General features: G+C 64.5%; 65 protein-coding genes and 1 riboswitch (1 of these 66 cut by a window edge). Of the genes, 23 read left to right on the top strand and 42 right to left on the bottom strand.

Annotation, left to right across the window (positions count from 1 at the left end):
• The first annotated feature begins 109 nt into the window (after positions 1–109).
• Positions 110–505: a response regulator gene (locus AC0L3C_RS28360; RefSeq protein WP_007596883.1), complete on the top strand. Its 396-nt coding sequence runs from the start codon at positions 110–112 to the stop codon at positions 503–505.
• A gap of 120 nt (positions 506–625) precedes the next feature.
• Here the strand turns inward: AC0L3C_RS28360 and AC0L3C_RS28355 are convergent, their stop codons facing one another.
• From AC0L3C_RS28355 to AC0L3C_RS28345, 3 genes are all read right to left on the bottom strand, one after another.
• Positions 626–1,480 carry a TIGR01459 family HAD-type hydrolase gene (locus tag AC0L3C_RS28355; RefSeq protein ID WP_473262567.1) on the bottom strand — a complete coding sequence of 285 codons (855 nt, stop codon included), beginning with the start codon at positions 1,478–1,480 and terminating at the stop codon, positions 626–628.
• 15 nt (positions 1,481–1,495) lie between these two features.
• Complete coding sequence (locus AC0L3C_RS28350) at positions 1,496–2,965, bottom strand: EAL domain-containing protein (RefSeq protein ID WP_473409555.1); 1,470 nt, start codon at positions 2,963–2,965, stop codon at positions 1,496–1,498.
• 141 nt (positions 2,966–3,106) lie between these two features.
• A complete protein-coding gene (locus AC0L3C_RS28345) occupies positions 3,107–4,669 on the bottom strand; it encodes a winged helix-turn-helix domain-containing protein (protein ID WP_473409554.1) in 1,563 nt (520 codons plus the stop codon).
• A gap of 120 nt (positions 4,670–4,789) precedes the next feature.
• Between AC0L3C_RS28345 and AC0L3C_RS28340 the strand changes: the two genes are divergently transcribed.
• Positions 4,790–5,629, top strand: a complete 840-nt coding sequence (locus AC0L3C_RS28340) for a class I SAM-dependent methyltransferase (protein WP_473262570.1) — start codon at positions 4,790–4,792, stop codon at positions 5,627–5,629.
• Between the two features lie 45 nt (positions 5,630–5,674).
• Here the strand turns inward: AC0L3C_RS28340 and AC0L3C_RS28335 are convergent, their stop codons facing one another.
• The 7 genes from AC0L3C_RS28335 to uvrC all read right to left on the bottom strand — a co-directional run bounded on the left by AC0L3C_RS28335 (position 5,675) and on the right by uvrC (position 11,970).
• The gene (locus tag AC0L3C_RS28335; protein WP_473409553.1) at positions 5,675–6,805 is read right to left on the bottom strand and encodes a YihY/virulence factor BrkB family protein; all 1,131 of its coding nucleotides are present in this window, start codon (positions 6,803–6,805) and stop codon (positions 5,675–5,677) included.
• A gap of 2 nt (positions 6,806–6,807) precedes the next feature.
• Positions 6,808–7,407: a phage holin family protein gene (locus AC0L3C_RS28330; RefSeq protein ID WP_473409552.1), complete on the bottom strand. Its 600-nt coding sequence runs from the start codon at positions 7,405–7,407 to the stop codon at positions 6,808–6,810.
• Between the two features lie 90 nt (positions 7,408–7,497).
• A complete protein-coding gene (gene prmB, locus AC0L3C_RS28325; RefSeq protein WP_473409551.1) occupies positions 7,498–8,457 on the bottom strand; it encodes a 50S ribosomal protein L3 N(5)-glutamine methyltransferase in 960 nt (319 codons plus the stop codon).
• On the bottom strand, positions 8,457–8,933 hold the full coding sequence (locus AC0L3C_RS28320; RefSeq protein ID WP_473262575.1) for a molybdenum cofactor biosynthesis protein MoaE: 477 nt from the start codon (positions 8,931–8,933) through the stop codon (positions 8,457–8,459). The genes prmB and AC0L3C_RS28320 overlap by 1 nt, the downstream gene beginning before the upstream one ends.
• 3 nt (positions 8,934–8,936) lie before the next feature.
• The gene (moaD, locus tag AC0L3C_RS28315) at positions 8,937–9,188 is read right to left on the bottom strand and encodes a molybdopterin converting factor subunit 1 (RefSeq protein WP_473262576.1); all 252 of its coding nucleotides are present in this window, start codon (positions 9,186–9,188) and stop codon (positions 8,937–8,939) included.
• Positions 9,185–9,802 (bottom strand): CDP-diacylglycerol--glycerol-3-phosphate 3-phosphatidyltransferase, encoded by a 618-nt coding sequence (gene pgsA / locus AC0L3C_RS28310; protein ID WP_007596859.1) that lies wholly within the window; start codon positions 9,800–9,802, stop codon positions 9,185–9,187. The genes moaD and pgsA overlap by 4 nt, the downstream gene beginning before the upstream one ends.
• A gap of 98 nt (positions 9,803–9,900) precedes the next feature.
• Positions 9,901–11,970, bottom strand: coding sequence for an excinuclease ABC subunit UvrC (gene uvrC / locus AC0L3C_RS28305; protein ID WP_473409550.1), 2,070 nt, complete (start codon positions 11,968–11,970; stop codon positions 9,901–9,903).
• A gap of 250 nt (positions 11,971–12,220) precedes the next feature.
• On the opposite strand from uvrC, the gene AC0L3C_RS28300 reads away from it, so the two are divergent.
• Entirely contained in the window at positions 12,221–12,844 is a 624-nt protein-coding gene (locus tag AC0L3C_RS28300) for an outer membrane protein (RefSeq protein WP_473409549.1), read from the top strand.
• Positions 12,845–12,915: 71 nt separating this feature from the next.
• Here AC0L3C_RS28300 and AC0L3C_RS28295 read toward each other — a convergent pair whose 3' ends face one another.
• From AC0L3C_RS28295 to AC0L3C_RS28280, 4 genes are all read right to left on the bottom strand, one after another.
• A complete protein-coding gene (locus tag AC0L3C_RS28295; RefSeq protein ID WP_007614865.1) occupies positions 12,916–13,131 on the bottom strand; it encodes a cold-shock protein in 216 nt (71 codons plus the stop codon).
• Positions 13,132–13,380: 249 nt separating this feature from the next.
• Positions 13,381–14,241, bottom strand: a complete 861-nt coding sequence (locus tag AC0L3C_RS28290; protein WP_473278612.1) for a 23S rRNA (adenine(2030)-N(6))-methyltransferase RlmJ — start codon at positions 14,239–14,241, stop codon at positions 13,381–13,383.
• 52 nt (positions 14,242–14,293) lie between these two features.
• Positions 14,294–14,986, bottom strand: a complete 693-nt coding sequence (locus tag AC0L3C_RS28285; protein ID WP_473262580.1) for a ribonuclease T2 family protein — start codon at positions 14,984–14,986, stop codon at positions 14,294–14,296.
• A gap of 120 nt (positions 14,987–15,106) precedes the next feature.
• Entirely contained in the window at positions 15,107–15,571 is a 465-nt protein-coding gene (locus AC0L3C_RS28280; RefSeq protein ID WP_473262581.1) for a hypothetical protein, read from the bottom strand.
• 182 nt (positions 15,572–15,753) lie between these two features.
• Between AC0L3C_RS28280 and AC0L3C_RS28275 the strand changes: the two genes are divergently transcribed.
• Entirely contained in the window at positions 15,754–16,047 is a 294-nt protein-coding gene (locus AC0L3C_RS28275) for a hypothetical protein (protein ID WP_007596852.1), read from the top strand.
• Between the two features lie 44 nt (positions 16,048–16,091).
• Positions 16,092–16,622: a DUF3617 domain-containing protein gene (locus AC0L3C_RS28270; protein WP_473262582.1), complete on the top strand. Its 531-nt coding sequence runs from the start codon at positions 16,092–16,094 to the stop codon at positions 16,620–16,622.
• Between the two features lie 162 nt (positions 16,623–16,784).
• On the opposite strand, the gene AC0L3C_RS28265 is transcribed toward AC0L3C_RS28270, so the two are convergent.
• Genes AC0L3C_RS28265 through AC0L3C_RS28255 form a run of 3 tightly spaced genes read right to left on the bottom strand, consistent with a single transcriptional unit; the run spans position 16,785 to position 19,458 of the window.
• Positions 16,785–18,173 carry an ATP-binding protein gene (locus AC0L3C_RS28265; RefSeq protein ID WP_473262583.1) on the bottom strand — a complete coding sequence of 463 codons (1,389 nt, stop codon included), beginning with the start codon at positions 18,171–18,173 and terminating at the stop codon, positions 16,785–16,787.
• 17 nt (positions 18,174–18,190) lie between these two features.
• Positions 18,191–18,922, bottom strand: a complete 732-nt coding sequence (locus tag AC0L3C_RS28260) for a response regulator (RefSeq protein WP_035974455.1) — start codon at positions 18,920–18,922, stop codon at positions 18,191–18,193.
• On the bottom strand, positions 18,919–19,458 hold the full coding sequence (locus AC0L3C_RS28255) for a MarR family winged helix-turn-helix transcriptional regulator (RefSeq protein ID WP_007596846.1): 540 nt from the start codon (positions 19,456–19,458) through the stop codon (positions 18,919–18,921). The genes AC0L3C_RS28260 and AC0L3C_RS28255 overlap by 4 nt, the downstream gene beginning before the upstream one ends.
• Positions 19,459–19,797: 339 nt before the next feature.
• Here AC0L3C_RS28255 and AC0L3C_RS28250 point away from each other — a divergent pair, with 339 nt between their 5' ends.
• The 5 genes from AC0L3C_RS28250 (at position 19,798) to AC0L3C_RS28230 (ending at position 24,051) form a co-directional block, all read left to right on the top strand.
• Positions 19,798–20,880, top strand: coding sequence for a branched-chain amino acid aminotransferase (locus AC0L3C_RS28250; RefSeq protein ID WP_473262584.1), 1,083 nt, complete (start codon positions 19,798–19,800; stop codon positions 20,878–20,880).
• A gap of 279 nt (positions 20,881–21,159) precedes the next feature.
• On the top strand, positions 21,160–21,573 hold the full coding sequence (locus tag AC0L3C_RS28245) for a YegJ family protein (protein WP_473262586.1): 414 nt from the start codon (positions 21,160–21,162) through the stop codon (positions 21,571–21,573).
• Positions 21,574–21,623: 50 nt separating this feature from the next.
• Positions 21,624–23,153, top strand: coding sequence for a histidine--tRNA ligase (gene hisS, locus AC0L3C_RS28240; RefSeq protein WP_473262587.1), 1,530 nt, complete (start codon positions 21,624–21,626; stop codon positions 23,151–23,153).
• 55 nt (positions 23,154–23,208) lie between these two features.
• Positions 23,209–23,457: a tautomerase family protein gene (locus tag AC0L3C_RS28235; protein WP_473262588.1), complete on the top strand. Its 249-nt coding sequence runs from the start codon at positions 23,209–23,211 to the stop codon at positions 23,455–23,457.
• 198 nt (positions 23,458–23,655) lie between these two features.
• Entirely contained in the window at positions 23,656–24,051 is a 396-nt protein-coding gene (locus tag AC0L3C_RS28230) for a thioesterase family protein (protein ID WP_473262589.1), read from the top strand.
• A 126-nt stretch (positions 24,052–24,177) separates the two neighbouring features.
• Here the strand turns inward: AC0L3C_RS28230 and proC are convergent, their stop codons facing one another.
• Together proC and AC0L3C_RS28220 are read right to left on the bottom strand one after the other, a co-directional pair.
• Positions 24,178–25,011, bottom strand: a complete 834-nt coding sequence (gene proC / locus AC0L3C_RS28225) for a pyrroline-5-carboxylate reductase (RefSeq protein WP_473409548.1) — start codon at positions 25,009–25,011, stop codon at positions 24,178–24,180.
• Between the two features lie 186 nt (positions 25,012–25,197).
• A complete protein-coding gene (locus tag AC0L3C_RS28220; protein WP_007614845.1) occupies positions 25,198–25,698 on the bottom strand; it encodes a type III secretion system chaperone family protein in 501 nt (166 codons plus the stop codon).
• Positions 25,699–26,110: 412 nt separating this feature from the next.
• Positions 26,111–26,270, top strand: a riboswitch (FMN riboswitch).
• 76 nt (positions 26,271–26,346) lie between these two features.
• Here AC0L3C_RS28220 and AC0L3C_RS28215 point away from each other — a divergent pair.
• Positions 26,347–26,925 (top strand): 6,7-dimethyl-8-ribityllumazine synthase, encoded by a 579-nt coding sequence (locus AC0L3C_RS28215; protein ID WP_473262590.1) that lies wholly within the window; start codon positions 26,347–26,349, stop codon positions 26,923–26,925.
• 76 nt (positions 26,926–27,001) lie between these two features.
• On the opposite strand, the gene AC0L3C_RS28210 is transcribed toward AC0L3C_RS28215, so the two are convergent.
• The 8 genes from AC0L3C_RS28210 to AC0L3C_RS28175 all read right to left on the bottom strand — a co-directional run bounded on the left by AC0L3C_RS28210 (position 27,002) and on the right by AC0L3C_RS28175 (position 34,585).
• The gene (locus AC0L3C_RS28210) at positions 27,002–28,036 is read right to left on the bottom strand and encodes a D-alanine--D-alanine ligase family protein (protein WP_473262591.1); all 1,035 of its coding nucleotides are present in this window, start codon (positions 28,034–28,036) and stop codon (positions 27,002–27,004) included.
• Positions 28,033–29,061, bottom strand: coding sequence for a putative zinc-binding metallopeptidase (locus AC0L3C_RS28205; protein WP_473262592.1), 1,029 nt, complete (start codon positions 29,059–29,061; stop codon positions 28,033–28,035). Before AC0L3C_RS28205 ends, AC0L3C_RS28210 begins: the two co-directional genes overlap by 4 nt.
• A gap of 141 nt (positions 29,062–29,202) precedes the next feature.
• Complete coding sequence (locus AC0L3C_RS28200; RefSeq protein WP_007596822.1) at positions 29,203–30,156, bottom strand: ribose-phosphate pyrophosphokinase; 954 nt, start codon at positions 30,154–30,156, stop codon at positions 29,203–29,205.
• Between the two features lie 193 nt (positions 30,157–30,349).
• Positions 30,350–30,976, bottom strand: coding sequence for a hypothetical protein (locus AC0L3C_RS28195; protein WP_473278603.1), 627 nt, complete (start codon positions 30,974–30,976; stop codon positions 30,350–30,352).
• A 113-nt stretch (positions 30,977–31,089) separates the two neighbouring features.
• Positions 31,090–31,857, bottom strand: coding sequence for a peptidoglycan editing factor PgeF (gene pgeF / locus AC0L3C_RS28190; RefSeq protein ID WP_473278602.1), 768 nt, complete (start codon positions 31,855–31,857; stop codon positions 31,090–31,092).
• A complete protein-coding gene (locus AC0L3C_RS28185) occupies positions 31,854–32,972 on the bottom strand; it encodes a class I SAM-dependent methyltransferase (protein WP_063993930.1) in 1,119 nt (372 codons plus the stop codon). The genes pgeF and AC0L3C_RS28185 overlap by 4 nt, the downstream gene beginning before the upstream one ends.
• Before the next feature lie 21 nt (positions 32,973–32,993).
• Positions 32,994–33,839: a prolipoprotein diacylglyceryl transferase gene (lgt, locus tag AC0L3C_RS28180; protein ID WP_473409547.1), complete on the bottom strand. Its 846-nt coding sequence runs from the start codon at positions 33,837–33,839 to the stop codon at positions 32,994–32,996.
• A gap of 14 nt (positions 33,840–33,853) precedes the next feature.
• Complete coding sequence (locus tag AC0L3C_RS28175) at positions 33,854–34,585, bottom strand: dienelactone hydrolase family protein (protein ID WP_473262597.1); 732 nt, start codon at positions 34,583–34,585, stop codon at positions 33,854–33,856.
• Positions 34,586–34,753: 168 nt separating this feature from the next.
• Between AC0L3C_RS28175 and AC0L3C_RS28170 the strand changes: the two genes are divergently transcribed.
• The 4 genes from AC0L3C_RS28170 (at position 34,754) to ychF (ending at position 37,676) form a co-directional block, all read left to right on the top strand.
• Complete coding sequence (locus AC0L3C_RS28170; protein ID WP_135170330.1) at positions 34,754–35,005, top strand: accessory factor UbiK family protein; 252 nt, start codon at positions 34,754–34,756, stop codon at positions 35,003–35,005.
• A 184-nt stretch (positions 35,006–35,189) separates the two neighbouring features.
• The gene (locus AC0L3C_RS28165; protein ID WP_473278600.1) at positions 35,190–35,909 is read left to right on the top strand and encodes a 50S ribosomal protein L25/general stress protein Ctc; all 720 of its coding nucleotides are present in this window, start codon (positions 35,190–35,192) and stop codon (positions 35,907–35,909) included.
• 58 nt (positions 35,910–35,967) lie between these two features.
• Positions 35,968–36,573: an aminoacyl-tRNA hydrolase gene (gene pth / locus AC0L3C_RS28160; RefSeq protein WP_473409546.1), complete on the top strand. Its 606-nt coding sequence runs from the start codon at positions 35,968–35,970 to the stop codon at positions 36,571–36,573.
• 5 nt (positions 36,574–36,578) lie between these two features.
• Entirely contained in the window at positions 36,579–37,676 is a 1,098-nt protein-coding gene (gene ychF, locus AC0L3C_RS28155; RefSeq protein WP_473409545.1) for a redox-regulated ATPase YchF, read from the top strand.
• Positions 37,677–37,793: 117 nt separating this feature from the next.
• Here ychF and AC0L3C_RS28150 read toward each other — a convergent pair whose 3' ends face one another.
• Positions 37,794–38,090, bottom strand: coding sequence for a DUF4282 domain-containing protein (locus AC0L3C_RS28150; RefSeq protein ID WP_018453524.1), 297 nt, complete (start codon positions 38,088–38,090; stop codon positions 37,794–37,796).
• A 177-nt stretch (positions 38,091–38,267) separates the two neighbouring features.
• Here AC0L3C_RS28150 and AC0L3C_RS28145 point away from each other — a divergent pair, with 177 nt between their 5' ends.
• The 3 genes from AC0L3C_RS28145 (at position 38,268) to AC0L3C_RS28135 (ending at position 39,547) form a co-directional block, all read left to right on the top strand.
• Positions 38,268–38,720: a MaoC family dehydratase gene (locus tag AC0L3C_RS28145; protein WP_473262598.1), complete on the top strand. Its 453-nt coding sequence runs from the start codon at positions 38,268–38,270 to the stop codon at positions 38,718–38,720.
• Complete coding sequence (locus tag AC0L3C_RS28140; RefSeq protein WP_473262599.1) at positions 38,720–39,202, top strand: MaoC family dehydratase; 483 nt, start codon at positions 38,720–38,722, stop codon at positions 39,200–39,202. The genes AC0L3C_RS28145 and AC0L3C_RS28140 overlap by 1 nt, the downstream gene beginning before the upstream one ends.
• A 198-nt stretch (positions 39,203–39,400) precedes the next feature.
• Positions 39,401–39,547 carry a hypothetical protein gene (locus tag AC0L3C_RS28135; protein ID WP_007614826.1) on the top strand — a complete coding sequence of 49 codons (147 nt, stop codon included), beginning with the start codon at positions 39,401–39,403 and terminating at the stop codon, positions 39,545–39,547.
• Positions 39,548–39,586: 39 nt separating this feature from the next.
• On the opposite strand, the gene AC0L3C_RS28130 is transcribed toward AC0L3C_RS28135, so the two are convergent.
• The 5 genes from AC0L3C_RS28130 to AC0L3C_RS28110 form a co-directional block, all read right to left on the bottom strand.
• Positions 39,587–39,724: a hypothetical protein gene (locus AC0L3C_RS28130; protein ID WP_007614812.1), complete on the bottom strand. Its 138-nt coding sequence runs from the start codon at positions 39,722–39,724 to the stop codon at positions 39,587–39,589.
• Positions 39,725–40,004: 280 nt separating this feature from the next.
• On the bottom strand, positions 40,005–40,427 hold the full coding sequence (locus AC0L3C_RS28125) for a hypothetical protein (RefSeq protein ID WP_473409544.1): 423 nt from the start codon (positions 40,425–40,427) through the stop codon (positions 40,005–40,007).
• Positions 40,428–40,764: 337 nt separating this feature from the next.
• Positions 40,765–41,682, bottom strand: a complete 918-nt coding sequence (locus tag AC0L3C_RS28120; RefSeq protein WP_473409543.1) for a hypothetical protein — start codon at positions 41,680–41,682, stop codon at positions 40,765–40,767.
• 214 nt (positions 41,683–41,896) lie between these two features.
• Complete coding sequence (locus AC0L3C_RS28115) at positions 41,897–42,337, bottom strand: nuclear transport factor 2 family protein (RefSeq protein WP_473262601.1); 441 nt, start codon at positions 42,335–42,337, stop codon at positions 41,897–41,899.
• A gap of 214 nt (positions 42,338–42,551) precedes the next feature.
• Positions 42,552–43,004: a nuclear transport factor 2 family protein gene (locus tag AC0L3C_RS28110; RefSeq protein WP_473409542.1), complete on the bottom strand. Its 453-nt coding sequence runs from the start codon at positions 43,002–43,004 to the stop codon at positions 42,552–42,554.
• 283 nt (positions 43,005–43,287) lie between these two features.
• Between AC0L3C_RS28110 and AC0L3C_RS28105 the strand changes: the two genes are divergently transcribed.
• From AC0L3C_RS28105 to AC0L3C_RS28095, 3 genes are all read left to right on the top strand, one after another.
• A complete protein-coding gene (locus tag AC0L3C_RS28105; protein ID WP_473278594.1) occupies positions 43,288–43,530 on the top strand; it encodes a hypothetical protein in 243 nt (80 codons plus the stop codon).
• A 118-nt stretch (positions 43,531–43,648) separates the two neighbouring features.
• Complete coding sequence (locus AC0L3C_RS28100; protein WP_473262604.1) at positions 43,649–44,035, top strand: hypothetical protein; 387 nt, start codon at positions 43,649–43,651, stop codon at positions 44,033–44,035.
• A 7-nt stretch (positions 44,036–44,042) separates the two neighbouring features.
• Entirely contained in the window at positions 44,043–44,408 is a 366-nt protein-coding gene (locus tag AC0L3C_RS28095; RefSeq protein ID WP_473409541.1) for a hypothetical protein, read from the top strand.
• Positions 44,409–44,455: 47 nt separating this feature from the next.
• Here the strand turns inward: AC0L3C_RS28095 and uvrB are convergent, their stop codons facing one another.
• The 7 genes from uvrB to AC0L3C_RS28060 all read right to left on the bottom strand — a co-directional run bounded on the left by uvrB (position 44,456) and on the right by AC0L3C_RS28060 (position 50,993).
• Entirely contained in the window at positions 44,456–47,431 is a 2,976-nt protein-coding gene (uvrB, locus tag AC0L3C_RS28090) for an excinuclease ABC subunit UvrB (protein ID WP_473409540.1), read from the bottom strand.
• A gap of 86 nt (positions 47,432–47,517) precedes the next feature.
• Positions 47,518–48,444: a DNA/RNA non-specific endonuclease gene (locus AC0L3C_RS28085; RefSeq protein ID WP_473409539.1), complete on the bottom strand. Its 927-nt coding sequence runs from the start codon at positions 48,442–48,444 to the stop codon at positions 47,518–47,520.
• Positions 48,445–48,459: 15 nt separating this feature from the next.
• On the bottom strand, positions 48,460–48,912 hold the full coding sequence (locus AC0L3C_RS28080; protein ID WP_473409538.1) for a hypothetical protein: 453 nt from the start codon (positions 48,910–48,912) through the stop codon (positions 48,460–48,462).
• Positions 48,899–49,246, bottom strand: coding sequence for a hypothetical protein (locus AC0L3C_RS28075; RefSeq protein ID WP_473347070.1), 348 nt, complete (start codon positions 49,244–49,246; stop codon positions 48,899–48,901). The genes AC0L3C_RS28080 and AC0L3C_RS28075 overlap by 14 nt, the downstream gene beginning before the upstream one ends.
• 189 nt (positions 49,247–49,435) lie before the next feature.
• On the bottom strand, positions 49,436–49,666 hold the full coding sequence (locus tag AC0L3C_RS28070; RefSeq protein ID WP_473262612.1) for a hypothetical protein: 231 nt from the start codon (positions 49,664–49,666) through the stop codon (positions 49,436–49,438).
• 56 nt (positions 49,667–49,722) lie between these two features.
• Positions 49,723–49,950 carry a hypothetical protein gene (locus AC0L3C_RS28065; RefSeq protein WP_007614796.1) on the bottom strand — a complete coding sequence of 76 codons (228 nt, stop codon included), beginning with the start codon at positions 49,948–49,950 and terminating at the stop codon, positions 49,723–49,725.
• Positions 49,951–50,075: 125 nt separating this feature from the next.
• Positions 50,076–50,993 carry a LysR substrate-binding domain-containing protein gene (locus AC0L3C_RS28060; protein ID WP_473262613.1) on the bottom strand — a complete coding sequence of 306 codons (918 nt, stop codon included), beginning with the start codon at positions 50,991–50,993 and terminating at the stop codon, positions 50,076–50,078.
• A gap of 312 nt (positions 50,994–51,305) precedes the next feature.
• Here AC0L3C_RS28060 and AC0L3C_RS28055 point away from each other — a divergent pair, with 312 nt between their 5' ends.
• Positions 51,306–52,085 (top strand): TSUP family transporter, encoded by a 780-nt coding sequence (locus tag AC0L3C_RS28055; protein ID WP_473409537.1) that lies wholly within the window; start codon positions 51,306–51,308, stop codon positions 52,083–52,085.
• Positions 52,082–52,312 carry a hypothetical protein gene (locus AC0L3C_RS28050; RefSeq protein WP_473409536.1) on the top strand — a complete coding sequence of 77 codons (231 nt, stop codon included), beginning with the start codon at positions 52,082–52,084 and terminating at the stop codon, positions 52,310–52,312. The genes AC0L3C_RS28055 and AC0L3C_RS28050 overlap by 4 nt, the downstream gene beginning before the upstream one ends.
• 26 nt (positions 52,313–52,338) lie before the next feature.
• Here AC0L3C_RS28050 and AC0L3C_RS28045 read toward each other — a convergent pair whose 3' ends face one another.
• Entirely contained in the window at positions 52,339–52,947 is a 609-nt protein-coding gene (locus AC0L3C_RS28045) for an SCO family protein (protein ID WP_473247178.1), read from the bottom strand.
• Positions 52,947–53,340, bottom strand: partial view of an MBL fold metallo-hydrolase gene (locus AC0L3C_RS28040; RefSeq protein WP_473247177.1) — the 3' end only. The gene runs 722 nt beyond the window's last position; 394 of the gene's 1,116 nt are visible here — the last part of the coding sequence; its start codon lies beyond the right edge, outside the window — the gene reads right to left on this strand; its stop codon occupies positions 52,947–52,949. Before AC0L3C_RS28040 ends, AC0L3C_RS28045 begins: the two co-directional genes overlap by 1 nt.

Genomic DNA, 53,340 nt, shown 5'->3' with positions numbered 1-53,340 from the left:
TAACGCGCTGTTTAACGCCTTGGTGCTAGTCCTTGGGCATGGAACCGCGGGGCTCCGGCCCGGCAGGTCCGATCGTAATATTTCCTGGGTTTGCGTTGGGGGAGTCGAGATGGCGGTTGATTTGTCGATGTCGGTTCTGGTGGTTGACGACTACAGCACCATGATCCGTATCATCAGGAACCTCCTGAAGCAGCTTGGCTTCGAGAATATCGATGATGCAAGCGACGGTTCGGCAGCGCTGAACAAGATGCGCGGCAAGAAGTACGGGCTCGTGATTTCCGACTGGAACATGGAGCCGATGACGGGTTACGACCTGCTGCGCGAAGTGCGCGCGGATCCGAACCTCGCCACCACGCCCTTCATCATGATCACGGCCGAATCAAAAACCGAGAACGTGATCGCGGCCAAGAAGGCCGGGGTGAACAACTACATCGTCAAGCCGTTCAACGCGGCGACGCTGAAGACCAAGATCGAGGCGGTCTTCCCGGACATGGCGAGCGCGTAAGGCGCGATCGAAGCCATCGGTTGAATTCGGAAGGCCCGGGCGATTGTCCCGGGCTTTCTGCGTCGGGTTCGACGTTCCGGAATCGACGCCCCATATCAACCGGGAATGAGGATCAACTCGCTACCACTTCAGTTCGCGCATCAGCGCCTTCGGGGGATGGCCGAACAATTCCAGCACCGAAGCCGGGTCGAGCTGGTCGAGACCCTCGAACTCCTCGGCATGGATGCCGCGGGTCACGAACAGACAATCGATGCCGAACGCGCGCGCGCCGGTGAGGTCGGTCCGGACGGAATCGCCGATCGCGAGCACCTTTTTACGGTCGATCTGGTGGCCCTGGCGTTCGCCGGCGAGCGCCATCGCGCGCTCATAGATCGGCCGGTGCGGCTTGCCGTAGAAGATCACCTCGCCGCCGAGCTCGCGATAGAGCTCCGCGATCGCGCCGGCGCAATAGATCAGCCGGTCGCCGCGTTCCACCACGATGTCGGGGTTGGCACAAACCAGCGTCAGCTTGCGCTCGCGCGCCTTCAGCATCATGCCGCGATAGTCTTCCGCCGTCTCGGTCTCGTCGTCATAGAGGCCGGTGCAGACGATGTAATCCGCCTCCTCCAGCGGCGCGGTCACCGCATCGAGGCCGCGATAGATCGAGTTGTCGCGCTCGGGGCCGAGCCAGAACATCTTGCGGCCGGGATGGTCGGCGACATAGAGCCGCGTCAGGTCGCCTGACGACACGATCGCGTCATAGGTCTCGTCGGCGACGCCTAGCTTGCGCAACTGCCGCTGCACGGAGTCGGCCGGGCGCGGCGCGTTGGTGATCAGGATCACCGTACCGCCGCGGCTGCGATAGGTGTGCAGTGCCTCGCAGGCTTCGGGGAAGGCTTCGAGACCGTTATGGACCACGCCCCAGATGTCGCTGAGCACGACGTCCACGCCCGCCACGAGTTCACGCAGGCTTTCGGCGAAATGCAGCGTGGTCATGATGCGTGCGGCCGATCAGATGCGGCGCGCGAGCGCGGCGTTGCCGGTGACGCGCTGTGGCGCAGACGCAGCCGACGTCGCGCCTGAGCTGGGTATGCCGGAGCCATTGGATCCCTGAGTGTCCTGGTTCGGCGCGGCGGTAGCAGATGACCCCTCTGGCCGCAATGGCCGGGGCGGCGCGAACAGGAACCCCTGGCCGAACCGCACGTCATAGTCGAGCAGGTCGATCACGGCGCGCTCGCCCTCGATGCGCTCGGCGATCAGGTCGATGCCGAAGCGGCCGAGCAGGTCGGAGAGGTCGGACGGGTGGATGTCCGAGGCCGAAGCCTGCCTGGGGTCGAGCAGGAGCGAGGCAGGCACCTTGATGAAGCGCACGCCGCGATCGGCGAGCTCGCGCGGTTCGATACGCAAATCGGTGACATGGTCGATCGAGAAACGGAAGCCGCGCTGGGCGAGCGCGGCGAGATTCTCAGTCTCGACCGGACCGAGATTGCGGAAGGTCGATTGCTTGAATTCCAGCACCAGCGAGGGCGCCAGCGCCCGATTGGCTTCGAGGAAATCGAGGTATTGCGCGAAGGTCGTGGAATTCCCGAGCGTGGAAGCTGCGACGTTGCAGAATACGCCGACCTCCTTGTTGCGTACCATCAGGCGTCGCAGCACCTGCACGCAGCGCAGCATCACCATGTTGTCGATGCGCCCGATCAGGCCGGAGGCCTCCGCGATGCTGATGAACTCCTCGGCCGCCACCAGTTGGTCGCGCTCGTCGCGCAGGCGCGTCACGGCCTCGTAGAAGCGGACCTTGCGCTGCGGCAGCGTCACCATCGGCTGGAGGAAGATGTCGATGCGGTTCTCGTCGATCGCGTTGCGGAGCGTCGCCAGCAATTGGGTCTGGTTGCGGCCGTTTGCCGTCTGAACCGGAGTGGCGGTCTGGGTCTGGATCGCCGGTGTTGCCAGCCGCGGCGGCGGCGCGGGCGCCGGGGGAGGGGCAGCCGGCCGCTCCTCTTCGAACGGGGCCATCAGGTCGAGCGGCGCGTCCGGCTCCTGCCTTGCGACCGGAGCTGGGGCCGGCACCGGCGCGTTGCCGGCCATCAGATCCTCGTGGGCCGACACGGTGGTGGCGAGCTGCCTCACCAATCCGCCGAGTTCGTTGATCTCGCCGATCACCGATTGAATGCGGTCTGAGTTGGTCGAATTGGAGGAGGCGATGCGTGCTTCGATCGTGGCAAGCCGGCGGCCGAACTCGGCGACCTGGCGGGCGAGATCTGCGGTGCCGCGCGAAAGGTCGGCGATCTGGCCGCCGACGTCGTTGCGGTCGCGCAACCGCATCGACACTGCATTGTAGAGGATCAGGAAGGTCAGCGCCGTCAGCGCCACGATCGCGGATTCGGTTCCGCTGATGCCGGCGACCGCGTAGAGCACGAGCCCGAGCGAGGCGGCGACCAGGACCATGCAGATGGCGATGAAGATCGTCGAGATACGAATCATGCCGCGCGTTACGCCTCAAGAGCTGACTGCCTGACCGGGAAAATACGGGCGGCGTCTCGAACCCGTCACGCCGCATGCTCCCCCAAGCGGCATAAGCTTAACATCATTGTTGATTCGAGGGGATAGCGGCTCTCTTGCGGCTCAAGTCAGGCCAGCCCGGCGAAAACCTTCCAGATAGCGCTCGCGGTCGGGGGCGAGCTTGATCGGCATGAACTCTGCGATCCAGGCGAGCGAGACGTTCGGCTGGGCGCGGCAGAGTTCCTTCAGCGCCGCACGGGCAATCTCGCCGTGACCCGCCATGCCGGCGGCCGCAGTCAGTACCCGGTGCGCGCCGACGAAGTCGCTACGCTGGCGCAAGGCCTCCTGGGCGAGCCGGATGGCCTCCTCGTCGTCGCCGCCAAGAAAACGGGCATAGGCGGCGATGCCGAAATAGACGGGGGCATAGGGGTCGCGCGGACTGAGACGGATGGCGCGGCGCGCGGCCTCGTCGGCATCCTGCCAGCGCCCGCAATAGCCCAGCGCCAGGCCATAATAGCCCTGCGCTAGCGCAAAGTTTGGATTGAGCCGCAGCGCGGTCTCGAATTCGGCAAGCGAATCGTCGAATCGCCGCGCGAACAGATCGACATGGCCGAGCGCATTATGGGCCCAGGCATCCTCGTCGTCGGCGCGAATCGCGGCCCGCGCCGCACGCTCGGCGGCCGGCATTGCCGCGGTCATATCCATCCAGCCCATATGCGCCGTGAACATGTAGCTGGTGCCGAGCAGTCCGAGCGCCTTGCCGTAGTTGGGGTCTAGTGCGATGGCCTTTTCGAGCAGGGCCTGTGCGACCAGGTGGTCCTGCCGTGTCACGCGCCAATAGTGGGAGAGCGCGCGCATCAGCAGATCCCAAGCATCCATGCTCTCGGGCGCCTTGCGCTGGGCGCGAAAATTTTCCGCAGCGTAGAGCTGCGGCTCGATCGCGGCGACGATCTGTTCGGTGATCTCGTCCTGCACGGCGAAGACATCGGCGAGCTTGCGGTCGTAGCGTTCGGCCCAGAGATGGCTGCCGGTGGCGGTGTCGTTGAGCTGCGCGGTGATGCGGACGCGGTCGCCCTCCTTGCGAACGCTGCCCTCCACGACATAACGCACGCCGAGCTCCTCAGCGACCTGCCGCAGGTGAACCGTACGGCCCTTGTAGATGAAGGAGGAGTTGCGCGCGATGACGAAGAACCAACGCAACCTGGACAGCGCAGTGATGATGTCCTCGCTGATGCCATCGGAAAAATAATCCTGCTCGGCCTCGCCGCTCATATTGGTGAAGGGCAGGACGGCGATCGCGGGACGATCGGGCAGCGGCAAGCCCGCCGGTGTCGGAGCAGCCGGCTTGATCGCAGCAGCCGGCTTTGTCGCCTCGGTGAGTTCAGTCACATCGCCGACGAACCGCACGCCCTTGCGCGCAATGGTGCGGATCAACCGCTGCTGCTCGCCAGTGTCGTTGACCGCGCGCCGCGCAGCGTTGATCCGGCTGGTCAGTGTCGATTCCGAGACGACGCGTCCGTTCCAAATCGCATCGAGCAGATTGTCCCGCGTCACCACGCGTTCGCGGTTGCGGACCAGATAGAGGAGGAGGTCGAACACCTGGGGCTCAAGGGAGACGAGCGCACCCGACCGCCGCAGCTCGCGCCGCTCGGGATCAAGCACGAAATCCTCAAATCGATGCGCCACGCTGCGCCCCGGTCCACACCCGGAAATCAAGGTGCTCTCAGCCTAAAATAACGCCGGTCTCAAGGCCAGAAGGCCACATGCGCCCTATCGTCCCGGCGTTTTCAACCGCAGGAGATTGCCATGTCGACATCCACAGCTCTCAAGCCGGCCGCCGCCCAACCCGACCTTGCTGCCCTGAAGCAGCGCCAGCACGTTGCGTGGTCGTCCGGCGACTATGCCATCGTCGGCACCACCTTGCAGATCGTCGGCGAGCAGCTTTGTGAGGCCTTGGATTTACGCGCTGGCAGCAAGGTGCTGGACGTCGCCGCCGGCAATGGCAATGCGACGCTGGCCGCCGCACGACGCTGGTGCGACGTTACATCCACCGATTACGTGCCAGCGCTGCTCGAGCGTGGACAGGAGCGGGCGGCGGCGGACCATCTAACGGTCGAATTTCGCGAAGCGGACGCCGAAGCGCTCCCCTTTGCCGATGCGAGCTACGATGTCGTGCTCTCGACCTTCGGAGTGATGTTCACGCCCGACCAGGACCAGGCGGCCTCCGAGCTCGCGCGGGTGTGCAAATCCGGCGGCAAGATCGGCCTTGCCAACTGGACTCCACAGGGCTTCATCGGCCAACTGTTCAAGATCATCGGCAAGCATTTGCCTCCGCCGGCCGGTGTGAAGTCGCCGGCGCTGTGGGGCACGCAGGCTCGACTTGAGGAAATGTTCGGCGGCGCGGCCTCGGAGATCGCAGCCGAGCCGCGCATGTTCGTGTTCCGCTATCGCTCGCCCGACCACTGGCTCGACGTCTTCAAATCCTATTATGGCCCGATGCTGAAGGCCTTCGCGGCGCTCGATGAGACCGCCCAGGCCGCGCTGCGGCACGATCTCATGACCCTGCTCGGTGAGTTCAATCATGCCGATGACGGCACGGTGGTCGTGCACAGCGAATATCTGGAGGCGGTGATCACCAAGCGCTGATTGTGGTCAAGACATGGTCAGGCCGGCTTTGGCCTGACCATCGCGTCAGGATGGCGCCGCAGCGCCGACCGTGTCGGCCGAGACGGCCTGGCGGGTCCCAAGCGGCTTGGGCGCCCCGGTGGTCGTGTCGCGCAGGGTCTGCCGTTCGATCTCCGAATTCAGTTCGGCCCCGAACATGATGACGATGGCCGACATCCACATCCACATCATCAAGCCAATCGCAGCGCCGAGCGAACCGTAGGTCGCGTTGTAATTGGCGAATTCCGAGAGATACCAGGACAGCAGCGCCGAGCCGGCGATCCAGAGGATAGCGGCCGTTACCGAGCCGAGGCTCAGCCATTGCCAGCGCGGGGCATCGCGGCTGGGCGCGAAGCGGTAGAGGACGGCGAGCGCCGCAAGGAGAATGACGAACAGCACCGGCCATCGCGCCAGCGCCGCGATCAGCTTGCTTTCGGGCGCCATGCCGAGGTGGTTGAGCGCGAGCGGGAAGGCGACGACGGCGCCGACCATCAGCAGCAGGGCAACGATGCCGCCGACCGTGAAGGCCAGCGAGACCGTGTTCAGCCGGACGAAGCTGCGCTTTTCACGCTCCTCATAGGCGACGTTGAGGGCGTCGAAGATGGCTTTGACGCCGGCATTGGCGCTCCAGATCGCGAGCACGAGGCCAAACAGGAAAGTGACACCAAGGGTCGCACCGCCGTTCGACACGACGCGCGCCACCTGGTCCTCGACGATCTGGAACGCACCCTCGGGCAGCATCATCGCGAGCGATTGCAGGTTGGAACTGATCGTCGAGGGATCGGCGAACAGGCCATAGAATGAAACCAGAGCCGTGATGGCGGGAAAGATCGCGAGCAGTCCGAAAAAGACGACGCCGCCGGCGGTGGCGAGCAGGCGATCCTCGTCGATGCGCCGATAGGTGCGCCAGAGGATGTCCTTCCAGCCTGCCCACGGGATCGCGAACGGGCTTTTCGCGCGGCGGCCGCGGCCGGGCTGCGAGGCTGCGCCCGTCGGGCTGGTTTCCGGCGAATTCGCCTCGCCGTTGCGGTGGTCTTGCGGAGGTCCCGGCCGGATCATGCCAGAATCCTGGAAATACCGTTCCGCGGTGAGCACGAACACGGTCGTGGCTGCCACTAACAGCCAGCTGTCGAATTGCTCGGCGCGCCGCATACGCATTTCTAGGCATCCGCTCGGTGGCCGTGACGCCGCCGGCGCGCGGCCGTGAGCCCGACCAGCCCAACGGCCGCGAGCATCAGCCCGAGTTGCACGGGCCGGTTGGACCGAGCCGGCCACGTGCTGCCGCCATGTCTTGGTTCATGTCCTCGTTCGCCCGGCGCGAGCGGCGCCAGGGGAATTGTGGTCGCGACCTCCTTCACCGCCTCCTTCACCGTTCCGCGCGGGATGCGCGGGGTGGCGATAGCCACCCGCAGGCGGCTGGCGAGCGGCACGATCGGCTTGGTCTTGCGCTTCATCTGAGCCATGGCCACGCCGGCGCAGGCGGCGGCCAGGACGAGGAGCACGCCGCCGACGGCGCCGCACCCCCAAAATTGCCCGTAATGGATTGCAACCCAGCGGTACAGCGCGATCAGGCCGACGAAGAAGGCTGCAACGACGAACAAGCCCGCACCCGCAAGCAGTCCGGCCGCAGCCGCGTACGACGTCATGCGCCCCGTGGCCTGATTGCTCCGGTCGCGGGCATAGGACTGGGCGGCGCGCTTGAGATGGTTGAGCTTGAGCGCGACGCCGGCGCGCAGCAATTCGCCCGATGGCGCAAGCATGCGGTTATCCTCCGAGTGCGAGAAAATTCGTCGGGGGATGAACGTGGGGGTATTTGACTTGTTCCGACGAGGTCGGCCCGTCGTGCTGGATCAGCCGAGATCGGTTGCCGCGATCCAGAACACTTCGCCCTCGGAGTCCTCGGTGTCGAGCCAGAGCAGCGGCAGTTCAGGAAAGGCCTCGTCGACCAATTCGCGGCCCCGTCCGATCTCGCAGATCAGTCCGCCATCCGGCGTCAGGTGGTCGGGCGCGTCGCGCAGGATCCGGCGCACCACGTCGAGACCGTCGGCGCCGCCGTCGAAGGCGAGCTTCGGCTCGGCCCGGCATTCCGGCGGCAGCGCCGCCATGCCTTCGGCGTCGACATAAGGCGGGTTGGTGATGATCAGGTCGTATTTGGCGTCACCGAGCGGGGCGAACAGGTCGCCGCGATGCAGGCTGATCCGGTCATCGAGCCCGTATTCGCCGACATTTCGTCTGGCGACGTCGATCGCGCCCTTCGAGATATCGACGGCATCGATCGTGGCGTTCGGAAAATGATGCGCGGCGAGGATCGCGAGGCATCCCGACCCCGTGCAGAGATCGAGCACACGCTCGACGGCGCTGGGATCGTCGATCAGCGAGCCGGCTTCGCCGTCGCCGCCGAAATGCGACTCCAGCAACTCGCCGATGAAGGAGCGCGGAACGATGACGCGCTCGTCGACATAGAACGGCAGGCCGCGCATGTAGATCTTGTTGACGAGATAGGCCGCCGGTTTGCGCGTGGTGACGCGCTGATGAATGAGATCGGTGATGATCTTGCCCTCGGCTGCCGTAACGCGCGCGTTGGCAAAAATCTCGAACTGCTCGGGATGCAGATGCAGGGCTTCACAGACCAGGAAAGCCGCTTCCGCGACTGGATCGGGCGTGCCATGGGCAAAGGTGAGCTTGGCCTCATTGAAGCGGCTCACCGCATACCGGATGAAATCGACCAGCGTGAGAAGCTCGCCGCGGCCCACTTTCGCGAGCTTTGGCGCGGCGCGGCCGCGCACCGTCTTTTTGGATGTCGTTGCCATCAGGATCGGGTCCAGCGTGCGGCGGCTTCGTCGTCGCGGGCCTGTGCCTCGACCCAGCCGGCGCCGGTGGCGCTCTCTTCCTTCTTCCAGAACGGCGCGTTGGTCTTGAGATAATCCATCAGGAACTCGGCTGCCTGGAACGCTGCCTGGCGGTGCTGCGAGGCGGTCAGCACCAGCACGATGTTCTGGCCGGGCATGAACCGGCCGACGCGATGGATCACCGTGATGCCGTTGAGAGGCCAGCGCGAGGTGGCCTCGTCGGCGTGGCGCCTGATCTCTTCCTCCGCCATGCCAGGATAATGTTCGAGCGAGAGCGCGGCGATCTTCGCGCTGTCCTCGTCGCCGCGGCAGATGCCGGAAAAGCTCACGACCGCACCGATGTCGGTGCGGTTCCCGGTCAGGACCGCGATCTCGCGTGCGATGTCGAAATCGTCTTGCTGGATACGGATGGTGATGGGGCAGGTGGCGACGGGCATGGTCTAGCCGCCGGTCATCGGCGGGAAGAACGCGATCTCGCGAGCGCCCGCGATCGCGGTGTCCGACTTGACGTGGGTATGATCGATTGCGGTGCGGATCACCTTCGGCTTCTCGAACGCGTAGGCGTAGGCTTCGCTTTGGCCGGACAGCCAGGCGATCAGCTCTTCCACGGTGCGCACGGTCGCCGGCGGCTCGATGGTCTCCTCGGCCTTGCCGACGCGCTCGCGCACCCAGGCAAAGTACTTCACCTTCATCCCTCATCCTCCTTGATGAGGTGATGGATGCCGGCGCCGAAATAGTCGTAGCCGGTGTACATGGTGAGGATCGCCGAGGCCCAGAGCAGCGCCAGCCCGATCATCGAGACCATGGGCACGACCTCATCGCCGGCCGGACCAGCCAGCAGGAAGCCGATGGCGATGAGCTGAACCGTCGTCTTCCACTTCGCAAGCTTGGTCACGGGCACGCTGACGCGCAGGGCGGCGAGATATTCGCGCAGGCCCGAGACCAGGATCTCGCGGCACAGGATCACGATGGCGGCCCACAGCGACCAGCCGTGGATGATGCCGTCGGCGGCCAGCATCAGCAGGCACGAGGCGACCAGAAGCTTGTCGGCGATCGGATCGAGCATGCGGCCGAACGCCGATTGCTGATTCCAGATTCGCGCGTAATAGCCGTCGAGGTAATCAGTGACCGCAGCCGCGATGAAAATGGCGACCGCGACCCAGCGCAGCCACAGCGGCCCGTCCATGATCGACTGGGCGTAGATGCAGCCGACCACGACCGGGATCGCGGCGATCCGGCCGTAGGTCAGGATGTTCGGGAGGGACATCGCGCGGCTGGTGGTCCCTCGTGTCGTGGCGATGTTCATCCGTCCTACCAATACCGCTGCAGCCTGAAGGTCAACCGTTCCGCTCCCCAAATGGGGTGCGGGATGCGACGACCATATGACCGCGGCCCCCCTTTATTTCACCCCGGCTGGGGATGGAAATACTCGAAAATCCTGCGGGCGCTCTCGGCGCTCACCCCCGGAACCTTGCCGAGATCGGTGATCGAGGCCCGTTCGATCTCCTTCAGGGTTCCGAAATGGTGCAGCAAGGCACGTTTGCGTGACGGGCCGATGCCCGGAATCTCCTGCAAGCCGGCCTCGCGGATGTCCTTCTTGCGCAGCTTGCGGTGCGAACCGATGACGAAGCGGTGCGCCTCGTCCCGCAGCCGCTGGATGAAATAGAGTACGGGGTCGCGCGGCTCCAGCTTGATCGCCTCGCGCTCCGGCATGAACAGGGTCTCGCGGCCGGCATCCCGGTCCGGCCCCTTGGCCACCGACATCAGCTCCACTTGGGTCAGGCCGAGCTTTGCAAAGATTTCCCGGACCGCGTTGAGCTGGCCGCGGCCGCCGTCGATGATGACGAGATCGGGCCATTGCGGGAAGTCGTCGTCCTTGGTTTTGGCCGCGCCCTCTTCGGGCGGGTTGATCAGGCGCTTGAAGCGGCGCTCCAGCACTTCGCGCATCATGGCGAAGTCGTCGCCCGGCGTGATCCCTTCCGACTTGATGTTGAACTTGCGGTACTGGTTTTTCACAAAACCGTCCGGGCCGGCGACGATCATGGCGCCGACTGCGTTGGTGCCCTGGATGTGGCTGTTATCGTAGACCTCGATCCGCTTCGGCGCATGCGGCAGGCTCAGGGTCGTGGCCATGGCCTCGAGCAGGCGGCTTTGCGTCGCGGTGTCCGCGAGCTTGCGGCCCAGGGCCTCGCGCGCGTTGGTGAGCGCGTGGGTGACGAGCTCCTTCTTCTCGCCGCGCTTCGGCGTGGACACCTCGACCTTGCGGCCGGCCTTGATCGACAACGCGTTGGCGAGCAGCTCGCTCTCCTCGATCTCGTGCGAGAGCAGGATATTCCTCGGCGGCGGCTTGTCGTCGTAGAATTGGGCGAGGAAGGAGCCGAGCACCTCTTCCGGCGTGTACGTTTTCTCCGCGCGCGGGAAATAGGCGCGGTTGCCCCAGTTCTGCCCGGTGCGGAAGAAGAACACCTCGACGCAGGAGAAGCCGCCCTCCTGGTGGATGGCGAACACGTCGGCTTCTTCCACCGTGCGCGGATTGATGCCCTGCTGCGACTGGATCGCGGACAACGCAGCGAGGCGGTCGCGGTAGAGCGCGGCGCTCTCGAATTCGAGCTCGCCGGAGGCCTTCTCCATCTCGGCGGCAAGCTCCTGTTTCACCGCATGGCTCCTGCCGGACAGGAAGTCGCTCGCCTCGCGTACCAGGGTCGTGTAGCCGGGGAAGTCGATCTCGCGGGTGCAGGGGCCGGCACAGCGGCGGATCTGGTAGAGCAAGCAGGGCCGCGAGCGGCTCTCGAAGAAGGAATCCGTGCAGGAGCGGATCAGGAACGCGCGCTGAAGTGCGGTGATGGTGCGGTTGACGGCGCCGGCGGAGGCGAACGGGCCGAAATAGCGACCGGGCCGCGTCTGCGCGCCGCGATGCTTCAGGATCTGCGGCGCCCAATGATCGCCCGTGATCAGGATATAGGGAAACGACTTGTCGTCGCGCAGCTGCACGTTGAAGCGCGGCCGAAGCTGCTTGATGAGGTTGGCCTCCAGCAGCAGCGCTTCGGTCTCGGTGTGGGTCGAGATGATTTCCACGGTCACCGTGGCGGCGATCATGCGCAGGATGCGCGCCGGCTGCGGCGCACTCTGGCGCGCATAGTTCGACAGGCGCTTTTTGACGTTCTTGGCCTTGCCGACGTAGAGCACGTCGGCATTCGCATTGAGCATGCGATAGACGCCGGGCGAGGTGGGGGCGAGGCGCACCGCGCGTTCGATCGCCTCGTGGCCGGTCGCCAGCGGCTCCTCGCCGACGGTGCCGCTCTCTTCCAGGATGTCCGGCAGCCGCGCATCGTCCTCGTCGTCGCCGTTCGCGGTGGCGGGATCGAGGTCGGGCGGCCCCACTTGCGTCTCCTGGGGCGGGACGTCGGGAGCGTTGCCGCGCACGGGTTTACGTACGCGTGCGTCGTCCGGATTGTCGGGGGAATCGTGAACCATGGTGCGAATTTAGGCGCTGCGGGTGCCGATTTGAAGTTCCGGCCGTGCGGCGCGCACAGGATGGCGCCGCAGTTCCCGGTAACGCTTGCTTAAGCCTGTTAACAGCGCGGTAACCCGGCTTAACAGGTCTTTAACTTAAAACTCTCGATAAATCTTACGCGAAAAAGTGGTGGTTCCGTAACCATGCGGTTTTGCCTCGCGGGGCGGCGCAGGCATCGCACTGGTGACGGCAGTTGCGTTGGAGTGTGTGATGAAGGGGCTCGTTGTGGGCGCAGCCGCGTTGGCTGCAGTCGGCTGGACGGCTTCGGCAGAGGCCGCCGATCTCAATTACGGGCAGCGTGCGCCCTACACCGTCAATCAGCCGCTCAATGCCTATAGCTGGGCCGGTCCGTATCTCGGCGCCAATCTCGGCTACGAATGGGGTTCGGTGAACAACAATCCCGCAAAGCCGTCAGGCTTCGTCGGCGGCGTTCAGGCCGGCTACAATTTCCAGACCGGCCCATGGGTGTTCGGTGTCGAGGGCGACATCCAGGCCGCCGGTGCCGACGACACCTTCGCGCCGTGGAAGTTCTCCAATCCGTGGTTCGGCACCCTGCGCGGCCGCGCCGGCTATGCCTTCAGCAACGTGCTGTTCTACGGCACGGCGGGCCTCGCCTTCGGGGAGCTGCGCGCGCAGACGTTCGGCTGGACCGAGTCGCACACCAGCGCCGGTTGGACCATCGGTGCCGGCGCGGAAGTCGGGTTCGCGCCGAACTGGAGCGCCAAGCTCGAATATCTCTACGTCGATCTGTCGACGAGTCAGTTCGCGATTACGGGCGTGTCAAACGGCTATAGCGCCAGCGTTGTGCGCGCAGGCGTGAACTATCACTTCTGATAGCTAAAGAAGAAAATACCGGACCAACCTCCCGGCCGCTTGCGGCCGGGATTTTTTTTGCGCCAGGCTCGCTAGGGAAGGATGACCAAATCGACCGCCTTCGGCCCCTTGCCCTTCTTGTCCGGTTCGACTTCGAAAGTAATACGCTGTCCTTCGGCGAGGTCCTTCAGTCCGGCCCGCTCCACAGCAGTAATATGCACGAAGACGTCGCGGCCTCCGTCGTCCGGCTTGATGAATCCGTAGCCGCGCTCGCCGTTGAAAAACTTGACCGTTCCCGTCATGGCCATCGGGAAACTCCCCCTCATTGCTCCTCCGTCGTGACGCAGACGCGCGTCACGACATGACCGGGACTTACGAAGCCCGGGAGCTGGCCATCCTTGGGCAGACCATTCGGTCCGACTGGATCTTTCTTAGGCCTTCACTCCGCCGCAACCATTCGCGGAAGCGGAACGTAAAGCCAGTCACCGCAACAGCATAATACGGTTCTCTGCAGATTGACCACCGCTCCTGCATATTTTTCCCAAGATGCCGGAGTGTTACGGCCTCGGCACCTCTAATCGGAATCTGGCAGCGCCACCCTGGCCAAGCGGCATTTCCAGCTCCGGCAGGATCGTCTTGAGTTCGCCGTGCAGTGTGTAAGGGGGATTGACGATCAAGAGCCCGCTCGAGGTGAGGGCTGCGCCGTCGGCTTGCGGCGCCACGCTGAATTCCAGGCGCAGGCATTTTCCCGGCGGTTTTGCTGCGGCTGCGAGCCGCGCCACTGATTGCACCAGCGTGTCGGTGGCACGTCGGCTCTTGGCAGGATACCAGATTACATAGATACCGGTCGGCCATTTCGCGAAAGCCGCCGAGAATGCCTCTCCGAGCTTTTCGAACTCGTCCTTTGCCTCGAACGGCGGGTCGATCAGCACGAGCCCACGCCGTTCCTTCGGCGGCACGAAAGCCGGCAATGCCATCCAGCCGTCGAGGTCGACCACGCGGGCCTGTTCGTCGTGGCGCAGCACGCCGATCAGCGCTTTCCGCGCCTTCGGCTCGATTTCGCAGGCGACGAGGCGGTCCTGCGGCCGCAGCAGGGCGCGCGCGATCAGCGGCGAGCCCGGATAGGCCTTGAGCTCACCTTTCGGATTGAAAGCGCGGACGATGTCGAGATAGGGCTTGGTCAGCGCCATGGCGTCATTCGACAGCCGCGCCTGCATCAGCCGCGCAATGCCCGTCAGCCACTCGCCGCCGCGGCGCGCCTCGTCGCTTTCGAGATCGTAGAGGCCGGCGCCGGCATGGGTGTCGATGACGCGGAACGCGCCCGGCTTGTCCTGGAGATAGGTGATGATGCGCGCCAGCACGATGTGCTTGATGACATCGGCGAAGTTGCCGGCATGGAAGGCGTGGCGGTAATTCATGCAAGAGCACTACGCCACGTGACGGCCTGAGCAAAGAGGCACGACGCCTGGGCTACCCACCCCGGATCGGCGGCATCGCCACCTGGTCGCGGCGGCAGGCGCGGCGGTCGATCTCCTCGCAGGCGCGGAATTGCAGGTCCTTGCTGAGGCAGATGCGGACTTCCGATAGCCGCGTCCGGTTGCAGGTGATCGAGACGGCGGCATTGCTGAGGCCCGGATTGGCCTTGATGAAGGCTTCCTCCACCTCCGCTGGCGCCACGGTTTTGGCCTGCGACAAATCGAGATATTCAGCCGGAATCTTGATTGCGGCGCGCGCCTTCCGGATCGTTTCGAAATAGTTGCGGTCGGCCAGGCCCGAGCAGGTGCCGTGCTTGTCCCATTCGTTGAAGATCAGCCCCGGCGCCGGCATCAGATCGAGCATGGAGGAGACGATGCTGCGGTTCAGCCGCGGCGACGGCCGCTGACAATATTCCGGAAAACCATTCTCATATTGCGGCCACAGACCATGCACCACGAAAGCGTAGGGCCGTCCGCTGCACTGGATCTGCGAGCGGCCGCCGCGCTCCGCCGCCTCTTCGCAGAAGGAGGGCGACCACGACAGCGACAGCACATAAAAATCGAATTCGCCGGGCGTGTTCTGCCGCTTGTCCTGGGCCTTTGCGCCACCGGCCAGCGCAGCCAGCCCGGCCGCAAGCGTCAGCGAGATCATCAGGCGGGAGAACGAATGCAATCTGGAATGAAACATGGCGACGCCCCTCAACTAGACTGTGCAGACGAGCCTAGCAGGCGATAAGAACATTTCAAGAACAAAATTCGGGCGACCGTCGTTCGGCCGCCTGATTTGTCCGGATCAGAACTTTTTCAATTATTGTTTGGCGGCGCGGCAGGCCGGGTTGTAGGCCCAGTTGCGGTCGAGCCCGACCACGCACCATTCGACGCCCTGGCCATAGCCGGCGAAGCCGCCATCCTCGACGATCGAGAAATGCACCTTGCGCATCTTGCCGTCCGTGAGCATGGCCTCGCCGGTGCAATAGCGGCGAGGGATGTTGTCGGATGCCCAGGGCCGGAACGCGGTCTCGTGAACCGCGGCGAAGCCGGTGATCTTCAACGAGGAATTCCAGAACGAGCTTTCCTTCTCCCAGAACTGCGTGGCGATCGTCGGCAGCGCCCTGTCGCATTCGGAGACGTTGCCGTCATAGCGCGGCCCGCTCAGCCAGAAATTCAGCTCCAGCGGATTAGCGGCCCTGGCCTCGCCGAGCGACAGCGCCCCGAACAGGAGGCCGAGCACGGCGGCAAAGCGGAGCGATTTCAGGAAGGTCGAGGCGCGCATGGGCAATCCAGACAGCATGATCTGCGAGGGTCGGACGGTGCCGCGAAGGCCGGGGGAGGTCAAGTGCAGCGCGGCAACACTTGCCGACGAGTTGACTGCAATGCTGCGTTAGAGGGGTCTTCGGTTCTTTCCTCCGTCGCGCCGGCACCGTAAACTGCCGCCAACCAATCGGAGTGACGGGAATGCGAATCATTGCGGCCGCGGGCCTACTTGCCTTGGGTATGATGGCGAGCCAGTCGGCACGCGCCGATCTCCTTCCGGTGCCTCCGTTCAAGGGCAACGACACCGGCGGCATCATCGCCTATTCGATGGCAACCCAGGTCGATGCGCGGCAGGTCGCGGTCGATCACTGCGCGCGCTACGGCAAGGTCGCCAAATTCCTGGCGATGCAGGCCTATGAGGGCGGCTACATCTCGTTCTCCTGCCGCTGGGTGCCCTATGGCGCCGCCGACCAGCCGATCCGCACGCTCTACTGAGGCGCTTTCGCAACGCCGCTATCTCGCAGCCGGGAGCTTCCCTCATGACGCGCAAACTCGCTTTGCTCGGCTCCGCCCTTTGTCTCGTCTTGTCGGCAGCCAGCGCCCGCGCTGACGACCTGCCGGTGCGCAAGGCGGGCCTGTGGGAATTGAAGATGGTCAGGACCGGCACGCCGGTGCCCGAGATGACCATGCAGCACTGCACCGACGAGACCGTCGACAAGGAGATGAACAACAACGTCTCCCCGATGGCCAAGCAGATTTGCGCCAAGCAGGACATCAAGAAGACCGCAAACGGCTATGTCAGCGATTCCGAATGCAATGTCGCCGGCATCAGCACGACTTCGCATGCTGAGATCACTGGCGATTTCAATTCGGCCTATACGGTGAAGACGTCGTCGCACGCGCAAGGCGGCGCCGCCGGCACGGCAGGCCGCGACACGACCATGCAGCTCGAAGCGAAATGGCTGGGGGCGTGCAAGCCGGACCAGAAGCCCGGCGACATCGTGATGCCCGGCGGCTTCAAGATGAACGTGCGCGACATGGACAAGCTGAAGGCGCTGTTGCCGAAATAGGTGCCGCGCGGCCGGTGCGCTTCCTCGCCCCGTTCTTACGGGGAGAGGGGTGGGGTGAGGGGCCTCTCTCCGCGAGTGAGATCGCTGACGGACCTGCACCCCGTCACCCGGATCGCAAGAGCGATCCGACCTCTCCCCGCAAGCGGGGCGAGGTAAGAGCAGTTACACCGGTATCCGCACGCTCGCCCTTAATCCCCCCATCGGGCTGTCGCCAAGAGTGATGTCGCCGCCGTGCGAACGGGCGATGTCGCGGGCGATGGCGAGGCCAAGACCCGTGCCGCCTTCGTCCTGGTTGCGGGCGTTGTCGAGCCGCAGGAACGGCTTGAACACCTCTTCGCGCAGATGGGCGGGGATGCCCGGCCCGTCGTCGTCGACCGTCACGGTCAAATAACGGTGATCGCGCTGGCCGGTGATGGCGATGCTCTTGCCGTAGCGGGCGGCGTTGGTGACGAGGTTGGCGAGGCAGCGCTTGAACGAGGCCGGCTTCACCGTGACCACGGGCAGTCCGTTGAACGCGACGGTCGCAATGTGGCCGTGGCGTTCGGCGTCGCTGCGCAGCTCCTCGAGCGCCTGCGCCATGTCGGTCGGCTGGGACTGCTCGCCGGAATCGCCGCGGGCAAAGGCGAGGTAGTCCTCGAGCATCATCGACATCTCGTCGACGTCCTTGCGCATACCCTCCATTTCGGGGCTGTCGCCGATCAACGCCAGCTCGAGCTTGAACCGCGTCAGGATCGTGCGCAGATCGTGGCTGACGCCGGCGAGCATCGCGGTGCGCTGCTCCATCGTCCGCTCGATGCGCGATTTCATTTCGAGGAAGGCGACCGACGCGCGCCGCACCTCGCGCGCGCCGCGCGGGCGGAAATTCGGCGCCTCGCGGCCCTTGCCAAAACTTTCGGCGGCGTCTGCTAGTCGCAGGATCGGCTTGATCTGGTTGCGCAGGAATAGCACCGCGACGATCAGCAGGATCGAGGACGTGCCGACCATCCAGAACAGAAAGATCTCCGAGTTCGAGGCATAGGCGGCGCTGCGTTGCGCGAACACGCGCATCACGGCGTCGTCGAGCTGGATCCGGATCTCGACGAGGTTGGAGCGGCCGACCGTGTCGATCCAGAAGGAGCGCCCGATCTGGCGGCCGAGCTGCACCGACAGCGTCTGATCGAGCAGCGAGAAGAACGGCTTTGGTCCCGGCGGCGGCATGTCGCCGGCGGGGAGGAAATCGACGACGAGGCCGAGGCGCTGCTGCGCGATGCGGCGGATCTCGTTGCGGTCCTTGTCCTGCGGATAGCCCTTGTAGACGTCGATCAGCGCGGCGATGTCCTGCACCACCGCGGCCGACAGGCGCCGTGTCACCGTGTTCCAGTGCCGCTCCATGAACACGAAGGCGACGACCGATTGCAGGATCACCATCGGCACGATCATGATCAGCAGCGCACGCGCATAAAGGCCGGTCGGCATCCAGCCCTTGAACGCATTGCCCATCCAGCCATTGGCGGCGGAGACGCGGCCGGCAGCGCTCTTCAAAAGCGTCAGGCCGGTATCGATCGTGCTCATCGGTGGCGCTTCACTCTTTATGGCGAGGCTACCAGCCGGTAGCCGATGCCGCGCACGGCCTGGAGGAACAGCGGATTGGCGGGATCGGTCTCGATCTTGCGCCGCAGGCGGTTGATCTGCACGTCGACGGCGCGCTCGTTGACGCTGCCATTGCCGGTCAGCGCGCTGCGCGGCACGGTCTCGCCCGGTGTCTCCGACAGGATCCGCAGCATCTCGCGCTCGCGGTCGGTCAGGTGAATGACGTCTTCGCCCTGGCGCAGTTCACCGCGCTCGAGGTGATAAATGTACGGGCCAAACGCGATCTTCTCCACCGCAGCGGCCTGCGGCGGCGGCGCGGCGCGCTTGAGGATGTTGTTGATGCGCAGCGCAAGCTCGCGCGGCTCGAACGGCTTTGCGACGTAATCGTCGGCGCCGATCTGCAGGCCCTCGATGCGCGCTTCGGCTTCATGCCGCGCCGTCAGCATCACGATCGGCACCGAGGACGAGGTCCGGATGAAACGGGCGAGATCGAAGCCGGTCTCGCCGGGCATCATGACATCCAGGATCAAGAGATCGAAGTTCAGGCCCAAAAGCTTGGAACGGGCGTCGCTGGCGCTGGCGGCGGTCGAGACGCGATAGCCTTCGCCGGCAAGGAAGCGCGAGAGCAGATCGCGGATACGGCGGTCGTCGTCGACCAGGAGGAGATGCGGGGCATCGTCGGCGGGACGTGCCGGCGGGCGTGCGAGCGTGGCAGCGAGCGGCACGGTCACTCCTTGTCTTGATTGACGGTGGCAAAGATCGTCTCCAGCACCTTGTCCGGATCGTCGCGGTCGATCATCGCGCGCAGGAAGCGCTTGACGGTCTCGGCATCCTGCGGCGCCATCTCGGCAAGCGCCTTGGTGATGCGCGTGGTCTGAAGCCCGGCGAGCTTCTGCACCAGCGCCTCGCCCTTCGGTGTCGCAAACAGCAGGCGTTGGCGGCGATCATTGTCGCCGGTCTTCTGCACGATATAGCCCTCGTCCAGGAGCTGCTTGAGCACCCGGCCGAGCGACTGCTTGGTGATACGCAGGACGTCGAGGAGGTCGGCGACCTTGAGCCCGGGATAACGATATACGAAGTGCATGACGCGATGATGGGCCCGGCCGAAGCCGAATGCCTCCAGCTCCTGGTCGGGATCGCCGACGAAATCGCGATAGGCGAAGAACAGCAGTTCGATGATATCCCAGCGCAAATTGCCTCCGTCGTCTGCGGCCGGCCGCGGCCCGGCAGCGTCTTGAGAAGGAGTCGCGAAATTTATGTCAGGCATATTGACGTATCTTGGTTTCAATGTTACAAAACGATCAACCCGCACGAAATTTTAGATCGTTTCGCGTCGGGTGGGCATCGAAGCAAGGCGGCCAGAGAGGGCCGGACAGGCGGCGACGGCCGGAGCAGATCAACCGTGCGATTGTCGAACGGCATTTCGGCAAAACATACTGGACTTCCGTCTTCCGCAAAAGCATGTCCTCGGTGACATGCTGGCCACGGAAACCGGCCGTAACAAGGCTGGCGGCGGTCCGGCCAGAAACCAATCGAGCCAGCCGGGCCCAAATCGGGGCAGGCGGGTGCCAGAACGGCGCCGCCACCGGCAGCGGGAGGCAAGGACATGAGCATGAAATTCGACATCCAGCCCGCATCCAATCCGACCCCCGAGAAGGACCGGGTCGCCAAGCTGGTGGACCCCGGTTTCGGGCGGGTCTTCACCGACCACATGGCGATGGTCCGTTACAACCAGGCCAAGGGCGGCTGGTACGAGGCGCGTGTCGAGGCGCGCGCCAATTTCCAGCTCGATCCGGCCGGCGCCGTCCTGCACTACGCCCAGGAAATTTTTGAAGGCCTCAAGGCCTACAAGCGCGACGACGGCGGCGTGAACCTGTTTCGCCCTGACGCCAATGCGCGGCGCTTCAAGGACTCGGCCGACCGCATGGCGATGGCGCAACTCCCCGAGGACGTCTTCATCGAGGCAGTCGAGCAAATCGTGCGCATCGACAGCGCCTGGATGCCGGGCGGCGAGGGCAGCCTCTACCTGCGCCCCTTCATGATCGCGAGCGAGACCTTCCTCGGCGTCAAGCCGTCGTCCGAATACATCTTCGCGGTGATCGCCTCGCCGGTCGGCTCCTACTTCAAGGGCGGCCCCGCGCCGGTCTCGATCTGGGTGTCCGAGAATTACACGCGCGCGGCCGTCGGCGGCACCGGCGCCGTCAAATGCGGCGGCAACTATGCCGCGAGCCTGCGCGCGCAGGCCGAAGCGATCCAGCACGGCTGCGACCAGGTCGTCTTCCTCGATGCGATCGAGCGCCGCTATATCGAGGAGCTCGGCGGCATGAACGTGTTCTTCGTGTTCGACGACGGCTCGCTCTCGACGCCGCCACTCGGCACGATTCTGCCCGGCATCACCCGCGATTCCATCATCGCGCTGGCCAAAGATGCCGGCAAGACGGTGCGCGAGGAGCCGTACTCACTCGATCAATGGCGCAAGGATGCGGCAAGCGGCAAGCTGAAGGAGGCGTTTGCCTGCGGCACCGCCGCCGTGATCTCGCCCATCGGCACGGTGCGCTCGGTGAGCGGCGATTTCGAGATCAGCGGCGGCGCCGCCGGCCCTGTTGCGATGGGCCTGCGCAAGCAGCTCGTCGACATTCAGTACGGCCGCACCAACGATCCGCACAACTGGATCAAAAAGGTGATTTGAGACCTCGTCTCCTGGGCCGAGCGCGGGGCCAAGCTCGCGAAACGGATCCGCAGCGCACCTTCCTGCGAAGGAAGTGCGCCGCGTTTGCACGAACGGCGCTAACCTTTAGTTGTTGAATCCATCACTGCAACTGTGCGAGGATGACGAGACATCAAGCCTCTCAGACCTCGCGACATGCCTGCCCCTCTCTCCCAGCCAATCAAATGGGCCGTATCCGCTGTCGTAACGGCAGTCGCTCTATTCGGCATTCTAACATTGGGTCCCGGGCCGGCGGTCGAGGTGGCGGACCGGGTCATCAGCGTGGCCGACACGGACGCCGAGATGAATGCCGCGATCGCTCGCGCACGCGCTACCCTGCCTGTCTTCTGGGCTTCCTATGAAGCACCAAAGCGAACGGAGACGGAGCACACTCTCAAGGTTCGATTTCCGAGCACCGGGAACGACGAGCACATCTGGATGAGTGAAGTGAAGAAGCTTCCGGGCGGGGAATATGCAGCGCGGTTTGGGGATACGCCGCGCAATCTGCCAGGAAAGCGGTTGGGAGACCTCGCCGCGTTCAAGGACGCCGACATCTCGGACTGGATGTTCATGCGCAACGGCAAGATCGTCGGCGGCGAAACCATCAAGCCGCTGCTCAAATCCATGCCGAAGGCGGACGCCGACGCGCTCCGGGCCCGGATGGAGCAGCCGTAGGGAGAGCAAGAACGGTTGCCGCTTCCCGCGTCGGCTGGTAAACGCCGATCATGAAAGACAAGGCCGAAAAACCCAAAAAACCGCAGAAACTGAAGGCACGCCTGCCGCGCGGGCTCGAGGATCGCGATCCCGCCGCGATCCGGGCGACGCGCGAGATGGTGGAGAAGATCCGCGCCGTCTACGAGCTCTACGGGTTCGAGCCGGTGGAAACGCCGGCGATGGAATACACCGACGCGCTCGGCAAGTTCCTGCCCGACCAGGATCGTCCGAACGAGGGCGTGTTCTCGTTCCAGGACGACGACGAGCAGTGGATTAGCTTGCGCTACGATCTGACCGCGCCGCTCGCACGCTACGTCGGCGAGCGATACGGGACCGACGGTCTTGTCCTGCCCTACCGCAGCTACCGCGTCGGCTACGTCTTCCGCAACGAGAAGCCCGGCCCCGGTCGCTTCCGCCAGTTCATGCAGTTCGACGCAGACACGGTCGGCTCGGCGACGCCTGCGGCGGATGCTGAGATCTGCATGATGGCCGCGGACACGATGGAGGCGCTTGGTGTTCAGCGCGGCCAGTACGTCGTGAAGGTCAACAACCGAAAAGTGCTCGACGGCGTTCTGGAAGCAATCGGACTCGGCGGCGAAGAGAACGCAGCACGCAGACTGACCGTGTTGCGCGCAATCGACAAGCTCGACAAGTTTCCTGCCGAGGAAGTGCGCAAACTGCTCGGTCCCGGCAGATGGGATGGCGGCGAAGAAGGCAAGGGCGACTTCACGAAGGGCGCCAACCTGAACGCGTCGGAGGCTGACGTTGTGCTGGCCATCACCAAACCGCGCGACGATTGGAAAGAGGCGATCGCCGCGGCGGAAACCTATCTCGCCAAGAGCGAAGTCGGTCAGGCTGGCGTGAGCGAGCTGGAAGAAATTGCGAAACTGGTGACGGCGTCGGGTTACGGCGCAGACCGCATCAAGATCGATCCGTCCGTGGTGCGCGGCCTCGAATATTACACCGGCCCCGTCTACGAGGTCGAACTGCTGCTCGAGACCAAGGACGACAAGGGCCGCCCGGTCCGTTTCGGCTCGGTCGGCGGTGGCGGCCGCTATGATGGTCTCGTCTCGCGCTTCCGCGGCGAGCCGGTGCCGGCGACCGGATTTTCCATCGGCGTATCGCGCCTTCAGGCAGCGCTGACGCTGCTCGGCAAGCTCGACACCCGGCCGGAATTCGGCCCCGTCGTCGTCACCGTGTTCGACCGCGATCGCGTCGCCGACTACCAGAAGATGGTTGCAAGCCTGCGAACCGCCGGCATCCGCGCCGAGCTCTATCTCGGCAATCCCAAGAACATGGGCAACCAACTCAAATATGCCGACCGCCGCAATGCGCCTTGCGTCATCATCCAAGGCTCGGATGAAAAAGCGCGTGGCGAGGTACAAATCAAGGACCTGATCGAGGGCGCGAAGGCGGCGGCCGCGATCGCTTCCAACCAGGAATGGCGCGAGAGCCGCCCTGCGCAGTTCTCGTGCAGCGAGGCCGACCTCGTCGCCAAAGTGCGCGAGGTGTTGGCGCGTCATGACGTGAGCTGGGGCTAGCCATTCGCTGACGCCGCCATGCCCGGGCTTGTCCCGGGCATCCACCTCCTGTTTGATGGCGACCGTCAATGGCCGGTGTTCGGCCCCAAGGGAGAGAAAAATGCCTGAGATCACCGTCAGCATGGCCGAAGGCCGCACCGACGAACAAAAGGCCGGCATGATGCGCGACATCACCCAGGCACTGGTGAAGAATCTCGGCGTCGACGCCGACGCCGTCGTCATCCAGATCAACGAAGCCCCGCTCCGTCACAAGATGAAGGGCGGCAAGACGTTCGTGGAGCGCGCGGCGGCTGCGAAGAAGTAGTCGCGGCTGGAGCAACATACACCACCGTCGTCCCGGCCTAGTGCGCAATTGCGCACGGGGGCCAGGACCCATTACCCCAAGCGGCAGTTGTTGCAGCAGGTCGTGGTTTAGAGCGCGCATTACAACGTTGAGTCGGGGTAATGGGTCCTGGATCGGCGCTCGCTTTGCTCGCTTGTCCAGGACGACGGGGGAGGCCCCATGGACGCACGTGACTTCATCAAGGTCGGCATGAGCGCCGAGCGCACGCTGGTGGTGCCGGTGGAGCGCACGGTCGGGCATTTCGTGCCCGGCATGCCGATGGTCTATGCGACGCCGATGATGATCCTGGAAATGGAGATGACGTCAGGCGATGCGATCCGCAGCGTCCTTCAGCCGGGCTGGGTCACCGTCGGCACTGAGGTCGATATCCGCCATCTTGCAGCAACCCTTGTCGGCGCGACGGTGCGGACCAGCGCGAAGGTTTTCGCAGTCGAGCGCCGCGTCATCCGCTTCGAGGTCGAGGCCTTCGAGGGCTCGCGCAAGCTCGGCGAAGGCCGCCATGCGCGCGGGCTCATTAATGTCGCGATGTTCAACAAGCGGCTGGGGGCGAGCTAGGAGCCGGTTGCTCTGCCCTCATCCTGAGGAGACCGCGCAGCGGTCGTCTCGAAGGATCGCGACAGGCGAGAGCCGGGCCTGCATGGTTCGAGACGGCGCTTCGCGCCTCCTCACCATGAGGATCAGCTACTTCGCCAATTCCTTCGACCGCTGCGTCGCCGCTGCGATGGCGCGGATCATCAGATCGCGCAGGCCTGGTTCGCCCATCAGCACGCCGAGCGCCGCGGCCGTGGTGCCCCCGGGCGAGGTGACGTTCTGGCGCAGCGTGCCGGAGGCAAGCTCCGACTGGTGGAGAAGTTCACCTGAGCCGGCGACGGTCTCGCGCGCGAGTTTTGTCGCCAGCGCTTCGGGCAAGCCGGCTTCGACACCGGCGCGCGCGAGCTCTTCGGCGAGCAGAAACACATAGGCCGGGCCCGAGCCGGAGACCGCGGTCACCGCGTCCATCAGGCTCTCGTCGTCGACCCATTCGACCGAGCCGGTGGCCCGTAGCAGCGCATCGGCCACCGCGCGTTGCGGCGTGCTGACGCTGTTCGCGGCGACAGCCACCGTGATGCCGCGACCGATCGCGGCCGGCGTGTTCGGCATCGCGCGTACCACCGCGCCGCCGCAGACCTCCTCGAGCGAGGCGATCGTGGTTCCCGCCATGATCGACACCACCGCGGTCTTGTCCGAGACGAATGGTTTCAGCTTGGCGCCGGCCTCACGGAACATTTGCGGCTTCACCGCGACCACGAGCGTCTCGACCTGGCCTGCCGTCGCCACATCAGGATTGAGCGCAACCCCCTTGGCGGCAAGTGCGGTGATCTCGGCCGAGATGTGCGGATCAATCACCGCGACGCGGCACGGATCGAGCCCGCCCGAAAGCCATCCGGTCAACATCGCGCCGCCCATCTTGCCGGCGCCGGCGAGAAGGATGGTGCCGGTGATGTTTTGGAGCGTGTTGTTCGCCACTGTGGTCACCACAAATTCGGTGTCGTCCCGGCCTAGTGCGCAATTGCGCACGGGGGGCCGGACCCATAACCCCGCATGTTTCTAGTGGATGGAAGGCAGAGCAACAAGCATGGCGCGATACAGCGAAATCACGCGGTATGGGTCCCGGATCTGCGCTCCGCTTGTCCGGGACGACTTGGAGAGGGAGGCGAGACCCTACGCCTCGCCCACCGTATCGAACATGGCCGCGTCCATGGCTTCCGTCGTGGACTTGCCGGCCCACACCACGAACTGGAACGCCGGGAAATAGCGCTCGCAGGCGTGGATGGCGCCGGCGAGCATGGCTTCGCATTGCCCGGTGGAGGCGATGAGCCCGCCCGGCAGCACCAGGGCCTGCCGGTGCATGATCATGCCGGTGGTGGTCCACAGGTCGAAGTGCCCGACCCACAACTGCTCGTTGACTGCGGCCACGAGCCGCTGGACCTCCGATCGCCGCGCAACCGGAATCTTCATATCGAACGCGCAGGCCAGATGCAGCGCCTCGATCTCTCCCATCCAGGTGAAGGAGATCTGGTAGTCGGTCCATTGTCCTTTGGAGACAATCGTGAGTTCGTCTTCGCCGGAGCGTTCGAACGGCCAGTTGTTGCTGGCAGCGATATCCTCGACCACCGCGAGCGGATGGTTTTTGGAATCGATGGTGCCTTCGAGCAGGGACATGCCGTCTCGACCTCTTGCCTTTTTGTTGTCTTTGATACGCACGCGGTTGGTCCGGCGCGCGCTCCCCTAAACATCGTTAAGGCGATCCGTTCGGATCAGCGCGGGCTTGTCGCGGATCAACTGATGTGATTTGCGGAATCTGCGCAACTGGCTGCCGAGTCCGTCCACAAGTCAGGACTCGTTCGTCCACAGCTCATCTCGGCCACAATTATTAACGCGGGGGAGGCCGGGCCGGACGGAGAAGAACAAACCGGAATCGGATTCGCCGATGGCCCGCCAATCGTTAATTCCGCCGCGTGCCCACTGGACCGCCATGGCGGCATGGGACCATGCGGTTTTCCCATGCGGAACCCGCTTGCCGCGGCCCCGAACCGGCGTCATATTTCCGGTCAGGCCGTTCATCCCGGGCGGCCGATGTTCTCAGGGCGGGGTGAAAGTCCCCACCGGCGGTAAGGACCGAAAGGTCCAAGCCCGCGAGCGCCTTCCCCAAAGTGTGTTGCTGAGGGGAAGGGTCAGCAGATTCGGTGTAACTCCGAAGCCGACGGTTAAAGTCCGGATGAAAGAGAACGGTCGGTGGCAGACGCATCGCAGGATGCGGCTGTTTGTCGTTCCGTGTGCCCTGATTCTGGTCCTTAACTGAGGAAAGCCATGAATCAGATGTTGCAAGACCCCCAAGTCCAAACTTCCAAAGCCGAAACCTCCCAACCAACCCAAACGCCACCGCCGGTTCCGCAGGATCCGGTGCCCGACCATCCGCGCTTCGCGAAACCGCAGCGGGTGGCCTTCGTGCAGGCCTGCTGGCACCGCGACGTGGTCGAGGAGGCCCGCATCGCCTTCGTGAAGGAGGCCGAGGCGCGCCACCTCAATCATGTCGACGTGTTCGAGGTGCCGGGCTCGTTCGAGATCCCGCTGCATGCGCAGATTCTCGCCAAGACACGACGCTACACCGCGATCGTCGCGGCTGGCCTCGTCGTCGACGGGGGCATCTACCGCCATGAGTTCGTCGCCGACACCGTGATCAAGGCGTTGATGGACGTGCAGCTGCGTACTGAGGTGCCCGTGTTCTCCGCGGTGCTGACGCCGCAGCAATTCCACGAGACCGAGGTGCACTACGATTTCTTCCGCAGGCATTTTGCAATCAAGGGCGTCGAAGTGGCGGCCGCTTGTGCGGAGACATTGCTCGGGCTCGAACGCCTGCGCGGCCAGGTCGCGGCGGGAATCGTGTAACGCCGCGCAACGACCATCCCTCATCCCGAGGGGCGCGAAGCGCGTCTCGAAGGATGAGGGGCGATCGCCCCCGTCATCACCCCAGTGACACTCCCGCCTTGGCGCGGCTGATCCCGAGCGCCAGGATGCGCTGCAGCAGAGCCGGATATTTGAGCCCGTCATGTAGAGCCGCCGTGGCGAATTCCTGGCTCTTGGCGATCTCGGGATTGGGATTGGCTTCGATGAAATACGGCGTGCCGTCGGCGGTGAGACGAAAATCGATGCGCGCGTAGCCGTCGAGGCCAAGCACCCGGTAGATGCGTTTCGCGGCCCGCTGGATCCTGGCGGTCACTTCCGGCGCCAGATCCTTCGCAGGCCCGTCGACGATGCCGACCTTCTCCTGATAGTCGGTGTCGTGCTTGGCCTTCTCGGTGGCGATGTGCCGTGACGAGCGGCCGCCCATGCTGCCGAATTTCAACTCCCAGACCGGCAGAACGCGTAAGCGGTTGTTGCCGAGCACGCCGACGTAGAGCTCTCGTCCCTCGATGAACTGCTCGGCGATGGCGGCGGATTCGACCCGTTCGTGGATGAAGGCAACCCGCTCCGCCAGCTTCTCGTCGGTGTCGACGATCGAGGCTTGCGAGATGCCGAACGAGCCATCCATGTTCAGGCTCTTGACGATCAGCGGCAGCGCAAGACGCGTTGGGCGTTTCACCTTGCGGCGCATCGGGAAGACAGCAAAGGCCGGCGCAGCGATCCGGCGGTGATGCACCAGCGTCTTGGACAGATCCTTGCCGCGGGCCAGGGTCAGGCCGCGCGGATTGCAGCCGGTATAAGGGACCTTCATCAGCTCGAGATAGCTCGCGATGTGCTGGTCGAAGGCGACGTTGTTGTGGAATTCCTCCAGCAGCGTGAACACCACGTGCGGCTTGAACTCCTCGATCGCCTCGCGCACCGGCCTGATTTCCTCCTGTGCGCCTAGCGGGCGAACCTCGTGGCCGGCTGCGCGCAAGGTACTCACCACGTCGTATTCGGTTTTCCACGCGTTGATTTCCTGCGCGGTGTGCCCGTCGCTGGAGTCCGGCGGCACGAAGTCCGGATGCATGAGCACCAGAATGCGCAGACGTCTCATAGCGCGATCCATTTTCGTCGAGACGGGCCAAACATCGTGTGCATCGTCTTGGCCGTCACGAGGACGATGAAGTCGAGCACGAGCTTCTGTTCAGGACCGACGGCACGCAGATCGAGCTCGCGACAGCGGGAGATCATCTCGTCGAGCACGGCATCGAGCGTAAGCTGATTCTCGCCGGTCCATCGCGCGACCAATTGCCTGATCTGGGAGCGGTGGCGCCTGATCAGGGCCGAAGCCGGCTTTGAGCGGTGGTGCCGTGGATCGGCTGAAAACAGCCGGGAGAGATCGCGGTCGTAGGTCTTGGGGGGCGTGAAGGCGTAGAACGCCTGCTTCTTCTTGTAGTGCTCTTCGAGCGTCTGGCTGAGCCGACCCAGCGTATCGACACGTTCCCGTGTCGTGATCAGCGGTCGCTTGCCCGCGATCTCGCCCATCAGCTCGTCGACATATTCGAGCTTCTTCAGCGCCGGCCAGCCGGCATATCGCGTCCGCCAGTTCGAGCGGGGCCGCAGCCACACTGCAAAAGTTTCGGCGAAATCCTCGTCCGGGTGGCTCTGCGCGTACCAGAGCCGCAGATGCTGGACGTAGCGGCGGCTCGCCGGATTGGGCCGGTAATAGCGCGGATAATGTTTCGACGACGGGCCGAACAGTTGCTGCCAGCGCCGGCGGCGCTGCAACTGGTAGCCGTGCTGTATGGCGTGGCCCGCTTCGTGACGGAGGATGGCCATGCATTCGCGCCAGGTTCCGCCCTCGATGTCGAACATCATCTTCTTCTCGAGCTTCATCAGGCGGGGATGAGCGAGATAGAACGGAATGGCGATGCCGGGAACGCCGCCCGGACTGAACCATTCACTCGACATCCAGGTGTGCGGCCGCAGCCGGATGCCGCGCTCCTCGAGCTCCTCGTACAGGGTGCTGACGCAGTCCTCGAGCCAGGTGCCTTCGACCGTAACCCTCAGGCTGGAGAGGCGTTGCTTGAGCAACTCGTCATCCGACAGCTTCTCCCAGGCAAATTTCCGGCGTGGCATCGGGCATCCAGAGGGCAGAGATGACTCGGGATTCGGATGATGTCATGGGCGGTCGTTGGCAACAACCCGGGGGCTGCCTCGTAAGGGACGGTAGACGCTCGCACTCCCTCTGCCCGCAAACGGGAGAGGCGAAGAAGAAAATCAGTCGAACAGGCTCGACACCGATTCTTCCGCCGCGGTGCGCGCGATCGCGTCGGAGATCAGGCTGGCGATCGGCAGCGTGCGGATGTTCGGCGCCTTGCTCACTGCCTCCGTCGGCAGGATCGAATCGGTGATCACCAGCTCCTTCAGCCTGGAGTTTGTGATCCGGGCGGCCGCGCCGCCGGAGAGCACGCCGTGGGTGATGTAGGCGTAGACGTCCTTGGCGCCCTTGGCGATCAGCGCGTCGGCGGCGTTCACCAGCGTGCCGCCGGAGTCCACGATGTCGTCGATCAGGATGCACGTGTAGCCGGCGACGTCGCCGATCACGTTCATGACCTCGGATTCACCCGCCCTCTCGCGGCGCTTGTCGACGATCGCGAGCGGGGTGTTGATGCGCTTGGCGAGACCGCGTGCGCGCGCCACGCCGCCGACGTCGGGCGAGATCACCATCGTCCTGGAGAGGTCGAACTTGTCCTTGATGTCGCGCACCATCAGCGGTGCCGCGTAGAGGTTGTCGGTCGGGATGTCGAAGAAGCCCTGGATCTGGCCGGCATGCAGGTCGAGCGTCATGACGCGGTCGACGCCGGCCTGCGTGATCAGATTGGCGACGAGTTTTGCCGAGATCGGCGTGCGCGAACCCGATTTGCGGTCCTGCCGGGCGTAGCCGAAATAGGGCAACACCGCGGTGATGCGGCGCGCCGAGGAGCGGCGCAGCGCGTCGGTGATGATCAGCAATTCCATCAGATGGTCGTTCGCCGGGAACGAGGTCGACTGGATGACGAAGGCGTCCGAGCCGCGCACGTTCTCCTGGATCTCGACGAAGATCTCCATGTCGGCGAAGCGCCGTACCACCGCCTTGGTCAGCGGCAGGTCGAGACCCTGCGCGATGGCCTGTGCGAGAGCCGGATTGGAGTTGCCGGCGACGAGCTTGATGGAGCCGTTCTTGGCCGACATGGACGCTTCCTCCCGCGCTTTGCTGGACACGATGTTCAACATCAAACAATACCCACTGGAAGCACGGTTACGACGGGCGAGGAAATATCAGGCCGGGGGCTGCAATGGCAACCCGGGACGCTACGTTTTCCCTGCGAAATCCCGAGTCCGGCCAACGGTTTGGCCGGAAGTTGGGACCGTGGTTTCGCGGGGGTTATCGCTCGGCATAGCCCAGCGCCGAGGCCGGCATCTCCGCCGCCGGAGCCTCCGGGATCACGCTCGCCACGGCCGGCCCGCGCAAGCCGGGAGCCGAGCCCGGCGCATCCGGCGTGCCGTTGATCATGTTGGAAAGTCCGCTGAATCCGGCCTGGGCGATCTTCCGCAGCACGAGGTCGTCGGCAGCGCTCCAAGGATCCCGGGCAGCATCGCGGCCGCCCTTGGCCGCAGTCGGTTCCTCGCCGGAAAGGCGCAGCGCCCGCTGCTGGTTGGCGTCGTAGACGTCCCAGACCCAGGCGATCACCGTCTTGCCGCGCACGATCTGGGCGGAGAGGTAGCTGCGCACGCGGTAGGCAGCCGTCCCCTCGCGGGAGACCACGGACAGGCTGCGCAGCTTGGATTCGGTGTCGAGCACGCCGACCATGCGGTCGAACACTTGCGGCGGCGGTCCGTCGATCGATTCGAACGCGACCGTCGCCCCCGAGCCGGCGCTCGGCGCCATGGCGTAGGAGTTCGCGGCACCACCCCCACCGGCACAGCCGCAGAGCGCGGCCGCGGCCGTCAGCAGCATGACCGCCAGCACGCGCGAACCCGCGCGGCGCAAAATGAATGACGCGTCCCTCATTATGGAGGGCAGCGATATCGTTAAAACGCATTAACGTCTAGGGCGGGTGCGCCACAGCCCACTGTCATCGCGCGCAGGCATAGCCCCGCAATGACACGGGGTTGCCCTTGTGTTCACGCTTCGAGCGCAATCGCGTGAACGTGGCGGCCGTAATCCGGCTCCTTGCGATGCACCGAGCGGCGGTAGCTGAAGAAGCGTTCGTCGGCGTAGGTGTCCAGACCGAGATCGTCGATCATCAGGATGCCCGCGTCTTCCAGACGCTTGCGGATGAAGCCGGCGAGGTCGAACATCGCGTGGCTCTCGCGCACCGACGGGATGAAGAACATGGCGTTGTCCGCATCCGCCTCGATGAAGCGCGCCACGAACTCGTTGCCGACTTCATAGCTGTCCTGGCGGATCAGCGGGCCGATCGCGGCGATGATGCGGCTCCGCGAGGCGCCGAGTTTTTCCATCGCTGAAATGGTCTGCTCCAACACGCCGGTGAGCGCGCCCTTCCAGCCGGCATGCGCGCCCCCGATCACGCCCGCGTCGGGATCGACGAACAGCACCGGGCCGCAATCGGCGGTGGAGACGCCGAGCGCGATGCCGGGCACCTTCGTCACCAGCGCGTCGCCCTTCGGCCGCGGCCCGCTCGGCCACGGAGCGTCGGCCACAAGCACGTCGGGCGAATGGATCTGGTGCAGGCTGAGAAAGCGTTCCGGTGCGACGCCGACATGCTCGGCCATGCGGCGGCGGTTCTCCGCGACAAGCGCCTGATCGTCGTTGGAGCCGAGCCCGCCGTTCAGCGCGGAATAGATGCCGCCCGAGACGCCGCCTTCGCGGGTGAAGAAGGCGTGGCGCAGGCCCGGCACCGCAGACAGCAGCGAGGAGGCAACCGTCATGAACCGTCTCCGGCGCGTTCGAGATCGCTGAGGCCCGCAAGGCCCGTCAACCGCGGCTCGGAAATGCCGAGCACCTTGAACATCGAACCCATGCCGCTGCGCCCGGTCTCGGTCAGGCGCTTGAGCGCGATTGAAATGTCGGTGGCGACGTCAGGCGCGGCCTTCTGCATCAAGGCGGCGGCACGGGTTTCAATGCCGACGCGTTTGAGGAAATCGCCCTGCGTCACCGGCCCGTGCACGCGGGCGCCCACGTCCTCCGCCCCGCGCGCGAGCGCCTGGAAGTCGACATGGGCCGTGACGTCGGCCTGGCCCGGCGCCTTCAGGGGATCGGTGAAGGTGTGGCGCGCGATCGCCTGGAAGGTGTCGCCGGCATCGCTGCGCAGATGCCCGTAATCGATGATCAGCGCCGCGCCGTCCTGGTCGCGCACGCGGCTGGCGAGCTTCATGATCTCCGCATCGGGCCGCCATTCGAACACGGCCCCGACGGGCGCGGCGCGCACCAGGGGTGGCAGCAGCACCTCGAAGCGCGGCGTCGGCTCGGCCGCCGCGCCGAATTGAAGTTTTCCGTTGGCGTCGACCTCGATTACGCGCTCGTGCCAGCCGTTCTCGTGCCGCACCATCTGGTGGATCGGCAGCACGTCGAAATATTCGTTGGCGAGGATGATGCTCGGTCCGTCCGGCACGTCGTCGATGCTGTCGTGCCAGGCGATGTTGCGCACGCCCGACAGCGTCGCACTCTGCCGCTCGCGCAGGACGGGATTGACCTCGACCATGTGGATGTGGAGTGCCTGATAGAGCGGCGGCAGCACGCGGAGCGCACGCAGCGCATCGGCCATCATGGTGCCGCGGCCGGGCCCGAGCTCGATCAGCCGCAGGAATTGCGGCGAGCCCATCTGCTTCCACACCGAGGCGGTCCACAGGCCCAGGAGCTCGCCGAACATCTGGCTGACCTCGGGCGCGGTGGTGAAGTCGCCTTCTCGTCCCAACGGATCGCGCGAGACGTAATAGCCATAGCGGGGATGCATCAGGCACAGTTCCATGTACCGCCAGACCGGCATGGGGCCTGAGGATTTGATCAGCGCCTTGATCTCGTCGAGTAACGGCTGGTCGGTCACGGCCTATCTTCTCAGAAGAAATTAACGAATAGCACCTGCGGGCTTCAGCGCACCGCGCCTCACTGCCAATACAATAAGTATGCCGCCCACAATAAGCATCGGGATCGACAACAGCATGCCCATGGTTAATCCGCCCCAGAGGAAGCCGAGCTGGACGTCCGGTTCGCGGAAATGCTCGCCGGCGATCCGGCTCAGACCATAGATCAGGATGAAGGCGCCGAGGATCATGCCCGGCCGTTTCAGGGCACCAAAGCGGATCATGATCGCGAGGGCCGCGAACAGCAAAATGCCCTCCATGCCGGCCTCATAGAGCTGGCTCGGATGACGCGGCAGCTGGGTGGGATCGTTGGGGAAGATCATCGCCCAGGGCAGCTCCGGGTCGGCGGCGCGGCCCCACAATTCGCCATTGATGAAATTGGCGATGCGGCCGAGCAGCAGCCCGACCGGGGCAACGGCTGTGGTGATGTCCCCGAGCGACAGGATCGAAATGCGGTTGCGATAAGCGAACCACATCACCGCCACGACGCAGCCGAGGAAACCGCCGTGGAAGGACATGCCGCCTTCCCAGAGCCTGAAGATCGCTGCGGGATGGTCGATGAAGAAGGGCAGATTGTAGAACAGCACATAGCCGGTGCGGCCGCCGAGAATGATACCGAGCGTAACCCACAGGATGAAGTCGTCGATCTGCACCAGCGACATCGGCGCCGGGCCACCCCACAGCCGCCCTTTCTTCAGGAGCGAGCGCGCATAGAGCCAGCCGAACACGATGCCGCAGATGTAGGCCAGCGCATACCAGCGGATCGCGAACGGACCGATCTCGATCGCGATCGGCTTGAAGGCGGGAAAGTCGATGAGAAGAAGTTGCATCGCGCCTTCTATGTCTAGACGAGATTGCGGCGATAGAGCGCCAGCAGACGCTCCCAATGCCGCTCGGCGGCGTCGCGGTCATAGACCGGACGCTTGGGGAAGGCGAAGCCGTGGTGGGTGCCGGGATAGATCTCGACTTCGGCTTTGGCGCCGCTCATGCCCTGCTTCACCTTCTCGATGATCTCGGCGGGCGCGTAGATGTCGGTCTCGGCGCAGGCGAAGTAGAGTTCGGCTTTGGTCTTGGCGGCCGCGAGATGCGGGCTGTCATCCTGGTCGGTTGCGAGCTGCGTGCCGTAGACCGAGGCGGCGGCCTTGACGCGATCGGGGAAATGCGTGGCGGCGTTGACGGCGTAGCGGCCGCTCATGCAGTAGCCGACGGTGCCGATCAATTTGGTGTTCGCGGCCGCCTGGCTCTCGGCGTAGGTCAGCAGCGCGCGCGTGTCGTCCATGATCATGGGGATCGTGAGCGATCCCATCAGTGCGAACATGCGCTTACGCTCCGGCGCGTTCGGATCGGCCGGCAGCGCGCCGAGCTCCATCACCCCGGAGCGGTAATAGAGGTTCGGCAGCATCACGTAATAGCCCGATGTCGCGAGCCGGCGCGCCATGTCGCGCAGCTCTTCGCGGATCGCCGGCGCGTCCATGTAGAACAGGATGACCGGAAACGGCCCGCCGCGTTCGGGATGGCTGATGAAGGTTGCGGTGTGACCGTCCTTGGTAGGGATCGCGATCTGCTGGTCGATCATCTCGAGCGCCTTTGTGATTCTTCTTATGCAGGGACGTTGAATACGATTGCAAGGAAACCGGGGCATGACAAGGATACCGCCGATCGGCCCTTGAACCGGCCCGATCGGATTGCCATTGTCTCCCCGCGCGTTCGCGCAGAGTTCATCGAAAGCCGCCAGGAGACCGACATGACCCAGACCAACAACCGGTTTTTCGACGAGATCGGCCGCCTGATGAACGACGCCGCCGGTGCCGCGCAGGGCGTCAAGCGCGAGTTCGACACGGTGATGCGCACCCAGGCCGAAAAATTCCTGCGCGACATGGACCTGGTCAAGCGCGAAGAGTTCGAGGCGGTCAAGGACATGGCGCGTCTGGCGCGTGAAGAGAACGAGGCTCTGAAGACGCGCATCGCGGCGCTGGAGGCCAAGCTCGGCGGCTAACTCCGCCGGGGTCCATCCGGGCGATCCGGTTCCGCCCGGTAGCCCATTCTCCTTGTCATTTCCGCGTCTTCCGGGTAAAAGCCCGCCACGTCCGCAGCCCCCGCACCCCTGGAGGCTTGCTGCGGCGTATGCCATGGGCCGCGTTGCGGCCCATTAACTTTTGCAAAAACAAGGACTTAACGTTATGGCGACCGTCAAGGAATTGAAGGCGACCGCACGTCCGAAGAGCGGCAAGGGGGCCGCCCGGGCTGAGCGTCGCGCCGGGAGAGTGCCCGGAGTGATCTACGGCAACAACCAGCCCCCGCTGACCATCTCGGTTGACGATCGCGAACTGCGCTCGCGCATCCTCGCCGGCCGGTTCCTGACTACGCTGGTCGACATCGATCTTGAGGGTAACAAGCACCGCGTGATTCCGCGCGACTACCACCTCGATCCGGTCAAGGATTTCCCGATCCACGTCGACTTCATGCGGCTCGGCGAAGGCGCCACCATCCGCATCAGCGTTCCCTTGCACGTGGTGAAGGCTGAAGGTTCGCCCGGCGTGAAGCGCGGCGGCGCCGTCAACATCGTTGCGCATGCGATCGAGCTCGAGTGCGGCGTGGAGAACATCCCGCAGTTCATCGAGGCTGACGTCGGTTCGCTCGAAATCGGCCACTCGCTGCATCTCTCCGACATCAAGCTGCCGGCCGGCGTGAAGGCGCTGACCGCCGAGGACGCGACCCTCGTCACCATCGTGCCGCCGTCCGGCTACGCCGAAGAGCAGAAGGCCGCGGCTGCTGCTCCTGCTGCGGGTGCTGCTGCTCCGGCGGCTGGTGCTGCCGCTCCTGCTGCGGGTGCTGCTCCGGCAGCGGCTGCCAAGGCTCCGGCTGCCAAGGCTCCCGCCGGCGGCGACAAGAAGAAGTAATCTCTCAAAGCTGGCGCGCGGTCCCTGACCGCGCGCCGAGCGAGGGGCGCGCCGCGTCATGCGACTGTTTGTTGGGCTCGGCAATCCCGGCCCGAAATTCGCACGTAACCGGCACAATGTCGGCTTCATGGCCGTCGATGAGATCGCGCGACGTCATGGTTTCGCGCCCTGGCGTCGCAGGTTTCAGGGCGAGACCTCGGAAGGCGCGCTCGGCACCGAGCGCGTGATCCTGCTCAAGCCGATGACCTACATGAATGAGTCCGGCCGCAGCGTTCAGGAAGCGGCAAGCTTCTTCAAGATCGCGCCGGGCGACGTCACCGTATTCCATGACGAGCTCGAACTGCCGCCGGGCAAGGTGCGGGTGAAGATCGGCGGCGGCATCGCCGGCCACAACGGCCTGCGCTCGATCTCCGCCCATATCGGCAACGAGTATCGCCGGGTGCGGCTCGGCATCGGTCATCCCGGCGTCAAGGAATTGGTGCACGGCCACGTGCTGTCTGACTTCGCCAAAGCCGACAACGACTGGGTGGCGACGCTCTGCGACGCGGTGGCCGAGCATGCGGCATTGGTTGCCAAAGGCACGGACGCGACCTTCGCCAACAGGGTGCACCTCGCCATGCAGGCGAAGGGATTTTTGACCAAGGACGACAACGGCAAGGATTAACGCTCGTGGGATTTAAATGCGGGATCGTCGGATTGCCCAATGTCGGCAAATCGACCTTGTTCAACGCGCTGACCGAGACGGCCGCGGCGCAGGCGGCGAACTATCCGTTCTGCACGATCGAGCCGAATGTCGGCGAGGTCGCCGTGCCGGATCCGCGGCTCGATAAGCTCTCGGCCATTTCCAAATCGGCGCAGATCATCCCGACCCGGCTGACCTTCGTGGACATCGCCGGCCTCGTGCGCGGCGCGTCCAAGGGTGAAGGCCTCGGCAACCAGTTCCTCGCCAACATCCGCGAGGTCGACGCCATCGCGCATGTCGTGCGCTGCTTCGAGGATTCTGACATCACCCATGTCGAGGGCAAGATCGCCCCGCTCGCCGACATCGAGACCATCGAGACAGAGCTGATGCTCGCCGATCTCGACAGCCTCGAGAAGCGCGTCGACAATTTGTCCAAGAAGGCCAAGGGCAACGACAAGGACGCCAAGGAGCAGCTCGACCTCGTCAATCGCACCCTGGTGCTGCTGCGCGAGGGCAAGCCCGCGCGCCTGGTCGAGCGCAAGGCCGAGGAGGAGCGTGCCTTCGGGATGCTGGGCCTGCTCTCGTCCAAGCCCGTGCTCTACGTCTGCAACGTCGAGGAAGGCTCGGCCGCATCAGGCAATTCGTTTTCGAAGGCGGTGCAGGACCAGGCCGCCAAGGAAGGCGCCATTGCCGTCGTCATCTCGGCAAAAATCGAATCCGAGATCGCCACCATCTCGCGTGACGAACGCGCCGATTTCCTGGAGACGCTGGGTCTCGAAGAGGCCGGCCTCGATCGCCTGATCCGTGCCGGCTACACGCTGCTCGACCTCATCACCTATTTCACGGTGGGCCCGAAGGAAGCGCGCGCCTGGACCATCTATCGCGGCACCAAGGCGCCGGGCGCGGCCGGTGTGATCCACACCGACTTCGAGAAGGGTTTTATCCGCGCCGAGACCATCGCGTATGAGGACTACGTCGCGCTCGGCGGCGAAGCCGGCGCCCGCGATGCCGGCAAGCTCCGCCTCGAAGGCAAGGAATACGTCGTCGCCGACGGCGACGTGATGCATTTCAGGTTCAATACGTAAGCTGACGTTGTCATTCCGGGGCGCGCGAAGCGCGAGCCCGGAATCCATTCATCCAATTGTCTTGAGGCTCGATGGATTCCGGGCTCGCCTCTGCGAGGCGCCCCGGAATGACGGGCCTCACCGCACGCCGCCGCCCTGATCCCTGATCGCGCCGAGATGCTCGTTGATGCGGAAGATGATCAGGATCAGCTCGGCGAGAATTCGCGAGAACACGATCCCGACGACGACGCTCGCGATCGACGACAGCAGCATCAGGAAGCCGCCGAACGGGCTGATCGCCATCATCGCGAGGCCGGAGAAGATGCCGGAGAGGCCGAACAGGCAGATCAGCGCGATCACCAGCCAGTAGAAGGTCTTGATGATGGTCGGCGTGATGAAGCGGTCCCATTGAAACAGGTCGCTGAATGAAAACATTGCTCTCCCCAGGGCAATTCAGGTGTCGTCGGGCCTTGCAAATGGATCGTGGCCCCGATCGATCCGACTCAAGATCAACGCCGGTGCGCCGAATGTAGCACGAGCCATGCGGGCCGGCGGGTTGAGATTGCCGCAAAGTGCGGCCACAATCTGTCATTCCCTCAAACCTTTCCCAAGATGACCCTGACCTTCGAAGATTTCCCGCCCGGCCGGTTCGGAACATTCGGCCCACGCCATGTCACGCGCGACGAGATCGTGGCCTTTGCCGCCGAGTTCGATCCGCAGCCGATGCACCTCGACGAGGAGGCCGCCGGCAAAAGCATGCTGCGCGGCCTGTCCGGCTCGGGCTGGCATCTCTGTTCGCTGATGATGCGGATGATGGCCGACGGTTTCATTACCCGCGCCGCTTCGCTGGGATCTCCCGGCGTCGATGAAGTGCGCTGGCTGTCGCCGCTCAGACCCGGCGACGACCTAATGCTCGACGTCGACGTCGTGGAGGCCCGCGCCTCGAAGAGCCGGCCGGAGCTCGGCATCGTCAAGTTCAAATGCACCGTGCGTAACGCGGCGGGGCAGGCGTTGTGCGAGATGACGTCACCGATCCTGATCAAGCGGCGCGAGGGGGCGGTCTGATGCCGTTTTTCGAGGAGATCGAGATTGGGCATCGCCGCGAGATCGGCGCCTATACGTTCACGGCCGAGTCGATCAAGGCATTCGCCGCAAAGTTCGATCCGCAGCGTTTTCACCTCGACGAGGAGGAGGGCAAGAACTCGCTGTTTGGCGGGCTCGCGGCCTCGGGCTGGCATGTCGGCTCGGCCTGCATGAGCTTGCTTGTCGCCGACGGCCAACGTCTGGCGCGGGAGGCCGCTTCGCGCGGCGAGGAGATCGCGGTGTGGGGCCCGTCGCCGGGCTTTCGCGATCTGCGCTGGATCAGGCCGGTGCTCGCCGGCGACATCGTCACTTATGCCAACGTCGTCATCGACAAGCGCAGCTCCGCCTCGCGACCGGGCTGGGGCATCCTGACCGCGCGCACCACCGGCACCAACCAGCGCGGCGAGGACGTCTACGCCATCACCGCAACCGCCTTCGTGCCGATGCGTGTGAACGGCGGTTAGATTCGTTCCAGGATGAACGGCAAAAACAGCGTGCGAGTGTTGCCCCCGCGCTATGGACGCGATTCCAAGTGGCTGCCATAAGCCTGCGCAACATGGTTTTCCCGCGGAGCAATGCGCGGAACCATCGAGTTGCTAACCAATTATGAACCTGTCGCTGTCTATTTGAACGAACTGGGCAGAGTACAGGGGACGAGGACCATGGCAGACCGCGGCGCACTCAAGCTGGTCGGATTCATCTTTGCTACCGCCACGCTGGCCGTGATGCTGGTCGCCGGCATGGTGGTGAAGGGCTATGCCGATGGTGCCTACACCCTGGAAGCCTCGACCGTGGAAGCCACCCGGTAAGATTTCGTTAACTCCGCGGGGCCTGCATCAGGCTCCGCCTCAGCGGCTATAGACGAACGCCAAGATCGCGATCGCAACCGCCAGCAATCCGACAAAACGTAGCATGATCGTGCCGAACTGGTTCGGCGCAGGTCGCAGCGGTATCGGGTCGGTGGTGTCGGGCCGAATGCTTTCCATGACATGTCCCCAGGCGCGGCCGCGATGGCAAGAGCGCTTGGCGTTAGTCGCCGGGGGGATGCGGGAAGTTCAAACCCTCCGCAGTCATGCCCTGCGAAAGCGGGGCATCCAGTACGCCGAGGGCTCTCGGTTCTAGCCTCGATGCCTCTGGAATACTGGATCACCCGCTTTCGCGGGTGATGACATTTTTCATGGGGCGCGTGCGCACCGTCACACCCCGTGAACAAAACCGCCGCGCCCCTTTCGGAACGCGGCGGCCGGTGATGCGTGATGTCGGCGATCAGCTGTTGCGCAGGCCGTCGGCGGCGCGCTTCCACTGCGAGACGTTGTCGGCGATCATGCGGGTCGACTTCATCGCGGCCTGGCTGAGCTGGGCGTAGCCGGAGATCTCGCGCTGGACGCGCTGGCCTTCGGCATGGAGCAGGTCGCGCAGGCTCTCGAGCTCGGAGATCAAATTCTCGATCTCGGCGAGCGAGGTGCCGGCGACGCGCTGGATCAGCGAGTTGACGTTGGTGACGGTGGCCTCCGCGCTCGGATCGAGCGGCGGCGCGTCCGCGGCGGTCGCTGCCGGACGGCGCAGATAGGCGATGTCGTTGCGGACGAAGTCACGGATGCCGGCTTCGACTTCCGTCACTGCGGCGAGGTTGGTGTCGATGGTCTCGGTCTCGGTACCTTCGGTCTTTTCCGGCCGCATGGCGTTCATCGTTGTTCCCCTGTTCGCGTTGAGCGCAGCGCGAGTGTCCCCCGCACGACGACGTCGGTCTGGGACTAGGGCGTCGGATTTTGGCCGCAACTTGGCCGAGGTGCGGCAAGGGCGGTCCATTCGGGGGCTTTGCCGTGGCGTATGGTTACGGAAGTCTGAACGCGGCCGCGGAGAAGAACCTATCTCCTCATGGTGAGGAGCGCGAAGCGCGCGGCGGACGGTGCTGCGCACCGCCGCGAGAACCATGCAGGCCCAACTGTGGCAGCGGGGGCCTCGATCCTTCGAGACGCGCTCCGTTGGAGCGCTCCTCAGGATGAGGAGAAAGATCAGCGCCCAGCTACCAGCTCTTCTTGAAACCCGCCGTCAGGCTCTTGTTGATCGCCCCTTGCGAGGTTTCGCCGACCGAGCCGGAGACGGTGACGTTGTCGAAGAGCTTTTGTTCGGCGCCGACCTTGCGCAGCCATTTGTCGTCGGTGGTCGACAGCGACTGGCCCGCGGTGATGCTGGTGCCGGTGTCGGTGAGCGTAACCTTGGCCGACTGCTCGGTCTCGCAATTGCGCGTGATGTGACCGCCGACGCCGGGGAGCGCCGTGGTGCCCTGCTGATTGACGCTGTAGCCGTTCTGGAGCGTCAGCGACGTGTCGCCCGACAGCGGCACCGACTTGATCAGCGAGGCCCCGAGCTTGCTCTGTTCGGCGCCGGGATCGACGCGGGCCTCGACCGCGGTCTTGTCCCAGATCGCGCCCGCGCCCGGCGCGGTCGCGGCCGCCCAGGCGCTGCCGGACGATTGAGGCACGCTGCCGCCATTGGTGGCCTTCTGCGCCAGCAGCTCGGACATCGTCCGCGGCTCGCTCGTTACCGTCATGTCGGCGCCGATGCGGGCGTCCCAGAATGAGGATACCGACTGCTTCACAGTCACCGCCGAGGAGCCGTTGGCGTTGGCGTTCGTCGTCCAGTTCAGCCCGTCCTTGGCGGCGGCCTGCGCACGCTTCTTGGCGGCGACGATGTCGTTGAGCGTGCCGGCGTCGATCGCGAGCTGGCCCCAGTCGAGCTTGTCGACGTCGATGCCGCTCAGCACGTCGGGGTCGTTGACATCAGGGGCCTCCGCCGCTTCGGAGTCCTCGTCGGACACTGCGGCCGGGCCGGGGGAGAAGGGCGGAATGATTTGCGCCGAAACCGTCAGCACCGATCCCAGGATGAAAGCGGCCGCCAGCATCGGCAGCCTGGTCCAGCCAAACCCTGTCGCGAATTCCATCGTCCTGCCCGTCAGCCCAGTTCCCGCCGAGGATGCGGAACCATCGTTGCGAAATTGTGGCGGTTCCATCAAACGCGAACCAACGGGCCGCGCGAAAGGCGCGCGCCCGATGACGAGCTTCTCCACGATTGCATCCGGCGGGGCTGGAGGCCAGGACGCGTCGCGGGGAGCATCAGTCATCGGTCCCGAAGTGCGGGGCCCGTTGGTGTTCCGTTCAGCCGACGCTGGTCATCTTCGGCAGATGAATGGCGCGGCCGAGTGCCTGCTCGACCAGATCAAACGTGTCGATCAGCACGCGCATGCTGGTGAGCTTGCCCGCCCTGAACTGTGCGAACTGCGCCACCCGCAAGCTGATCGGCTTGCTGGAATCCATCGCGGTCAGCGAATAGCGCAGCATCGAGGCGGCGGAATCGACGCCGAGCATGATGCTCTCGCGGTCGAAGCGGCGGACCTGGAAATTGTCGGCGAGCTGGCGGATGACGTCGAGCACGGCGTCCTTGCCCTGGCGCGCGCCGAGGAACGGAAACATGTCGATCGGGCCGTACAGCGCCCACTCGACGTCCTCGTCGATCAGGGCCTCGATGTCCTCGAAATGCCGGTCGTTGATCGCGCGGTGCAATGCGCGCGAGAAACGCCAGAGGCTGTGCTCTGTCATTTGGGCAGTCCTGAAGCTGGCTTGCGAAAAAACGAAAAACAACCCCAAGCGCACAGGATAAGGTGCCGCGGGGTCGCTCAACTCATTTGTATACAAACAAAATACGCCAATTCGGCCAAAACGCAATTCACGTTTTCGCAATGCACAATTGATCCCGGCGTGTGAGATTTACAATAGAACCCCGTATTATCCCGGTCCGGCCGGTTCGAGGGAGCTAGCCCCCGTCCACCCGCTCGCCCACGATCAGCGGGCCGATCTCACGTTCCAGCACCTGCTGCACCAAATCGTAGGAATCGATGATCTCGCGGATCTGCGCCACCTGGCCGTTGCGGAAAGTGTAGAATATGGCCATGTCGACCTGAATGATGCGGTCGTGGCTGCGCTTCCTGAAGAACGCGCGCAGATAGGCCGCGACGGTGTCGCCTTCCGCGACGATCTGCGGCACCTCGTAACGGATTTCGGCGTATCGCTCCCCCACGGTGCGCCAGAATTCGCCGAGCTCCTGCTTGCCGTGGCAGGGGCCCATGTGCGGCAGCACGTCGACCGGCGCGTGGGTGAGGAAATCGACGTCGTCGGTGCAGCACGACAGCGCGCCCTCAAGATCGCTGCGCGAGATGGCGTCGAGCAGATGCAGCACGCGCTGGCGATTGAGCTTCTCGACCGTCATTCCGCCCGTCCTCATTGGCCGTGTGGAGTTTGCGCAAGCCTAACGCGCGGCCTCGGACACCGGCAATCCGCAAAACCACAGGGGATGTTGCAGACGATTTGACGCGCAAACGCAATGCCAGGTTCATGGCTGCAATTGGCGGTTGAGTTACCGCGCGTCTGCACGAATTCGCGTGGCGTTCGGCTGCATGGGCTCGCGCTGCCCAACGCGCGGCAGCGAACACGGGAACCGGGACGGGTCTGTGCCCGTTGAGATTGCGACCCGCATTCGGAGACATCGACCCATGAAATCCCTTGCCGCCATCGCCGCTGCACTTCTCATGCTTGGCGCGACCTCCGCCGCCGACGCCAAGGGCTGCATCAAGGGCGCCGTCGTCGGCGGCGTCGCCGGCCACTATGCCGGCCATCACGGCGTCCTGGGCGCCGCCGCCGGCTGCCTCTACGGCCGCCACCATGCCAAGGAGCAGCAAGAGCAGGAGAGGCAGCGACAACAGCAGAGCCAGGTCAACGGCCAGGGCAAGCTGTAATTTTTGGTCATTCCTGACGAGCCCCTTGTTCCCGCAGAGGAAAGGGGCGTGACGCATCTCACATCAGGCCTCCCTGATGGCGGCTAGGTTCATCCGCATGTCATCAGGGAGACGCGCCATGGCCGCCATCGCCACAGTCAGAAAGTCCAGCCTGCACAACGCGCTCGAAGGCCTTGCGCTGACTGCGACGCTGCAGAGCTTCCCGACCTTCGCCGCCGCGGCTTTCCTGCTCAAGCTGGTCGGCAATCACGACCTGGTCGGCGATCCCGGCGTCGCCATCTTCGTCGCCATCGCCTCACTCGGCCATGCGCTGCTTGCGGTGACCTTCGGGCCGAACTTCCCGCATTTGTTCAAGACCGTCTACGAACCGAAGTTCTTCGAGGCCCATCTGTCGCTCACTGAGAAGATCACGGCATGGCGCACCCAGCCGGCCGCCTCGCTGCAACTGATGACGATCGTGCTGCTGCTGTCGGTGATGGCAGTGGTGACGGCGAGTGTGGGGTGATCGCATCATGCCCTTCATCACGGCGTCGAAATCGGGCCCGCTCAACGGGCTCGAAGGCTTTGCGCTCACCACGATCCTTCAGGGCTTCCCGATCTTCGCCGCGGCGTCGCTGATGGTAAAACTCCTGGGACATGACCGCGGTGGCAGTCACGCACTCACCATTGCGATGGCGTCGATCTTCTACAGCTGTCTCGCCATCTGGGCGGGATCGACATTCCCGGGATTTGCAAAGAACGCCTACGAACCGCTGTTCTTCGACGCCAGCCTGTCCTTCTCCGACAAGATCGCCCGCTGGCGCGCCAAGCCGGCGACGTCGATGCAGCTCACGGCCTCAGTGCTGCTGCTGTCGCTACTGGCGGCAAGCGTGGGGTGAGTTCGCCGCCACCAAGAACCATGGGCGGCGCCGGCTCTCCGCGCCCCTTACTTCTTCTTCCACCCACCTCGATGCCCCGGCGCTCCTCCGCTCGACCGCGGCGATGGCCCGAACTCCGGGCCCGACTGCCTTGAATCCGTCGGCTGGATGATGCGGCTCTCGCCGCCGAACGGTTTTGACGGCAGTGCGCGGTCGCCCCGATACGGCAACGACTCCGGGCCGTGCATCTCGTCGAGATGCGGCTTGTGGATTCGCGAGCCCTTGCTGCCGCTGGCCTTGAGCGCCGTAGCGGCGCTCTTGTTCTTCAGCGCGCTGACCGGCAAATTGGCGGCGTCGCCGTATTTCTTCGCGCCCGCATAGGCGCCGGCTTTGCCCTGCACCGTGCGCTGCTTGACGGTGGGATCGTCGACCACCGCGAGTTCGGTGGCGCGCAGCCGCTTGACCTCGTCGCGCAGCCGGGCGGCTTCCTCGAAGTTCAGATCGGCGGCGGCCTCGCGCATTCTCGTCTCGAGATCGCCGAGCACGGCTTCGAAATTGTGGCCGATCGAGATGACGTCGTCGGTCATGTCGTGGCCGCCGATCTCGACCAGCACATGATCGCGCTCGTAGACGCTGTTCATGATGTCGCCGATCGACTTCTTGATGCTCTCCGGCGTGATGCCATGCGCCGTGTTGTACTCCACCTGCTTCTCGCGGCGGCGGTCGGTCTCTGCGATGGCGCGCTCTATCGAACCCGTCATCTGGTCGGCATAGAGGATCACCTTGCCGTCGACGTTGCGCGCGGCGCGGCCGATGGTCTGGATCAGCGAGGTCTCGCTGCGCAAGAAGCCTTCCTTGTCGGCGTCGAGGATCGCGACCAGCGCGCATTCGGGAATGTCGAGGCCTTCGCGCAGCAGATTGATGCCGACCAGCGCGTCGAACGCGCCGAGGCGCAGATCGCGGATGATCTCGATGCGTTCGATGGTATCGATATCGCTGTGCATGTAACGGACACGAATGCCCTGCTCATGCAGATATTCGGTGAGGTCCTCCGCCATGCGCTTGGTCAGCACCGTGATCAGCGAGCGATAGCCGGCCTGGGCTGTGGCGCGGACCTCGCCGACGAGATCGTCGACCTGGGTGCGGGCCGGGCGGATGTTGACGGGAGGATCAATCAGGCCGGTCGGCCGGATCACCTGCTCGACGAACACGCCGCCGCTCTCGTTGATCTCCCAGGCGCTGGGCGTGGCCGAGACCGCGACCGTCTGCGGCCGCATCATGTCCCATTCCTCGAAGCGCAGCGGACGGTTGTCCATGCAGGAGGGCAGCCGGAAACCATATTCGGCGAGCGTCGCCTTGCGGCGGAAGTCGCCGCGGAACATGCCGCCGATCTGGGGAACGGTGACGTGGCTCTCGTCGGCGAACACCAGCGCGTTGTCGGGCACGTATTCGAACAGCGTCGGCGGCGGCTCGCCGGGCAGGCGCCCCGTGAGATAGCGCGAATAGTTCTCGATGCCGGCGCAGCTTCCGGTCGCCTCCATCATCTCGAGGTCGAAGGTGGTGCGCTGCTCCAGCCGCTGCGCTTCCAGCAGGCGGCCCTGGTCGTGGAGCTGGTCGAGCCGCATCTTCAATTCGGCTTTGATCGACTTGATCGCCTGCACCAGCGTCGGGCGCGGCGTCACATAGTGCGAGTTGGCGTAGATCTTGATGAATTCGAGCTCGTCCTGCTTGTGGCCGGTGAGCGGATCGAACTCCTCGATGGTCTCGACGGTGTCGCCGAACAGGTTCACGCGCCAGGCGCGGTCTTCATAGTGCGCCGGGAAGATGTCGATGACATCGCCGCGCACGCGAAATGTGCCGCGGGTAAAATCGGCCTGGGTGCGCTTGTACTGCAGCGCGACGAGGTCGGCGATCAGCTGGCGCTGGTCGATCCGCTCGCCCTTCTTCAGCGCGAAGGTCATCGCGGTGTAGGTTTCGACCGAGCCGATACCGTAGATGCAGGACACCGACGCAACGATGATGACGTCGTCGCGTTCGAGCAGCGCGCGCGTCGCGGAGTGGCGCATGCGGTCGATCTGCTCGTTGATCGAGGAGTCCTTTTCGATGTAGGTGTCGGTGCGAGGGACATACGCTTCCGGCTGGTAGTAATCGTAATAGCTGACGAAATACTCGACCGCGTTGTCGGGGAAGAAGCTCTTGAACTCGCCATAGAGCTGGGCGGCGAGTGTCTTGTTCGGCGCCAGGATGATGGCGGGGCGCTGCGTGGCCTCGATCACCTTGGCCATAGTGTAGGTCTTGCCGGAGCCGGTGACGCCGAGCAGCACCTGAGAGCGGTCGTTGCGGTTGATGCCCTCGACCAGCTCGGCGATCGCGGTCGGCTGGTCGCCGCGCGGCTCGTAGTGCGACTTGATCTCGAAGCGCACGCCGCCTTCGGACTTTTCCGGGCGCGGCGGCCGATGCGGGGTCCACACCCTGGTGGAGCCGTCGTCCTTGCGGAATTCCGGCCGGCCCTCGCGGATCAGCGATTCCAGCGCGTCAGCGGTCGCCTTGACGCCGAGCGCCTCCATCTTGCTGCGCGGCGGACGCGCCAACGCTTCGGCATCGTCCTCTTCGGTGGGAAGGCCGAGCTGACGGGCCAGTTCCGGATCGAGCGTCGGGATCGTGGCCGCGGTCCCGTAATTGGCCTGCGGCGCCTCGTCGAAGCCGGCGTCGCGGGCGCCGGGCGGCTGCGGATTGGGCCGCAGCGGCATCGGCCTCGTATTGTCCTGCGGAAACTCCTTCGGCGTCGAGGCCCGCGCGCGATGCGCGGCGGCCTCGCCCCCGGAGCGGCGGTCGCGCGAATTGTCCGGCGGCGGCTGCAGGCCGGTGCTCGATCCGAGCCCGGCATCGCCGCGATTGATCGCGGGATTGAGCAACTCGGCCAGCGCCGGCCCGATCGGTTGCACGTCGGGGCGAGACGCCTTGGAATTGGGCGCCTTCGCTTTCGGAGCCTTGGCCTTCGGGGATTTGCCGGATTTTTCGGGGGATGCAGGTTTCTTCGCCATGCTCCGAATATGGGGCGAGTCCGGCTCTCAGGAAAGAGGTCTCTCCGCTTGGCAACAGGTGTCAGCAAGGCGGAAGCAGTAGAACCTCAATGAAGCATTGTCGCGACGCACTCCTCGACCTGCGCCCGCCGCCCCGGAATATCCGGCAGAAACTGGAATCCGGTAAGGCGCTCGACCACCTTCACCGTGGTTCGAAAGCCCTTGAGGTATTCGAGCGCGTCCTTATCCTCGAACTCCCGATGATCGATATTTGGCAAAACGTAGGCGTTGGCGCGCTTGGTGGCTGGATCATAGATGATTTTGAAGAGAGCAATCGGAACCCCCACGCCAGCGTCGCACTTCTTCTTTGAGCCGCAAATGGCTGGCCTTGTTGGGGCCTTGAATTTGATTTCGGTCTTGCACGCGTTGTTCTTCCGGGTCACCTCGGGAAGATTGTCTTCGCCGTCGGCATAGATCGGTCCCGTGATGACGTAGAGTTCGCCCCGATCCTTGGTGAGGGTGCGAACCAGCTGTTCAAACTCCTTCCAGATGCCCCGGTTGAATCCGAGGCCCTGCTGTGGAACGGCATTCGACAAAATGAAGCTCTCGTCCATCCAGTCGGCGTTGAAGCTGAAGTCGGCGGAGGCGGCTTGATGCCCGCGATCGAGTTTGCTGCCGGTATAGTCTGCGTCCTTGGCCTGCGCCGAATCGCAGACGTCCTCCTCCGACTTGAATTTCTTGCTCTCCGGACGCTTGAACTTGCCGCTGACCTGCTTCTTGTTCAGCGCCTCGATCACCCAGAACGGCGTCTTGGCCTCGTTGTTGTGCAGGAGGACGTAGCGGGTGTGACAGACGGTGGTGGAGTCGAGATCGTCGCCACCGGTCGGCAGGCCGATCTTTTCCCAGAGCGCACGGCAAGTGTCGGGATCGTTCACCGGCTTTGCCGGAGCTGTTTCACAAACATCCGCCCGGACCGGCTGACACAGGGTCAGTCCGAGGCAGATGAGCCAGCACAGACGCGAGAATTTCGACATGGCTCGCCTCCGGACTCAACCAGCCGCGCCGGGCGGCGTGATCGTGGGCTTGCGGCCCCGTGCCGGTTTGCTTGCCGCGGCCTCTGCAGTTTGCTCCTGCTTGCGCTCCGACGAGCTCACGGTCTTCGATATGACATAGGTGCCGCCGCTGATGCCGAGCAGCGCCAGCACATTGCCCGGAATTTCGATCAGCGTTCCGGCCTCGATGGACAGCAGCAGATAGAGTCCAGCGATAACGAATGTGAAGATTAGGAACTGGAAGCGGGAGAGGCTCGCCTTCGGCGGCGAGGTGTCATTGGGCGTTTGCGGCTCGGACAGCAATCCCGCGAGAGCTCCGGAGTCGCTGAACAACTTCCAGAGAACAAGCGCGGCGAACCCGAGCAGAATGATCGAAATAACGACAAAGCCCCACCATGAAATCCATTGTGCGGTCATGAAATTACCTCCTGAAAAGCTAGCTTCGTTCACTCCTTCGTGCGATTTTTCCGGCAAGATAGAGGCCGTTCCCGCCGGTCAGGAGCGTCACAAGCTCCTCCGACAGATCCGGCATCGACAATGCTCCGGTGGGCATCGTGACAATCCCGGTGTTGAGTGCGTGAATCGTATAGATGGCCAGCACCGCGGGAACGATGGCGGCTGCGACCACTCGTTCGGGATTGACGCTATCGTCTTTGGAGATGTCGCTGACGAGCAGGCCGCTTGACGCCACTTCGTCACGCAGCACACGAATGAGTACGAGCAACAGCATCGCGCCGAACCAGGCGATCAGGCCAAAGGCCAGAAATTTGCCAATTGCTGTCATCAGCCCCGGGGCTCCGCTCAAGATTCTGCCACATCGGATGGCCGGATGCAATCAAAGGTAGTGCGCAAGGGCGGGGGTGTGGAGCTCCGAGATGTCCAAGCAAGCGTCGCCTCGGCAGATCGAGTCACTTCACTCCGTCAGCATTCGTCCGCGTCAGGAACTGCGGCCGCTAGGCTTACGAACCCGCGATCAAGCCGCCGGCAACGGTCCCTCATCGTCCCCGGCCGCCTGACGCAGCTCGAGGATGTCGAGATGGATGCCGCCGCAATCGGTGCAGCGCATGGCCCAATACTCGCATCCGGCACGGCCGCCGATCACCCGGAGCACCGTGAGATCGCCGTCGCATTCCGGGCAGCTCGACAACACATTGCGGGTGTAAATCCTCGGCCGCGACGTGTCTTCGAATTCGATGACTGACATGACCGGTTTCCCCCTTTGACCCTGCGCGTCCCTTGGTCGCCTGCAGTCCCGCTCGCTTATTCGTCGTCGCTGTCGTCGGCGCGCCGGCGGAAGCGATCGATGTGATGTTTGGCATGGGCAATCGCGGCATCGGGATCGGGCCAGGCGAAGCCGACTTCCATGGCCGGAAACAGCACGCCGTCGATGGCAACCGGGCTGAAATCGGCACGCCTGATACGGGCGTGCCACAGCCCCTTGCCAGCTTCGAAGGATTCGATGTCAAAGCCGTCGTAGAGGGTCGTCATTGCAGTCCCCAAAAATGTTTCGTTCGAGCGCCTTGTTGGAGGGTCAGGGGACCACATTTGCGGATTCTGGGATGTGAAGCCGTTCACAAGCGGCGCGCTTTTTTGCCCAAAGGGCGGCTGCAGCGTCAGTTCCGCGCGCTGGTGCGGCCGGTCCGCCGGACGGGGCGGGCGGCGGGTTCCGACGCCGCGCGCATGATCCAGCGGCGGAACGCGGCAAAGTCGCGCTGCTCGGTCTGGAAGCTGCGATACAGCAGGTACCAGCGCATGCCCTTGGGCACCGAGAGATCGAATGGCGCCACCAGCCGGCCGGCGGCAAGATCGTCGTCGATATAGGGCCGGATACCCATGGCGATGCCGAGCCCGTCGGCGGCGGCCTGAAGCGCCTGGCCGTAAAACTGGAACTCCGGGCCCCGCGCGTTGATGCGCGCGAGGTTCGCGGCCTTGAGCCAGATCGGCCAGTCCTCGGGCGAATGCGCGACGCGGATCAGGCTCGGTCCCCTGAGATCGGCCGGGCGCTTCAGCAAGGAGGCGAGGCGGGGCACGCAGACCGGTGTGAGATCGCCGGCGAACAGCGGCTCCGCCACCAGCCCCGGCCAGTCGCCGGTCCCGAGCTGAATGCCGCAGCTCCAGTCCTCGCCGAACGGCACCGACGCGCCGCCGGTGGTGAAGCGCACCTCGATGTCGGGCTCCTCGTTTCGAAACTCCGACAGCCGCGGGATCAGCCAGCGCATCGCAAAGGTGTGGCCGATGCCGATGGTGAGCACGCGGACGCTCGAGGGCGCCGTCACCTGGGCCGTGAGGCTTGCGAGCGCGTCGAAGATCGGCGTCAACCCGCTCTGGTAGGCGCGGCCCGCCTGGGTGAGAAGCAGCTTGTTGGCCTTGCGCTCGAACAGCGCGACGCCGAGCCGTTCTTCCAGGATGTGCACCATGCGGCTGACCGCCGCCGCCGATACGCTCAGCTCGAGGCCGGCCGCGGCAAAGCTGCCGGCCCGCGCCGCGGCTTCGAAGGCCTTGATGCCGTTGAGAAACAGCAGGCGCCGCAAATGACCGACCCTCAGAAAAGCTGATGCCAGGCCAAGATAACTCAGTTTGCGTAGACGGGGCAAGCGCGGCAGAAATATCGGCGTAATTCATGCTGATTTGCTGAAGCGGAGGCGGTGCCCTTCGCCTCTCCCCGCGTGCGGGGAGAGGCCGGAATCCAAGCGCAGCTTGGATTTCGGGTGAGGGGGGCTCTCCGCGAGTCCCACTGCTGGCTCCCTTGCGGAGACTCCCCCTCACCCCACCCTCTCCCCGCAAGCGGGGCGAGGGAGTGAAGCACCTTGCGTCCCTTACATGCCACACCCGGAGAACATCGCGTGACGTCCATCATGATTGCTGCCCTTGGATTGCTGATGGTCGGCACCGCGTTCCTGTCGGGGCTGTTCGGCATGGCGGGCGGGCTGATCCTGATCGGCGTGCTGCTGGCCCTGATGCCGCTGCCGACTGCGATGGTGTTGCATGCGATCACGCAGATGGCCTCGAACGGCTGGCGGGCCTTTCTCTGGCGCGCGCATATCCGCTGGCGGCCGGTCGCAAACTACATGGTCGGCGCGGCTGTCGCGCTCGCGGCGTGGTCGCTGACGCGATACGTACCCGACAAGCCGGTCGCGCTGCTGCTGCTCGGCATCACCCCGTTCATGGCGCGGCTGCTGCCCGCGAACATCAAGCCGGATCCCGACCGTCTCTGGCAGGGCACCGTCTACGGCACGATCTGCATGGGCCTCATGCTGATGACCGGCGTGTCGGGACCGCTGCTCGACACCTTCTTCCTCGGCGGCGATTTCGGCCGGCGCGAGAAGGTGGCGACCAAGGCGATGTGCCAGCTCGTCAGCCATTTCATCAAGCTGATCTATTTCGGCGGCGTGATCGACCAGGCGGCGACGCTCGATCCCGTGCTCGCGGCCGTCGCGATCGCAGCGTCCATGCTCGGCACCACGCTGGCGCGGCGCATCCTGGAAGCCATGACCGACCAGCAATTCGTGGCCTGGTCGATGAAGCTGATCACCACCATCGCCTGCTACTACATCGCCTACGGCAGCTGGCTGCTGGTCCGCACGCCCGTGCTGGCAGCCTTCGACAAGGGAGGTTTGCAATGAGCGAGACTGCCGACCCGCTGGTGCTGGACTTCGTCGAATGGGTTGCGCGCGAGCCGCGCGCCTATGCCGAGGTGATCGCGACCTGGAAGACCTCGTGCCCGCGCCTCACCATCTGGGAAGACGCCGCCGACTGCGGCTATGTCGCGCGCGAAACGCTGCCCGGAATGGGGCTGATCATCGCGGTGACAAGGGACGGCGAGAAGCTGCTGCGCTCGAACGGGCGGTGACTCGGGTCCGGTCTGAGCCGCTCCTGCTAGCGCGAAGGCGCCGCAAGCCGCGGTCGGATGATCTCGACCATGCGCTCGGCCGAGGTGCCCGGCGGAAAGAAGCCGAGATATTTTCCGTCGCGGTCCATGAGATAGATGAAGGACGTGTGGTCGATCGTGTAGTCTCCGGCCTCCTTGCCGACCGGAATCTTGTCAAAATAGACCTTGTAGGCGTCTGCCGCTGTCCCGATTGCGTCAAGGCTGCCGGTTAACCCGAGCAGCCGCGGGTGAAACAGCGGCACATATTCGGCAAGATGCTCGGCCGTGTCACGTTCGGGGTCGAGTGTGATGAAGACCGGCTGCACGGCGTCGGCATCCGGACCGAGTTGCTCGAGCGCCAGTCCGATCGCCATCAGGTCGGTCGGACATGCGTCAGGGCAGTAAGTAAAGCCGAAATAGACCAGCATAAGCTGCCCGCGAAAGTCGCGGTCGCTGCGCAGCTTGCCGGTCTGGTCGATTAACTCGAACGGTCCTCCGACCGGCTCCCGATTCCACATCAGGACGTCCATGGTCTGCGCGGCCGAGCGCGCCTGCGCCGCTGCCGCCCCGCAGGCGAGCGCCAGCATCATCAATAGCCCCGCGCTCACACGTCGCATCACAGCCCGAAGGTGAGGCGGCTGCCTGTTGTCGTCACCACGACCTTGCCCTCCATCTGGACATTGGCTTCCTGCGCGAAGTTGAGCCCGCTGCAATGCATTGGCACCACGACGTCAGGATTGAGCGCCTTGATCTCGCTCACGACCTGCGTGAGGTAGTCCTTGGGCGCCGGGCCGAGATGGAAGCCGCCCACGATGGCGTGCACCTTCTGGATACCCGACACTTCCTGCGCCTGCTTCACCGAGTTGACGATGCCGACATGGCCGCAGGACGAGATCACGACCAGACCGAGATCCCGCACATTGAAGCAGGTGGCGTGCTCGTGGGTGTGCTCGTCCGGCACGATCTTGCCCTCCATCTCTGCCGGGAGATAGTGTCCGACATTGCAGCCA

This window comes from Bradyrhizobium sp. WSM4872 (assembly GCF_055811715.1).
Note: the sequence above shows the minus strand (reverse complement) of the source record. Positions and strands in the feature narration are given on the sequence as shown.

Coding starts and splice junctions, on each gene's coding strand:
- AC0L3C_RS28360 (WP_007596883.1), top strand. CDS start 110: ATGGCGGTTGATTTGTCGATGTCGGTTCTGGTGGTTGACGACTACAGC.
- AC0L3C_RS28355 (WP_473262567.1), bottom strand. CDS start 1,480: ATGACCACGCTGCATTTCGCCGAAAGCCTGCGTGAACTCGTGGCGGGC.
- AC0L3C_RS28350 (WP_473409555.1), bottom strand. CDS start 2,965: ATGATTCGTATCTCGACGATCTTCATCGCCATCTGCATGGTCCTGGTC.
- AC0L3C_RS28340 (WP_473262570.1), top strand. CDS start 4,790: ATGTCGACATCCACAGCTCTCAAGCCGGCCGCCGCCCAACCCGACCTT.
- AC0L3C_RS28335 (WP_473409553.1), bottom strand. CDS start 6,805: ATGCGTATGCGGCGCGCCGAGCAATTCGACAGCTGGCTGTTAGTGGCA.
- AC0L3C_RS28330 (WP_473409552.1), bottom strand. CDS start 7,407: ATGCTTGCGCCATCGGGCGAATTGCTGCGCGCCGGCGTCGCGCTCAAG.
- prmB (WP_473409551.1), bottom strand. CDS start 8,457: ATGGCAACGACATCCAAAAAGACGGTGCGCGGCCGCGCCGCGCCAAAG.
- AC0L3C_RS28320 (WP_473262575.1), bottom strand. CDS start 8,933: ATGCCCGTCGCCACCTGCCCCATCACCATCCGTATCCAGCAAGACGAT.
- moaD (WP_473262576.1), bottom strand. CDS start 9,188: ATGAAGGTGAAGTACTTTGCCTGGGTGCGCGAGCGCGTCGGCAAGGCC.
- pgsA (WP_007596859.1), bottom strand. CDS start 9,802: ATGAACATCGCCACGACACGAGGGACCACCAGCCGCGCGATGTCCCTC.
- uvrC (WP_473409550.1), bottom strand. CDS start 11,970: ATGGTTCACGATTCCCCCGACAATCCGGACGACGCACGCGTACGTAAA.
- AC0L3C_RS28300 (WP_473409549.1), top strand. CDS start 12,221: ATGAAGGGGCTCGTTGTGGGCGCAGCCGCGTTGGCTGCAGTCGGCTGG.
- AC0L3C_RS28295 (WP_007614865.1), bottom strand. CDS start 13,131: ATGGCCATGACGGGAACGGTCAAGTTTTTCAACGGCGAGCGCGGCTAC.
- AC0L3C_RS28290 (WP_473278612.1), bottom strand. CDS start 14,241: ATGAATTACCGCCACGCCTTCCATGCCGGCAACTTCGCCGATGTCATC.
- AC0L3C_RS28285 (WP_473262580.1), bottom strand. CDS start 14,986: ATGTTTCATTCCAGATTGCATTCGTTCTCCCGCCTGATGATCTCGCTG.
- AC0L3C_RS28280 (WP_473262581.1), bottom strand. CDS start 15,571: ATGCGCGCCTCGACCTTCCTGAAATCGCTCCGCTTTGCCGCCGTGCTC.
- AC0L3C_RS28275 (WP_007596852.1), top strand. CDS start 15,754: ATGCGAATCATTGCGGCCGCGGGCCTACTTGCCTTGGGTATGATGGCG.
- AC0L3C_RS28270 (WP_473262582.1), top strand. CDS start 16,092: ATGACGCGCAAACTCGCTTTGCTCGGCTCCGCCCTTTGTCTCGTCTTG.
- AC0L3C_RS28265 (WP_473262583.1), bottom strand. CDS start 18,173: ATGAGCACGATCGATACCGGCCTGACGCTTTTGAAGAGCGCTGCCGGC.
- AC0L3C_RS28255 (WP_007596846.1), bottom strand. CDS start 19,458: ATGCCTGACATAAATTTCGCGACTCCTTCTCAAGACGCTGCCGGGCCG.
- AC0L3C_RS28250 (WP_473262584.1), top strand. CDS start 19,798: ATGAGCATGAAATTCGACATCCAGCCCGCATCCAATCCGACCCCCGAG.
- hisS (WP_473262587.1), top strand. CDS start 21,624: ATGAAAGACAAGGCCGAAAAACCCAAAAAACCGCAGAAACTGAAGGCA.
- AC0L3C_RS28235 (WP_473262588.1), top strand. CDS start 23,209: ATGGCGACCGTCAATGGCCGGTGTTCGGCCCCAAGGGAGAGAAAAATG.
- AC0L3C_RS28230 (WP_473262589.1), top strand. CDS start 23,656: ATGGACGCACGTGACTTCATCAAGGTCGGCATGAGCGCCGAGCGCACG.
- AC0L3C_RS28220 (WP_007614845.1), bottom strand. CDS start 25,698: ATGTCCCTGCTCGAAGGCACCATCGATTCCAAAAACCATCCGCTCGCG.
- AC0L3C_RS28215 (WP_473262590.1), top strand. CDS start 26,347: ATGAATCAGATGTTGCAAGACCCCCAAGTCCAAACTTCCAAAGCCGAA.
- AC0L3C_RS28210 (WP_473262591.1), bottom strand. CDS start 28,036: ATGAGACGTCTGCGCATTCTGGTGCTCATGCATCCGGACTTCGTGCCG.
- AC0L3C_RS28205 (WP_473262592.1), bottom strand. CDS start 29,061: ATGCCACGCCGGAAATTTGCCTGGGAGAAGCTGTCGGATGACGAGTTG.
- AC0L3C_RS28200 (WP_007596822.1), bottom strand. CDS start 30,156: ATGTCGGCCAAGAACGGCTCCATCAAGCTCGTCGCCGGCAACTCCAAT.
- AC0L3C_RS28195 (WP_473278603.1), bottom strand. CDS start 30,976: ATGAGGGACGCGTCATTCATTTTGCGCCGCGCGGGTTCGCGCGTGCTG.
- pgeF (WP_473278602.1), bottom strand. CDS start 31,857: ATGACGGTTGCCTCCTCGCTGCTGTCTGCGGTGCCGGGCCTGCGCCAC.
- lgt (WP_473409547.1), bottom strand. CDS start 33,839: ATGCAACTTCTTCTCATCGACTTTCCCGCCTTCAAGCCGATCGCGATC.
- AC0L3C_RS28175 (WP_473262597.1), bottom strand. CDS start 34,585: ATGATCGACCAGCAGATCGCGATCCCTACCAAGGACGGTCACACCGCA.
- AC0L3C_RS28170 (WP_135170330.1), top strand. CDS start 34,754: ATGACCCAGACCAACAACCGGTTTTTCGACGAGATCGGCCGCCTGATG.
- AC0L3C_RS28165 (WP_473278600.1), top strand. CDS start 35,190: ATGGCGACCGTCAAGGAATTGAAGGCGACCGCACGTCCGAAGAGCGGC.
- pth (WP_473409546.1), top strand. CDS start 35,968: ATGCGACTGTTTGTTGGGCTCGGCAATCCCGGCCCGAAATTCGCACGT.
- AC0L3C_RS28150 (WP_018453524.1), bottom strand. CDS start 38,090: ATGTTTTCATTCAGCGACCTGTTTCAATGGGACCGCTTCATCACGCCG.
- AC0L3C_RS28145 (WP_473262598.1), top strand. CDS start 38,268: ATGACCCTGACCTTCGAAGATTTCCCGCCCGGCCGGTTCGGAACATTC.
- AC0L3C_RS28140 (WP_473262599.1), top strand. CDS start 38,720: ATGCCGTTTTTCGAGGAGATCGAGATTGGGCATCGCCGCGAGATCGGC.
- AC0L3C_RS28135 (WP_007614826.1), top strand. CDS start 39,401: ATGGCAGACCGCGGCGCACTCAAGCTGGTCGGATTCATCTTTGCTACC.
- AC0L3C_RS28130 (WP_007614812.1), bottom strand. CDS start 39,724: ATGGAAAGCATTCGGCCCGACACCACCGACCCGATACCGCTGCGACCT.
- AC0L3C_RS28125 (WP_473409544.1), bottom strand. CDS start 40,427: ATGAACGCCATGCGGCCGGAAAAGACCGAAGGTACCGAGACCGAGACC.
- AC0L3C_RS28120 (WP_473409543.1), bottom strand. CDS start 41,682: ATGGAATTCGCGACAGGGTTTGGCTGGACCAGGCTGCCGATGCTGGCG.
- AC0L3C_RS28115 (WP_473262601.1), bottom strand. CDS start 42,337: ATGACAGAGCACAGCCTCTGGCGTTTCTCGCGCGCATTGCACCGCGCG.
- AC0L3C_RS28110 (WP_473409542.1), bottom strand. CDS start 43,004: ATGACGGTCGAGAAGCTCAATCGCCAGCGCGTGCTGCATCTGCTCGAC.
- AC0L3C_RS28105 (WP_473278594.1), top strand. CDS start 43,288: ATGAAATCCCTTGCCGCCATCGCCGCTGCACTTCTCATGCTTGGCGCG.
- AC0L3C_RS28100 (WP_473262604.1), top strand. CDS start 43,649: ATGGCCGCCATCGCCACAGTCAGAAAGTCCAGCCTGCACAACGCGCTC.
- AC0L3C_RS28095 (WP_473409541.1), top strand. CDS start 44,043: ATGCCCTTCATCACGGCGTCGAAATCGGGCCCGCTCAACGGGCTCGAA.
- uvrB (WP_473409540.1), bottom strand. CDS start 47,431: ATGGCGAAGAAACCTGCATCCCCCGAAAAATCCGGCAAATCCCCGAAG.
- AC0L3C_RS28085 (WP_473409539.1), bottom strand. CDS start 48,444: ATGTCGAAATTCTCGCGTCTGTGCTGGCTCATCTGCCTCGGACTGACC.
- AC0L3C_RS28075 (WP_473347070.1), bottom strand. CDS start 49,246: ATGACAGCAATTGGCAAATTTCTGGCCTTTGGCCTGATCGCCTGGTTC.
- AC0L3C_RS28070 (WP_473262612.1), bottom strand. CDS start 49,666: ATGTCAGTCATCGAATTCGAAGACACGTCGCGGCCGAGGATTTACACC.
- AC0L3C_RS28065 (WP_007614796.1), bottom strand. CDS start 49,950: ATGACGACCCTCTACGACGGCTTTGACATCGAATCCTTCGAAGCTGGC.
- AC0L3C_RS28050 (WP_473409536.1), top strand. CDS start 52,082: ATGAGCGAGACTGCCGACCCGCTGGTGCTGGACTTCGTCGAATGGGTT.
- AC0L3C_RS28045 (WP_473247178.1), bottom strand. CDS start 52,947: ATGCGACGTGTGAGCGCGGGGCTATTGATGATGCTGGCGCTCGCCTGC.